40 protein-coding genes (1 of these 40 running past the window's edge) are annotated in these 57,671 nt (G+C 67.0%); 22 read left to right on the top strand and 18 right to left on the bottom strand.

The features are described from left to right. Positions 1-198, top strand: the 3' portion of a protein-coding gene (locus tag QHF83_RS25140; protein ID WP_282420464.1) for a hypothetical protein. Its footprint begins 597 nt before the window's first position; the window shows 198 of its 795 coding nt (coding positions 598-795); its start codon lies beyond the left edge, outside the window; it ends in the stop codon at positions 196-198. Between the two features lie 230 nt (positions 199-428). Further along, positions 429-1,538, top strand: a complete 1,110-nt coding sequence (locus QHF83_RS25135; RefSeq protein WP_282420463.1) for a VCBS repeat-containing protein — start codon at positions 429-431, stop codon at positions 1,536-1,538. Positions 1,539-1,549: 11 nt separating this feature from the next. Here the strand turns inward: QHF83_RS25135 and QHF83_RS25130 are convergent, their stop codons facing one another. Beyond that, positions 1,550-2,770 carry a cytochrome P450 gene (locus QHF83_RS25130; protein ID WP_282420462.1) on the bottom strand — a complete coding sequence of 407 codons (1,221 nt, stop codon included), beginning with the start codon at positions 2,768-2,770 and terminating at the stop codon, positions 1,550-1,552. A gap of 135 nt (positions 2,771-2,905) precedes the next feature. Here QHF83_RS25130 and tssI point away from each other — a divergent pair, with 135 nt between their 5' ends. From tssI to QHF83_RS25110, 4 genes are read left to right on the top strand one after another with little or no spacing between them, the layout of a single operon-like run. Beyond that, positions 2,906-5,536: a type VI secretion system tip protein TssI/VgrG gene (gene tssI, locus QHF83_RS25125; RefSeq protein ID WP_282420461.1), complete on the top strand. Its 2,631-nt coding sequence runs from the start codon at positions 2,906-2,908 to the stop codon at positions 5,534-5,536. Positions 5,537-5,544: 8 nt separating this feature from the next. After that, complete coding sequence (locus tag QHF83_RS25120; protein ID WP_282420460.1) at positions 5,545-6,546, top strand: DUF2169 domain-containing protein; 1,002 nt, start codon at positions 5,545-5,547, stop codon at positions 6,544-6,546. Positions 6,547-6,552: 6 nt separating this feature from the next. Continuing rightward, a complete protein-coding gene (locus tag QHF83_RS25115) occupies positions 6,553-10,701 on the top strand; it encodes a DUF6531 domain-containing protein (protein WP_282420459.1) in 4,149 nt (1,382 codons plus the stop codon). Then, positions 10,698-10,940 (top strand): hypothetical protein, encoded by a 243-nt coding sequence (locus tag QHF83_RS25110; protein WP_282420458.1) that lies wholly within the window; start codon positions 10,698-10,700, stop codon positions 10,938-10,940. Before QHF83_RS25115 ends, QHF83_RS25110 begins: the two co-directional genes overlap by 4 nt. 10 nt (positions 10,941-10,950) lie before the next feature. Here the strand turns inward: QHF83_RS25110 and QHF83_RS25105 are convergent, their stop codons facing one another. After that, on the bottom strand, positions 10,951-12,102 hold the full coding sequence (locus QHF83_RS25105; protein WP_282420457.1) for a DUF2169 domain-containing protein: 1,152 nt from the start codon (positions 12,100-12,102) through the stop codon (positions 10,951-10,953). 35 nt (positions 12,103-12,137) lie between these two features. Here QHF83_RS25105 and QHF83_RS25100 point away from each other — a divergent pair, with 35 nt between their 5' ends. Beyond that, the gene (locus tag QHF83_RS25100) at positions 12,138-12,746 is read left to right on the top strand and encodes a hypothetical protein (protein WP_282420456.1); all 609 of its coding nucleotides are present in this window, start codon (positions 12,138-12,140) and stop codon (positions 12,744-12,746) included. Between the two features lie 8 nt (positions 12,747-12,754). On the opposite strand, the gene QHF83_RS25095 is transcribed toward QHF83_RS25100, so the two are convergent. From QHF83_RS25095 to QHF83_RS25080, 4 genes are read right to left on the bottom strand one after another with little or no spacing between them, the layout of a single operon-like run. Continuing rightward, entirely contained in the window at positions 12,755-14,500 is a 1,746-nt protein-coding gene (locus QHF83_RS25095) for a DUF2169 domain-containing protein (RefSeq protein WP_282420455.1), read from the bottom strand. Between the two features lie 55 nt (positions 14,501-14,555). Beyond that, positions 14,556-15,377 (bottom strand): alpha/beta hydrolase, encoded by an 822-nt coding sequence (locus QHF83_RS25090; protein ID WP_282420454.1) that lies wholly within the window; start codon positions 15,375-15,377, stop codon positions 14,556-14,558. Between the two features lie 16 nt (positions 15,378-15,393). Continuing rightward, a complete protein-coding gene (locus QHF83_RS25085; RefSeq protein ID WP_282420453.1) occupies positions 15,394-15,939 on the bottom strand; it encodes an antibiotic biosynthesis monooxygenase in 546 nt (181 codons plus the stop codon). A 10-nt stretch (positions 15,940-15,949) separates the two neighbouring features. Next, positions 15,950-16,627: a hydrolase gene (locus tag QHF83_RS25080; protein WP_282420452.1), complete on the bottom strand. Its 678-nt coding sequence runs from the start codon at positions 16,625-16,627 to the stop codon at positions 15,950-15,952. 386 nt (positions 16,628-17,013) lie between these two features. Here QHF83_RS25080 and QHF83_RS25075 point away from each other — a divergent pair, with 386 nt between their 5' ends. The 6 genes from QHF83_RS25075 to QHF83_RS25050 all read left to right on the top strand — a co-directional run bounded on the left by QHF83_RS25075 (position 17,014) and on the right by QHF83_RS25050 (position 25,039). Then, entirely contained in the window at positions 17,014-19,695 is a 2,682-nt protein-coding gene (locus tag QHF83_RS25075; RefSeq protein WP_282420451.1) for a PAS domain S-box protein, read from the top strand. Next, positions 19,692-20,351, top strand: a complete 660-nt coding sequence (locus tag QHF83_RS25070) for a response regulator transcription factor (protein WP_282420450.1) — start codon at positions 19,692-19,694, stop codon at positions 20,349-20,351. The genes QHF83_RS25075 and QHF83_RS25070 overlap by 4 nt, the downstream gene beginning before the upstream one ends. Positions 20,352-20,630: 279 nt before the next feature. After that, positions 20,631-21,290 (top strand): TetR/AcrR family transcriptional regulator, encoded by a 660-nt coding sequence (locus QHF83_RS25065; RefSeq protein WP_282420449.1) that lies wholly within the window; start codon positions 20,631-20,633, stop codon positions 21,288-21,290. Between the two features lie 114 nt (positions 21,291-21,404). Continuing rightward, complete coding sequence (locus QHF83_RS25060; RefSeq protein WP_282420448.1) at positions 21,405-22,796, top strand: hypothetical protein; 1,392 nt, start codon at positions 21,405-21,407, stop codon at positions 22,794-22,796. Positions 22,797-23,048: 252 nt separating this feature from the next. Further along, entirely contained in the window at positions 23,049-24,338 is a 1,290-nt protein-coding gene (locus tag QHF83_RS25055) for a polysaccharide lyase family 7 protein (protein ID WP_282420447.1), read from the top strand. Continuing rightward, the gene (locus QHF83_RS25050; RefSeq protein WP_282420446.1) at positions 24,335-25,039 is read left to right on the top strand and encodes a dual specificity protein phosphatase family protein; all 705 of its coding nucleotides are present in this window, start codon (positions 24,335-24,337) and stop codon (positions 25,037-25,039) included. Before QHF83_RS25055 ends, QHF83_RS25050 begins: the two co-directional genes overlap by 4 nt. 3 nt (positions 25,040-25,042) lie before the next feature. Here the strand turns inward: QHF83_RS25050 and QHF83_RS25045 are convergent, their stop codons facing one another. Beyond that, entirely contained in the window at positions 25,043-25,498 is a 456-nt protein-coding gene (locus tag QHF83_RS25045; RefSeq protein WP_348980467.1) for a carboxymuconolactone decarboxylase family protein, read from the bottom strand. A 77-nt stretch (positions 25,499-25,575) separates the two neighbouring features. On the opposite strand from QHF83_RS25045, the gene sigJ reads away from it, so the two are divergent. From sigJ to QHF83_RS25025, 4 genes are all read left to right on the top strand, one after another. Then, on the top strand, positions 25,576-26,469 hold the full coding sequence (gene sigJ / locus QHF83_RS25040; protein ID WP_282420444.1) for an RNA polymerase sigma factor SigJ: 894 nt from the start codon (positions 25,576-25,578) through the stop codon (positions 26,467-26,469). Positions 26,470-26,661: 192 nt separating this feature from the next. Continuing rightward, positions 26,662-27,552, top strand: coding sequence for an alpha/beta hydrolase (locus tag QHF83_RS25035; protein ID WP_282420443.1), 891 nt, complete (start codon positions 26,662-26,664; stop codon positions 27,550-27,552). Between the two features lie 40 nt (positions 27,553-27,592). Next, positions 27,593-28,312: an SDR family oxidoreductase gene (locus QHF83_RS25030; RefSeq protein ID WP_282420442.1), complete on the top strand. Its 720-nt coding sequence runs from the start codon at positions 27,593-27,595 to the stop codon at positions 28,310-28,312. Positions 28,313-28,337: 25 nt separating this feature from the next. Further along, on the top strand, positions 28,338-28,568 hold the full coding sequence (locus QHF83_RS25025; protein WP_282420441.1) for a 4-oxalocrotonate tautomerase family protein: 231 nt from the start codon (positions 28,338-28,340) through the stop codon (positions 28,566-28,568). A 48-nt stretch (positions 28,569-28,616) separates the two neighbouring features. On the opposite strand, the gene QHF83_RS25020 is transcribed toward QHF83_RS25025, so the two are convergent. From QHF83_RS25020 to QHF83_RS25000, 5 genes are all read right to left on the bottom strand, one after another. Beyond that, entirely contained in the window at positions 28,617-29,543 is a 927-nt protein-coding gene (locus QHF83_RS25020; protein ID WP_348980468.1) for a LysR family transcriptional regulator, read from the bottom strand. Between the two features lie 60 nt (positions 29,544-29,603). Then, a complete protein-coding gene (locus QHF83_RS25015; RefSeq protein ID WP_282420439.1) occupies positions 29,604-32,726 on the bottom strand; it encodes a CusA/CzcA family heavy metal efflux RND transporter in 3,123 nt (1,040 codons plus the stop codon). 3 nt (positions 32,727-32,729) lie between these two features. Continuing rightward, positions 32,730-33,980: an efflux RND transporter periplasmic adaptor subunit gene (locus QHF83_RS25010; protein WP_282420438.1), complete on the bottom strand. Its 1,251-nt coding sequence runs from the start codon at positions 33,978-33,980 to the stop codon at positions 32,730-32,732. Beyond that, entirely contained in the window at positions 33,977-35,278 is a 1,302-nt protein-coding gene (locus tag QHF83_RS25005; protein WP_282420437.1) for a TolC family protein, read from the bottom strand. Before QHF83_RS25005 ends, QHF83_RS25010 begins: the two co-directional genes overlap by 4 nt. Before the next feature lie 214 nt (positions 35,279-35,492). Next, entirely contained in the window at positions 35,493-37,211 is a 1,719-nt protein-coding gene (locus QHF83_RS25000) for a hypothetical protein (RefSeq protein ID WP_282420436.1), read from the bottom strand. 349 nt (positions 37,212-37,560) lie between these two features. Between QHF83_RS25000 and QHF83_RS24995 the strand changes: the two genes are divergently transcribed. Next, complete coding sequence (locus QHF83_RS24995) at positions 37,561-39,012, top strand: aminotransferase class I/II-fold pyridoxal phosphate-dependent enzyme (protein WP_282420435.1); 1,452 nt, start codon at positions 37,561-37,563, stop codon at positions 39,010-39,012. A gap of 19 nt (positions 39,013-39,031) precedes the next feature. Here the strand turns inward: QHF83_RS24995 and QHF83_RS24990 are convergent, their stop codons facing one another. The 4 genes from QHF83_RS24990 to QHF83_RS24975 all read right to left on the bottom strand — a co-directional run bounded on the left by QHF83_RS24990 (position 39,032) and on the right by QHF83_RS24975 (position 43,998). Next, complete coding sequence (locus QHF83_RS24990) at positions 39,032-39,544, bottom strand: hypothetical protein (RefSeq protein ID WP_282420434.1); 513 nt, start codon at positions 39,542-39,544, stop codon at positions 39,032-39,034. Between the two features lie 34 nt (positions 39,545-39,578). Further along, entirely contained in the window at positions 39,579-40,619 is a 1,041-nt protein-coding gene (locus QHF83_RS24985) for a hypothetical protein (protein ID WP_282420433.1), read from the bottom strand. Between the two features lie 83 nt (positions 40,620-40,702). Then, complete coding sequence (locus QHF83_RS24980) at positions 40,703-42,241, bottom strand: VCBS repeat-containing protein (protein ID WP_282420432.1); 1,539 nt, start codon at positions 42,239-42,241, stop codon at positions 40,703-40,705. 56 nt (positions 42,242-42,297) lie between these two features. Next, positions 42,298-43,998 carry a mechanosensitive ion channel family protein gene (locus tag QHF83_RS24975; RefSeq protein WP_282420431.1) on the bottom strand — a complete coding sequence of 567 codons (1,701 nt, stop codon included), beginning with the start codon at positions 43,996-43,998 and terminating at the stop codon, positions 42,298-42,300. A gap of 186 nt (positions 43,999-44,184) precedes the next feature. On the opposite strand from QHF83_RS24975, the gene QHF83_RS24970 reads away from it, so the two are divergent. Further along, positions 44,185-46,569, top strand: a complete 2,385-nt coding sequence (locus QHF83_RS24970) for a pyridoxal-dependent decarboxylase (RefSeq protein WP_282420430.1) — start codon at positions 44,185-44,187, stop codon at positions 46,567-46,569. A 24-nt stretch (positions 46,570-46,593) separates the two neighbouring features. On the opposite strand, the gene QHF83_RS24965 is transcribed toward QHF83_RS24970, so the two are convergent. Continuing rightward, positions 46,594-51,504, bottom strand: a complete 4,911-nt coding sequence (locus QHF83_RS24965; RefSeq protein ID WP_282420429.1) for an AAA family ATPase — start codon at positions 51,502-51,504, stop codon at positions 46,594-46,596. Positions 51,505-51,937: 433 nt separating this feature from the next. Here QHF83_RS24965 and QHF83_RS24960 point away from each other — a divergent pair, with 433 nt between their 5' ends. The 3 genes from QHF83_RS24960 to QHF83_RS24950 all read left to right on the top strand — a co-directional run bounded on the left by QHF83_RS24960 (position 51,938) and on the right by QHF83_RS24950 (position 57,487). Then, the gene (locus tag QHF83_RS24960; RefSeq protein ID WP_282420428.1) at positions 51,938-56,032 is read left to right on the top strand and encodes a TOMM system kinase/cyclase fusion protein; all 4,095 of its coding nucleotides are present in this window, start codon (positions 51,938-51,940) and stop codon (positions 56,030-56,032) included. A gap of 135 nt (positions 56,033-56,167) precedes the next feature. Next, a complete protein-coding gene (locus QHF83_RS24955; RefSeq protein ID WP_282420427.1) occupies positions 56,168-56,767 on the top strand; it encodes a hypothetical protein in 600 nt (199 codons plus the stop codon). Between the two features lie 123 nt (positions 56,768-56,890). Further along, positions 56,891-57,487 carry a hypothetical protein gene (locus tag QHF83_RS24950; protein ID WP_282420426.1) on the top strand — a complete coding sequence of 199 codons (597 nt, stop codon included), beginning with the start codon at positions 56,891-56,893 and terminating at the stop codon, positions 57,485-57,487. A gap of 8 nt (positions 57,488-57,495) precedes the next feature. Here the strand turns inward: QHF83_RS24950 and QHF83_RS24945 are convergent. Then, on the bottom strand, positions 57,496-57,671 hold a 176-nt coding region (locus tag QHF83_RS24945), incomplete at its 5' end, for a transposase (RefSeq protein WP_282420497.1).

Here is a 57,671-nt window from a genome sequence, read left to right as displayed (position 1 = left end):
GTGGCGATTGGGAGCATCGCAGCGGGGCCCGTGGCGTTCGCGCACGAGCAGGGCAAGGGCCGCGCCGTGGTGTGGGGCGACGAGTGGATCGAGTACGACAGCGAATGGCAATCGCTGCCCGAGATCGAGCAGCTCTGGGTCAACATGATCGCGTGGCTCGGACCTCAGGATAGCTGTCAGGTGACGGTGCCGAAATGAAGGATCGAGGGTTCAGCTGAGGGCGTCGATCTCCGTGTCTCCCTGATAGTGACAGTGCCCAGACGAGGCGTACGTGGGCGGCGTGGCGCGGTCCGTCGCGTGGCGCGGGCGCGCGCCTTGCACGGCCCTCGCGCTGGCGCGGACGTGGGCACGGGGGGGACAGGGAGCATGCGGTATGTTTTCCACATCCTCGCGTTCGTCGCGGGCTCGTGAACGGAAAGGATTCGACCATGTATACCGCCCTGTTCGCGCTCGCGTTTGCCCTCGTTCCCATCTACACGATTTCTCCACGGCCCCTGTCGGTTCAGGGAATGCAGCTCGGAGACATCGATGGAGACGGCGAGCTCGACGTGGTGCTCGCCCACGATGGGGACCCGCTGCTGTACGGGGTCAGCGTGCTGCTGAACCGAGGCTCGAACTCCGTGTCGCAGCCACGGTCGTACCGGATCTCCGACAACGGCGGCACGGGCCTGCGGCTCGCCGATTTCAACGAAGATGAGCGCCTCGACGTCGTCGTGATGACCCTCGGCGCGGATGGAATGCGATCGCTCGACGTGCTGCTCGGTCAGGGAGACGAGGGCTTCGGGGCGCCGAGACTCGTCGCACCCAACGAAAAAGTGAACGGGATCGAAGTGGGGGATTTCGACGCAGATGGGCATCGGGACATCGCCGTGGGAAGTGGCTCCGTCGAGGGGGACGCTCCGCTCGTGATCCTGTTCGGTCGCGGGGATGGCACGTTTGCGCCCACCGAGTACCGGGGCGAATATTCCCTCGGAGATCTCGCCACGGGAGACATGAACGGAGACGGCGCGGTCGATATCGTGGCCGAAATGTACGAATACACGGACGAGGGCGTCCTGGCGTGGAGCGTGGCCGTTTTTCTCAACGACGGCACCGGGAAGTTCGCCGCCCCGCTCCGGCATCGAGTCCCCTGGAGATACTGGAAGGACCTCGCGCTGCTCGACGCCAATCGCGACGGGCGCCTGGACGTGGCCCTGATCGAGCCATACGAAAACGAGGTCGCCGTGCTGCGCGGCGCAGGAGACGGCAAGTTCGGCGAAGTCACCCGTCATGCGACCGGTCGTGGCCCGGTCTCTCTGGCCGTCGGCGACGTCGATCGGGACGGCTTTCCCGATCTGGTCACGGCCAACGAAGAGGACAAGACGATCTCCGTCTTTCTCCTGGGTGCCCCCGGTAGCCCGCCCAAGCGCTGGGAACTCCCGCTGGGGGATCGGCCTGTTGCCGTGGCGATCGGGAACATGGATGGGGACGCCGGCCTGGAAATCGTGAGCGCGAGCAAAACGGGGCGGATCACGGTCGTCGGGTTTCGCGAACCCTGATCGGCGCGCGATCAGGAGGCGAGGAGGCGCATGGGCAGTGTCTTCGGGCCGCGATCCGAGAGGTTGTAATCGCCGAGGAGGCAAGGGCCGGAGCCGGGCTCCCAGCGGGGGATCTCGAGCAGCGCCGCCAGCGCCTCCTCGACCTCCACGCGGACGAGCGGGGCGCCGATGCAGTAATGGTGGCCCATGCTGAAGGAGAGGTGCCGAGGGCCCGTGCGCGTGATGTCGAAACGGTCGGGGTCGGGGAACACGAGGGGATCGCGGTTCGCGGCGGGGAGAATGGGGAAGACGAGCTCGCCCTTCTTGATTCGCTTGCCGCCGATCTCCACGTCCTCGGCGGCGAGGCGGTTTGTCACGACCACCGAGGGCTCGTAGCGGAGTGCCTCCTCGATGGCGCCCTTCATGCGGCGGGGGTCGTCGCGCAGGCGCTCGAGCTCGGCCGGGTGCCGGAGCAGGGTCCAGACGGTGTTCGCGATCTGGTTCATGCTGGTCCGGTAGCCGGCGACGATCACCTGGTAGCTTTGCAGGACGATGTCCTCGGGGCTCGGGGCGCCCTCGTCGGCCCAGAAGCGGCTGATCACGTCGTCGCCCCGGTCCGCGCGGCGGCGCTCCGCGAGGGCGGCAATGTAGCCGAGCATGGCGCTCGTGTGCTCCTTGATTCGATTCGTGACGTCCTCGGCCATGGCCGCGCCGCCCGCGCCCTTGAACAGGGTCGTGATCCAGCCGCGGAAGGTCGCTCGATCGCCCGGGGGGATGCCGAAGAGGGAGGTGATGGTGCTGAGGGCGATGGGATCGGCGAGATCCTCGACGATATCGACTTCTTCACCCTTGTCGCGCGCGGCCGCGAGCGCCTCGCGCGCGATCGTCCGCACTGCGGGGCGCAGGCCCTCGATGGCCTGGGGCGTGAAGCCCTTGTTCATGAATTGCCGGAGCCGCGCGTGGTCCGGCTGGTCGCGGAACCAGGCGAGCTCGGACCACATCTGCACCATGGCGGAAAGCTCCTCGCCCTCGAGCGTCGGCATCATCACGCGGATGAGCTCGCGGGCGCGGTGATTGAGGAAGCGGCGATCGTCGCGGACCACCATGTCGGCGTGGTCGTAGCGCGTGACGAGCCAGATTCGGAGCGGCTCGAACCAGTGGACCGGATCCTCCTCGCGGATGCGGTGGAGCGTGGGATAGGGGTCGTCGAAAAACGCCTGGCTCTGGATGTCGTACGGGGCGCGCGGGCTCATGTTCGTCCTCCTCGGCGGGGCTGGCGGCCCCTCCACGTCGCAAGCAACCTCTTCCTTTGTACACCTAAGGAGTTTAGGATGCGCCCGCACGTCCGGGCAGCTTTGTGTGGACCCGGGGGAGCGGGAGAAGAGAGGATGTCGTTCGTCAAACGCCCGGGAGGGGATCCCACGCAGATGGTCGGCGGCCTGCGCGAGCCGGAGCTGCCGATCTTCGAGGAGAAGGCGATCACGTCACGCGTGGCCGACAAGGCCGTGAGCGCATTCCAGGCGAAGGGCGGCGCGGCGTTCGAGGATCTCGCGAGCCGCGCGGGCGCGGCGGGCCTGGGCGAGGGCGTCGGCGCGTCGGGCGGCACCGACCTCACGTTCGCCTGGGAAAACGCGGCCGGGCCGCAGGGGCCGTGGAGCCACCTGCGTGTCGTGTCCGTGCGCGGGACCGAGGCTCTCTCGAGCCTGTATCGTTACGAAATCACGGCCCTCGCCCGCGAGCCCGCGCCCGAGCTCGATCCGGACGAGCTCATCCAAGCCCGCGCGACGCTGCGGATCGCCACGACGACACAGCCTTCGTTTCGCGTCGTGCATGGCATCGTCGTCGAGGCCGAGGAGCTCGGGCCCGTGCCGGGGGGCATGCTCTATCGCCTCGTGCTCGCGCCCCCGCTCACGCGCGCGATGCACCGCATGCGTTGCCGCATCTTCCTGGAGAAGACCACGCGGCAGATCATCGACGCGGTCCTGCAGGGCGATCCCGAGCTCTCGCTCGCGGTCGGGGCGAACGCGCCGCCCGACGGCGGGGACGAGCTCGGCTTCTCGCCGGCGACGGAGCGGTACACGTGGCGCATCGCGGACGCTTCGCGGATCGACGAGGTGGCCACGCGCGGGTATTGCGTTCAGTACAACGAGAGCGATTTCGCCTTCGTGTGTCGGCTCCTGGAGGAAGAGGGCATCTCGTTCCATTACGAGAACGGCGACGGCGTGTGCCTGCTCGTCCTCGCGGACATCGACGCGGGCCGCACGCGCCTCGACCCGTTCGAGCCGCTCGGGCCCGGCATCGTGGGCCGCGCGGTGCAGTCGATGAAGCTCGGAGCGCGCTTGCGTCCGCGCAAGGTCTCGCTCCTCGATTACAACTGGAAACAACCCACGCTCGACATGGCCGTCGCCGAGCCGGCGCGGCCGGCGAGCGCGGATCTCGTGTATCACGAATACCCGGGGCGTTACACGGAGACACCCGCCATGGGCAAGCCGCTCGCGGCGGCGACGCTCGATCGGCTGGAGGTGGAGGCGAGCTACGCGGTCGGGGAGAGCACGTGCCGCACGATCGCGGCGGGGAGCATCTTCGCGCTCGAACACCCGCAATCACGCTACGAGGGTGAATACCTGGTCACGAAGATCGAGGTCCGCGCCGAGCAGGTGGGCGTCCTGCCGCCGAGCGTGGCGACGGCGATGCCGCTCTCCGGCGTGCCGTATGCCGTGACGTTCGAATGCGCGCGGCGCGGGAAGAATGGCTCCGTGGCGGAGTCGAGGTTCCGCCCGGCGCGCGTGACGCCGAAGCCGCGGATTCAGGGATCGCAGACGGCATTCGTCACGGCGGAGCCGAGCACGAAGGGGGCGGAGATTCACGTCGGAGGGCCGCCGGGCGCCGAGATCGGCTGCGTCCGCCTGAAGTTCCACTGGGACACGGACTCGGCGCGGCACGCGAAGGAGCCGACGTCGTGCTGGGTGCGCGTGAATCAGGTGTTCGCGGGGGTCGGCGAGGGCGCGGTGTTCCATCCGCGGGTCGGGGTGGAGGCGATCGTCGATTTCGAGGAGGGAGATCCGGATCGGCCGATCATCGTGGGGCGCGTGTACAACGGGAAAAACCGGCCGCCGGGCGGAGCTCCCACGGTGAGCACGCTGAAGACGATGTCGAGCCCGTCCTCGGGCGCCTTCAACGAGCTCACCTTCGACGATACGGCGGGCAATGAGCAGATCAAGATGCACACGCCGTTCAACTGGAACTCGGACGCCGGCAATGATCGGACCGAGAAGGTGGGGAACAACAGCGCGTCGACGGCGGGCGTGGATCGCAACGAGATGACGGGCTCGAACCGGACCACGATGGCCGGCGGGAACAACGCCGAGGTGGTGGGGGGCAACGAGTCGGTCACGGTCGGCGCGAACCAGAACACGAACGTCGGCGCGAACCAATCGGTGAGCGTCGGATCGAACCGGTCGGTCGACGTCGGGGCGAACCAGACGATCACCGTGGCGGGCAACCACACGGAGACGGTCACGGGCAACCGCGAGTCGACCATTTCGAGCAACGACAAACTCACGGTGTCGGGCACGCAGGACGTCCACGTGACGGGCGCGCAGACGGAGAATTACGGCGCGACGCAGGACATCACGGTCGTCGGGAACCAGAAAGCGCAAATCGGCGGCGAGCAGACGATCGAGGTGACGGGGCCGCAGGGGCTCAAATCGGGGGCGAGCCAGAAGATCGAGGCGCCGGCGCAGGAGATCAAGGCGGACGGCGCGCAGGCGTTGAAATCGACGGTCCTCACGGTGAATGCCGCGGCGATGGCGACGGTCGAGACCACGATGCTCACCCTGAACGGAGCCGCGTTCACGCAGATCAACACGGCGAGCCTGGTCATCACGGCGGGGACGATCACGATCACCGGCGGCGCGATCAGCATCAATGGCGGCACGGTGACCGTGAAGGGGTCGCCAGTCGACATCGACGGCGGCGGCGCGGTGAACGTGACGGCCGGGCTGATCAAGCTGAACTGAGCGCGCGCATGAAATTCGTCAATGAAACTCCGCTGCCGGCGGCGATGGTTCCGAACGGCGAGGAGGACGATCGGATCACGGCGCTGTTCCTCTGCGCGATCACGTACCGGATCGCGCCGGGCGGGCTCGAGCTCGTCCCCGGGCAACGGCCGCTCCTGCTCGACACGCGGTCGAAGGTCCCGAACGACGTCATGTTCTCGAAAGAGGCCACGTCCGTGTGCGCGACGGGTTTCGTGTATCCGCGCCGAGGCGACCGCGCGCGGGAGGCCACGGCGTCGCTGCGCGTGGGTTCGTCGGACATGCACATTCATGTGTTCGGGACGCGGGTCTGGCAGCGGGGTGCGCTCGGGGGGCTCGCGCCGAGCTCGCCGATTCCCTTCGAGCGGGTGGCGATGAGCTGGGAAAATGCGTACGGCGGCGTGACGAAGGCGCCCGCGGCGGTGGTGGAGATGGACGGGGAGGAGGCGTTCGTCCCGGAGCACGAGTCGGGCTATCCGCTGAACTTCGACGGCAAGGGGTTTTACACGGACGAGGCGCGCGCCGAGAATCAGCCGCTCCCGCAGCTCGAGGATCCCGCGGCGCTCGTGCGCGCTTGGGACGATCACCCCGAGCCCGTCTGCTTCGCGCCGTACCCGCTCTGGGGCGGCATGCGGGCGAAACACGTGGTGAAGGGGCAAGAGCTCGACATGACGGGCGTCCGCAAGCTCGGCAGCCGCGCTGCGCCGCGAATGACGTTCGACACGATCGGCGCGGGGACAGAGATCGTGCTCGCGGGGATGCGGCCCGGAGGCTCCGTTCTTTCGTTCGTGGTGCCGCGCTCGCCGGTCGTGGTCGCGATGTCGGTCGGGAATGTGCGCGAGACGATCGTACCGCGGCTCGACGCCGTCGACATCGACGCCGAGGCGTGCGAAGCGCGATTCGTGTTCCGGGCGAAGGTGACGTACGGCCTCGTGCAATTCGAGGAGCGGCGGGCGGTGCTCTCGCCGAGCGAGTTTTTCCCGAAGGGGTGAGCGGCCATGGCGAACAACTTCCACACCGATGCGGGATGGCTGCTCGTTGGGATCGATGGGCACAACGGGATCCACTGGCCGTTCGTGCCGATGTGGTTCTTCAAGCTGAACCTCCTGCACCCGCTCTCGATGGGCGACAAGCAGAAGCCGACGGTGATGTTCAATGGCGTGCCGTCGGTGACGCACGGGCACGAGCCCTCGAAATTGTGGCCGCACATCGGCATCTTCCCGAGCCCGCTCGATCTGATGACGCCGCTGCACATTCTCTTCGGCTCGCACAAATGCTGGCTACCGCGGGGCGCCGTCCAGATCTGCGGGGAGCAGGCGACGTGTTGCGTGATCGGCGGGGCGATGTCGCTCAACGCCGATTGCTGGGAGTATGGCAAATGGCCAACGTCGCTCGTGGAGGACCCGGGCACGGTGCAGACCACGCCGACCGTGATGGATTTCCTCATGGGCGCGGTCTCGCTCGCGGTCGACCTCGTGATCGATCTCGCGTTCGAGGTCGTCATGAACGTCGGCGGCGCGGCGCTCAAGAAGTTCGGCGACAAACTCATCGCCCCGTTCTTCAAGAAGGCGGACGAGGTGGTGGAGGGGGCGGCGAAGAACGCGGACGATGTGCTCGGCGAGGGGCTCGAATCCGCGGCCAAGCAAAGCGACGAGGTGGCCGGGGAGGCGGCGGAGAGCGCGGCGAAGGGCGCGGACGGGCAAGCCTCCGATCTCTGCGACGAGGTGCGTTGCGAAGGCGGGCATCCCGTGGATCTGACGAGCGGGGACGTCGTCGATCGAAAGGTCGATCTGGTCTTGCCCGGGGCCATTCCATTCGAATGGAAGAGGCACTACTCGTCGAAACGCGCACTCGCGCGGACCTCGCTCGGTCGCGGCGGGTGGGCGCACGATTTCGAGCAATGGATCGAGCGCACGGACGACGGGCTGCTCTCGCTCCGCAGCGAGGAGGGCCGCGACGTTTATTTCCGCGCGCTCCGCGTGGGGGAGAGCGCGTTCCACCGGATGGATCGGCTGACACTCCGGGCGCTCGAAGGCGGGGCGTTCGAGGTGACGAGCCACAAGACGCGGCTCGTGCGGCATTTCGCCCCCGAGGCGCCGGGCGAAAAGGCGCTCCTTCGATCGATCCGGGACGCGTACGGCAACTCCATCGAGCTCGAATACAACAGCGGCCGCCTCCGCCGGGTGATCGATACGGCCGGCCGCGAGGTGCGCGTGAAGACGACGCATGGCGGGCGTATCGCGCGGCTCGAGGTCTGGGTCGGCGATTCCTTCGAGCAGTGGGTCGATTACACCTACACGAAGATGGGGGAGCTCGCGAGCGTGACGGACGCGCTCGGGCAAACGGAGCGGTACGCGTACGACGAGGATCACCGGATGGTGAAGACCACGCTGAAGAACGGCGTGAGTTTTCATTACGCGTACGATCCGGAGACGGGGCGGTGCAAGAAGACGTGGGGGGACGAGGGGCTGCACACGCTGGTCCTCACGTACGACCTGGAAAAACGCATCACCCGGGTCGAGGGGAACGAGGAGCCGCGGGTCCTTCACTGGAATGAATCGGGGCTCGTCGTCCGGGAGGAGACGACAGACGGAATCCTGATCGGAACCTGGGAATACGACGCGAACAATTACCTGATTGGCAAGACGAACGGCGCTGGCGAGGCGACGCGGTATCGGTACGACGAACGGGGCAACAAGGTCGAGGAGATCGATCCTGCGGGGAACGTGACCCGGTGGGAGTACGACGGCGATCTTGCTGTGTTGCAGGTGGGCCCCGAAGAATTGACGACGCGGCTCTCGCGGGACGCGTTCGGCGCGCTGCAGAGGGTCGAGTATCCCTCGGGCGTCCGGTACTCGTTCGCGTACGACGAAAAGGGGCGCGTCATCTGCGTGAGCGGGGACGAGGGGATGCTCGTCGAGGTCGCGTACGACGCCCAGCACAACATCGTGGCCGAGCTCGACGCGCGCGGCGCACGGACGACGTACGAGCATGACCTCGTGGGCCGGCCCGTGCGACGAACCGACGCCCTCGGGCGTTTCACGGCGGTGGAGTACGATCGCCTGGGGCAACCCCTGTCCGTGCGGAGGCCGGATGGCACGAGCACGCAATCGGCGTACGATCCGCTGGGCAATCCGATCCGCGTGGTCGACGCGTCGGGGCAGGTCACGCAGATGGAGTACGGCGGGACGGGCGTGCTCACGAAGCTCGTGCAGCCGGACGGGCGGGCCTTCCGATTCAAGTATTCGGCGCAGGAGAAGCTCCGCTGCATCGAGAATCCGCGGAACGAGACGTACGAATTCGTGTACGATGCGGCGGGGAGGGTCGTCGAGGAGAACACGTTCGACGGGCGGGTGCTGAAGTACCGGTACTCGAAATCGGGCAGGCTCGGGCGAATCGACTATCCGGATCGCAGTCATCGTGCGTTCGCACATGATCCGCTCGGCAACGTGCTGCGCGAGGATACGACGGATGGCCCGATCACGTTCGAGCGGGATCGCATGGGCAGGCTGCTCGGCGCTGTCCTCGAGCAGGACGGCCAGCGGGTCGTCACGATGTTCGAGCGGGACCGCTTGGGGCGCGTCGTGGCCGAGGTGCAGGACGGGCGGCGGCTTCGGTACGAGCTCGATTCGCGGGGGCGCAGGACGGCGCGCGTCATGCCGGATGGCGCGGCGACGCGGTATCGATACGATAGGCTCGGCGATCTCGTCGGGCTCTCGCACGATGGTCACGAGATCTCGTTCGATCGCGACGTGCTCGGGCGGGAGACGGCGCGCCGGGACGCCTCGGGGAGGTTTTCGATCCGGAGCGAGTACGACTCGATGGATCGGATCATCGAGCAGCGCGTCGAGGCGCGCATGCCAGGCGGCGGCGTGCCGCAAGCGGTGGTGCAGCGGCTCTGGCAATACGACGCGCTCGGGCGGGCGAAGCTCGTCGAGGATGCGCGGTGGGGCGCGACGGCGTATCGATACGATCCGGTCGGGCAGCTCGTGGAAGCGCAGCGGGGCGACCGCCGCGAGGTGTTCGCGTACGATCCAGCTGGAGCGATCCAGAAGATGCTCGACGAGCTGGAGACGGCCCCGGCGCAGGCGGACGAGGGCGAGCCGTGGGAGATTGGCAAGGGGAACTTGCTGCGCTGCACGGAGCGCGCGAAATATTCGTACGATCGGCGGGGGCGTCGAGTATCGAAGGAAGAAGGGGGGCAGCGGACGGCGTATCGCTGGGACACGCGAGATCGGCTCCGCGAGGTCGCCCTGCCGTCGGGCGAGCAGGTCCTTTTCACGTACGATGCGTTCGGCCGGCGGTTGCGGAAGGAAATCCAGGACGAATACGGGGACCGGCGATACACTGTCGATTTCGTCTGGGATGGGGATGTCCTGGCGCAGGACATCGATAGCCGACGCGGCAAACGCTGCTTCGTCCATGAACCGGGCACGTTCGTGCCGCTGCTCCAGGCGGAGCGGGGCGAGGTGTTCAGCTACGTCGTCGATCAGGTGGGGGTGCCGAAGGAGCTGATCGACCAGGAGGGGCGGGTCGCGTGGTCGGCGACGCATTCGGCGTGGGGGCGCGTCACGGAGACGTACTCGGCGCCGGGGCGGACCGGTCGAGCCGTGGAGTCGCCCTTCCGGCTCCTGGGGCAGTATGCGGACGAGGAGACGGGGCTTTGTTGTACGAGGTTCCGTTACTTCGACGCGTCGACAGGAAGGTGGTGCAGCCCGGATCCGCTCGGCATCATGGGCGGGCTCGACCTCTTCGCGTTCGGCAGAGACGCCATCAACAACGTCGATCCGCTCGGCTTGGCCTGCCAGAAGCCCGAAAACGCAGTCCACGACGCGAATTATACGATGAACAGACACACGCGTGATGGGAGGATCGTTCAGAAGGACCTCGGAAAGGGCAAAGAAGCGCACATATTCAACGATGACGCGGACCTCGAGGCCCTGGAGGACCTGGTCTGGAAGCACGGCGAGTCGCAAGGAAACGTCCGCGGCTTCGATCGGTTCACGTACACATCGGACACGCCGATCGGCGTGAGGACGCAGAACGGGAGACCCGACGTCCCTCTTTACGTCATAGAGATCAAGGGCAAACTCGAAGGCGATTCGTGGGTATACCACATGGTGCCGAGGACGAGGGTTGCGCAATGAGATCGAAATACAAATGGCTCGAAGCTTGGGTCGATTTTTCGAGCGACCGCCATTACGTACTGCTGGTGCGCGAGCGCCTGAGTGGAAAGATAGAAATCGTCGACCCGGCCGAGCACAACAAGGTCATCCGTGAGTTCGACAATTACGAGGACGCTGTACACTGGCTCCGCGAAGACGAGTACGATCAGATCGAGGGGCGCGGTGTCCTCGACGAGGATGGCGGTGTCGACTTCGATTGAGCGCGATGCCTCAGGTCCCGGAGCTCCACTTCAATCGTAGCCCCGTGTTCTCCAGGACGTCCGCCGCGATCGGGCTCATCAATCGCACCACCCCCGCCCACGTCATCACGACCCGCCTCGCCTCCGCGTCCACCCGCACCGTCTGCAGCACCGCCTCCGGCGTGAACACCTTCGGGCTCCCCGGCGGCATCACCTCGATCCGCGGCCGCTCCCCCGGCAGTTCGAACCTCGTCTCCCCGTTCCCTTCGACGAGCCCCTGCAGAATCACCACCTCGTCCCCCCGGAGCCGCTCCACCGCCATCCCCGGCGCCGCCCCCTGGAGCCCGCGCGGAAGAACCTCGTTTTTCCGGAACGGACCCGCGAGATCCTCGCCGTCCGCGAATTGCATCTCCCGGATCGGCTTCGTCGCCGGATCGTGCTCCAGAAACCCACCCATGAGCCGCATCATCCGCGGATACCACGTATGCGGCACCCACCCGAGCCCCGCAGGCATCGGCTGATCCAGCCACTTCTTCCAGTGTGGCACGAAAAACCGCGACGGCGTCAGCGGGTCGCCCGGATCCTCGATCTGCGGGAGCAACGCCCCGTCCGCCCGATCCCGGTCCACGTCGATGAAATAGGCCCGCCCCACCTTGTTCCGCGGATACGCGAAGACCCCCTCCTGCCGCGGCGAAGGCTCGATCCTCCGCCCGTTCCGCCGCTTCGGCGGGCAAAGCTCGTCGTGCGCGTACGCGTCGTACCCGCCATACGCGAGATCCCACGCGAGCGGCACGCTCTCGAAAGGCGCCGGATCCGAGAACCGCACCGCCCCCTCGATCGAGACCTCCGCCCGCCGCTCCCCGAGCACCCGGAGCACGCGCGCGTTTTTCCCGACCGCCACGCGCACCGTCGCCTCGCGCGCCTTTTCGCTCGGCGCATACGCCCGCCCCGTCACGATCACGTCGGTCGCGACCTTCGGCGGGAAGAGGTCCATGTCGTCCTGGAGCCCGCGCATGCGGCCGTCGTCGCCCACCTCGAGGTCCGGCTCGCGGCGCACCGGCACCTGCTCGTCCGCGAGCCGGAGCTTGCCCCCGGCGAACGAGTAGGCGCGTTTCGCCACGCACACGAGCCACAACTTGCCGTCCGTGCTCTTCGCGTTCGCGACCGCCTGCGCGCTGGTCATGTCACCCGTTCCCCGATCTCGGTTATCATGGCCCCGTGAAGGACGACGCCGAAAAAAACGCGCCCGCCGCGGCCCTCGCGCCCGCTCGAGGCGAAACGCTCGCCGCGCCGGCGCGCACGATCGGGCTCGCCTCCGGACGATCGATCGAAATCGAGGAGACGGGCCGCGAAGAACGCATCCAGGTCCGCGGCGCCGACGGAAACCTCGTCCTCTCGCTCCGCCTCACCGACGAGGGGCCCGTCCTCTCGCTCTCCGCGGTCTCCCTGGAGATCGCCGCCCAGAAGCACCTCGCCCTGAAGAGCGAGACCCTCGCGATCCAGACGTCCGGCGACGCCACGCTCGACGTCGGCGGGAGCCTGCACGAGCGCGCGCGCGGCAACGCGATCCGCGAGGTCGGCAAGGCCTCCATCGAGCGCGCCCGCGAGGTGAGCGTCGAGGCCGCGCCCGGCGGCGTGGTCGTCAAGGCGAACGACGACGTGTCCATCACCGGCGAGCGCGTGCGGCTCAACTCGGACGATCCGCCCATGCCCCTCACCTGGGAAGAACACCACGCGCGGCAAGCCAAGAGGCTCGCCGCCGCGGCGGGGCGGACCCACGAGATCGGCGTCCCCGGCCTCGGCCCGATCCGCATCCCGGAGCGCTGACGCGCGCCTCACGCCCGCCGCGCGGCCCGGAGCGCGTCGTTCGCCGCGTCCCCGAGCTTCATGTCCGTCGCCACCTTCCGGGTCCACAGCCGCACGATCGGCATGAGCGCGGGGCGCTGGATCCGCAAAGCGTCGAGCACCTCGTTCGCCTTGCCACGTTCGAGCGCGACGAGCAGGCGCGTGTACACCTCCAGCGTGATCGGGCCGCGGAAGGACTCCACCTTCGCCACGTACGCCGCGTCGTAGGCCCCGCGCAGCTTGTGCGTCCCGCGCGCCGACTCCGCCTCGAGCGCCTCGGCCCAGCGTCGCTCGTTCTTGCGCCACGAGCGCTCGCGTAAGCCCTGCGCCTCGAGCACCTTCGCGCGATCCTGCTTCCCTTCGGCGAGCTCGGCGGCGATGGCCGCGGTCTGCTCGATCGAGAGCTCGATCGGCGCCTCGGACTCCTCGTGCGCCGCTCTCCGGGCGCCCGCTGGCTCCGTGGTCGGCGTGGGCTCGATGCTGCCCGCCGTGGCCGTGACGGAGGCCTCCGCGGGCGGTTTGTCGAAGGCCGCGAGGGGGCCGAGCATCGCGGGTTTTTCCACGACCCGCGTCGGCGCCGCCTCGACGTTCGCCGCGATGCCCACGAGCGCCGGCGGGGGCACGTCGAAAGGCATCGGCGGCACGTTCGTCCGCGCCTCTGCGTGCTCCTTCTTCGCCGGGACGTCGAGCGGCTTCGTATCGGGCTCCTCCGGGGCCGTGTCCACTTGCGCCGGGCGTTTCGCCTGCTCGAACGGCGTTGCCGGCTTCGATGCCGAAAGGGAGGGGAAGTGGGTCAACGTCCTCGGGCCCGAGACCTCGTCCTCGTCCCTCGACGGAGGCGAAGGGCGCGGGGCTTCGTCGCGGATCGCGATGCTCGGCAACCCCGGCCCTCCCGGGGCGAATGGCAACACGGGCGCCTCCGGCGCGTTGGTCCTCCCCGACGTCACGACCGGGAGTGTCGCCTCCACGTCGCCCTTGGCGGGCGCCGCCGCGCCCTCCATCGAGACCGCGACGAGCCCGACCTCCGCGGCGTGCGCGAGCAAGACCACGCCGCGCCACACCAGCATCGCGAGCTGTCGGTCCGTGTCGAAGGTCAACGTGTCGCAGCGGAGCCGCACCTCCTGCGCCGGCCCCCCCATGCGTTCCACGGTCACGCGCGGGACGACGCGGGCGAGCTTGGTCTCGAGCCGCGGATACGACGGGTGCAGGTTCACGAGCACGATCGGCTCGTCGCCCGCGAGGTTCGCGAGCTGCTGATCGCCGGGCGCGAGGTTGAAGTACGCGCCATCCACGTCCTCGGGCAGTGGCTTCGTGTTCCAGGTGCGTGGATCCCAGCTCGCCGCGTGCTTTCCGAGGAGCGACAGACGCGCAGGCGACGTCGGCGCGACGGGACCAAAGCCCTCCGTGACCCAGCCTCGATCCGCGCGGACCTCGATCGCCTTCTGCAAGGTCCCCACGCCGATCTGCGCGACGAGCGAGGCCGGCGCGCCCGCCGCGGGCGGCTTCGGCGGATGGGCGTGCCCGAGCACGAGCACGTCGGCCCTTCGTTTGAACGGGGCCAGGTCGCTCGCGGGGCTCTTCGTGTCCCAGACCGCCTCTCGCCTCACGGCGAGCGGTGATTCGCCGGGCGCGAGCTCGAAGGTCGCCTTGCAGATCACCGTGACCGCGTGTGCGTCCCGTCGCGGCTGCCAGGGAAACAAGGAGGCGCGCAGGGCGCAGAACGACACGACATTCATGGGCGCAGCCTACCGCGACGCGGCGCCGGTGAGAAAGCTTCCGCGAGGCGCGCCGTCAGCTCTTGATGAAAGCGAGGAGATCGGCGTTGAGGCGGTCCTTCTCCGTCGCCGCGAGCCCGTGCGAGCCGCCCTTGTAGATCTCGAGCCGCGCATTCTTCACGAGCTTGGCGGCGGCGAGCGCGCTCGCGCCAATGGGGACGATCTGATCGTCGTCGCCGTGGATGATGAGCGTCGGCACGTCGATCTTCTTCAGGTCCTCGGTGAAATCGGTCTCGGAGAACGCCTTGATGCAGTCGAGGGCGTTCTTGAAGCCGGCCTGCATGCCCTGGAGCCAGAAGGTGTCCCGGAGGCCTTGCGAGACCTTCGCCCCTTCACGGTTCGCCCCGTAGAACGGGATCGTCAGGTCCTTGAAGAACTGCGCGCGATCGGCGTGGACGCCCGCGCGAATGCCGTCGAACGTCTCGATCGGCAGGCCGCCCGGATTCGCGGGGGTCTTCAGCATGAGCGGCGGCACGGCGCCGACGAGGACCGCCTTTGCGACACGCGCCGTTCCGTGGCGACCGATGTAACGCGTCACCTCGCCGCCGCCGGTCGAATGCCCGACGAGCGTCACGCCTCGGAGGTCGAGCGACTCGATGAGCTCGGCCAGGTCATCGGCATAGGTGTCCATTTCGTTGCCGGTCCAGGGCTGGCTGGAGCGGCCGTGACCGCGGCGATCGTGGGCGATGCACCGAAAGCCGTGCGAGGCGAGGAAGACCATCTGGTCCTCCCAGGCATCCCCGTTGAGCGGCCAGCCGTGGCTGAAGACGACGGGCTGACCGCTGCCCCAGTCCTTGTAATAGATCTGCGTGCCGTCTTTGACGGTCAAAGTTGCCATGTGATAACCACCTTTTCTATTTGTTCCCGGGGTGAAGCCACGGATGCGCGAGCTTCACGAGCAAGGGCATGGCACCCCACGTGAGAACCGCAACGATGCCTCCGGCGATGACGCCGGAGGCGAGGGCGTGCGGGAAGTTCGGGCCGAGCAAGGGCAGGAGGATCGCCGGGACAATCATGCTGACCGGCCATACGGCGATCCAGGTGAGCAAGGCCATCTTCCATCGCGGCGGCATGGCCTCCGCGGGGGTGCGAAACCAGGCTTCGAGGCCTTCCAATCGCCGGTACGTCGGTTCACCTTCCACCATCGGCGCGATCCGAGCGAGCCATTCCTTGTAGAGGGCGGTCTCGTAAAACGCGTCGCGGTCGGCGGCGCTGGCGAAGCTGCGCAGGATGCCGTATTCGGTCGAATCGGAGCCGGGCGGCGGGTAGATGCAATGCACCCCCCTCGCTCCCGGCTCGGCCAAGGACCGGCTGGCGAATTCGGTGAGGGCGCGTTCGAAGGCCTCGATGTGCGTCTTTCGAACGCGCCGGACGATGGCGATGTGAAGGGTCTCGGCCATGGCTCTGCCGTCAGTGACCGGGCTTCTTGGGCACGATCTGCGGCTTCACCGCCGATTGCGGCGCGTGATGGACCATCGTGTAGGCATACTCGACGCCCACGCCGTAGGCGCCGCCGTGCTGCTTGATGAGGCCCATGAGCTGGTTGTAGTGCTCTCGCTTCGCCCAGTCGCGCTGCCATTCGAGGAGCGCGGGGATGGTCGTCAGTCGGACCGCGCCCGCCTGGACCATCCGGGACAGCGACGCTTCATGGGCGGCCGGGGAGGTCGCTCCGCAGCAGTCCTCGACGATGTAGACGTTGTATCCGGCGCCGAGCATTTCGATGGCCGGCCAGGTCACGCAAACCTCGGTCCAGAGGCCGGTGAGGAGAATGTTCTTCCTGCCCGTCGCCTCGATGGCTGCGCGGAAGCCCGCGTCGTCCCACGAGTTCATGGACGTCCGCTCGACGACCGGTTGCCCCGGGAACACGTCGAGGAGCTGCGGCCAGACGTACCCGCTGAACGACTCCGTCTCCACCGCGGTGAGGACGGCGGGGACGCCGAACTCCTTCGCGCACTTCGCGAGCAGCGTCACGTTGTTGATGAGCGTCGCTCGATCGATGTTGGCGACGCCGAACGTCATCTGCGGCTGATGATCGATGAAAACGACCGCGCTGTCTTCCGGCGTATAGAGCTTGTGATACTTGTTCATCGTCGTTGCACCTGGAATGTGGGTTATCGTTCGAGCCGCCAAGCCAAAGCCTGTCGATCGAGCGGGCGGCGCAAGACTACCTGCTTCTGGCGGAAGACGCCATCGATTTTGCGGCCGACGTCTCCGTCCTGCAGGCGAACGAACGACCTCTCCTCCTTTCGAAGGGTTGACAGTCGGTCGAAATTCGGAGGTGGCCTACGTGCAATCGGCGAGGTTCAATACGTGCACGTGGTGCACGCCATTGATCTTGCAGCGGAGGTTCGTCTGCTTCGAATGGCGGATCTCGTTCTCCCCCATTCGAAGGAGGGCGGCACAGCCGCGGGAACTGCGTGCGCGTCTGCATTCGAGCTTCCCTCTCACGCCAGCTTGTGCCAACATGCGATGGCGTGCGGTCCAGGCACGATGATTCGAACAGCCCCGAGGTCCCGACGCGGTCGGGCTCTCCGCCGTCGCCGTCCGCGCACGCCCGCGCATCCGACCGGGAAGAACTCCTCGAGCTTCTGTTCGCAAACGTCGCGGAAGCCATAGCGCTCGTCGAGCCGAACGGGCGGATCGTCGAGGTGAATCCCGCGGCTTGCACGATGCTCGGTCGTGGAAAGAGCGATATCGTCGGGAAGCACGCATGGGAGTTCGTGACGAGCGCGTCGCGCGACGAGATCCTCGAATGGTTCGGTCGCGTCGAACCATCGGGGCCGGCCTCGGTCGAGTGCTCGTATCGACGAACCTCCGGCGAACTCGGGACCATGGCCGTGCGGCTTTCACGCCTCGGTTGCCCGAGGCGCGACTGGCTCATCGCGAGCTGTCGCGACGTCACCGAGGAAAAACGACTCCAGGCACCGTTGCCCGATGCCAGCGAGCGGGAAACCGCCGCAGAAGAGCTGCAACGACTGAACGCGGAGCTTCTGCAGCAGGCCTCGCATCTGAGGGAGGTCAACCAGACGCTGCTCGATAGCGAGCAACGTCTGAGGCTGGCCATCGAGACAGGAAGAATTGGCCTGTGGGTCTGGAACTCCACGGACCTGGGCAACGTGGGCGACTGGTCGCAGCGGATGAAAGAGATTTTCGGGCTACCGCTGGACGCAGAGGTGACACACGACATGTTCGTGAAATGTGTTCACCCGGACGACCGGGCGCGCGTGGACAGTTCGGTCATGCAAGCGCTCGCAGGTGCGAATGGAGGTGAATATCGCGCGGAGTACCGCACGATTCATCCGCAATACGGTTCGGAGCAGTGGGTGACGGCCCGCGGCCAGGCATTCTTCAACGCCGACGGGCAAGCGATCCGTTTCATCGGCACGGTGATGGATATCACCGAGCGCAAACGCGCCGAGGAAGCCTCCGCGCGTCTGAACTCGGAGCTCGAGAGGCGGATCCGCGAGCGCACGGCGGATCTGGAGCGAATCAACCAGGCGTTCCGTGTCGAAATCGAGGAACGAAGGAAGAGCGAGGCCTCGTTGACCAGGGCCGAGCGCCTGACCCAAACGGGAAGCGCGACCTGGATCATGACGACGGGCGAGCTCATCTGGTCGGACGAAACCTATCGGCTCTTCGAGCTTCATCCCGACACGAAGATCACGCCCGAACTGGTCGCCTCGAGGGTCCACCCCGAGGACCTACCCCTTTACCTCCAGGCGTTCCGCGGCAACGGCGAGGATCTTCATTTCGGCCACCGTCTGGTGATGCCCGACGGCTACATCAAATACGTGGAGGTTTACGCCACGGCCGTGCGCGACGACGCGGGCCAGATCATCGAATGGGCGGGGGCGCTTCGCGACGTGACCTCGGCCAAACGATCCGCGGAAGCCTTGCGGGCCTCGGAGCACCTCGCCCGTGGTCAGTTCGCGGCGCTCACCCGCACGCTGGATGTGCTCGCCCAGGAGTCGAATCCCGAGCGACTCCTGGAGCATGTCTTGCGCATGATCGCTGGACGCCTGAACGGGCAGAGCGTCAGCGTGTACGAACGAAACGGCCCCAGCAGCGAAATGGACCTGGTCGCGACGTTCGAGGACGATCGGCTGCACGCTCCCTCGAAGGACCTGTCCTCGGCCAAAAAAGTCACACTCTTCACGGAAAACCATCCCGTCTGGAGTGAGGCACTCCGCACGGGCGTCGATATCGTCGTCGGGGAGATCGATTGCGATCCTCCGCGCATTCGACTCGGGAGCCGTGAGAATTCGCCCTGGTATCCATGGCACGGAGACATGCCTCACGATCCCAACATGCCGGTGATCTACAAGCGGCTGGCGGCGATGGGCGTCGTGGCCACGCTGACGGTCCCGACGCTGATCGGCGGCAAGCTGGCCGGCTTCATCGGGATCCGGTCGAGGCACAAGAACCTGTTTCAAACGAGCGAGATGGAGCTCGCTCGTGCGCTGGCGCATCAGGCCATGCTCGCCATTCAGCTCATGCGACTTTCCAGGCAGGGCCGCGAGGCGGCCATCGCCGCGGAGCGCAACCGCATGGCGCGAGATCTCCACGACACGCTGGCGCAAGGATTCACCGGCGTGATCGTGCAGCTGGAGGCAACGGAGGATGCGTGGTCGAGGGGCCTGCTCCCCGAGGCCGGAAAACACCTCGCCCGCGCGCGGGAGCTCGCGCGAGGGAGCCTGCAAGAGGCGCGACGATCCGCGCACGCGCTTCGATCGCAGGCGCTCGCCGAGAAAAACTTCCGTGAAGCGATGGCCGATCTGATCAAGAAGATGACCAGCGGGAGCAGCGTCATCGGCGCGTTCACGCAGGAGGGCAGCCCCTGGCCGCTCTCCAACGAGTGGGAGGAAAACCTGCTGCGTATCGGCCAGGAGGTGCTGACGAACACCTTGCGGCACGCCCGCGCGCGCCATTTCAACGCTCATGTCGCTTTCGAGCCACACAGGCTCCGCTTCGAGCTGCGGGATGACGGCGTGGGTTTCGATCCTGCGGCACAACATGAAGGCCTCGGCTTGATCGGGATCAAAGAGCGGGTCGAAGTGATGGGCGGCCACTTGACGATTCGAAGCGCGGAAGGAAGCGGGATGGCCATCGTGGCGTCCTTGCCAGCTCCGTACCCCTATGACGGCTTCACCCCATGAAATATCCCGCCGAAACTTCAGCGAACTCTTCGGGCTCGGACAAAATACGGGTGCTCATTGCCGACGATCACGTCACGGTGCTCGAGGGCCTTGCGGCCATCATCAGCCGCCAACCCGACATGGAGGTCGTGGCAGCGGCCTCCGATGGCCGGCAGGTGGTGGAGCTCTGGCAACAATATCGTCCGGACATCGCGTTGATCGACATCCGCATGCCCGTGCTGGATGGCGTCGCGGCGATCGAGGAGATCCGGAGGAGCGACGCTTCCGCGCGCTTGATCGTCCTCACCACGTTCGACACCGACAACGACCTCCTCAACGCCGTCAAAGCCGGCGCGAAGGGGTATCTCTTGAAGGATTCGCGCCGTGAGGAGCTCCTCGACTGTATCCGCAGGGTGCATCGTGGAGAGACGAGCCTTCCTGCACCCCTGGTGCAAAAGTTGGCAGCGAGCCTGAGCCGTGAAGTCCTCACGAGCCGCGAGGTGGAGGTGCTGGAGTATCTGGCGCGCGGACAGAGCAACAAGGAGATCAGCGCATTGCTCGGCATCGGCGAGACGACGGTGAAATCGCACCTCAGGAGCATTTTTCGCAAGCTCGATGTGCTCAGCCGGACGGAAGCCATCGCTACCGCGAGCCGCCTCGGGCTGATCAAGCTATAGCGCAGAAGCCTGCTCGTCGTCCTCCCTCGGGGGATGGTCAGCAGCAGGGGGAGCTCACGCCTCAACGAAACGCTTGCGTTTCGCTCGGGCTTGCTCTACTTTCTGGATGAGTACGGTACCGTTTCGTATCGATCGGACCCGCGGGCCGCCTTGTCCTGCGGCAAAGGCCTGATTTGCTCGGCGCGCGGGTTATCCTGGCGCGCGATGCCGCCCTCGAACCGAAACCCTGGTGGGAAGAAAATGCTGACGAGCGAGCCTCACAGCGCGGAACCGACGCCGATGCGCAGCCGCCTCTCCCCCGCGCAGGAGCAGGCGATCCTCGACACCGCCATGCAGCTCGTCGCCGAGGTGGGCTACGATCTCACGTCGATCGACGAGATCGCCCGCCGCGCCCGCGCCAGCAAGGCGACGATCTACCGCCGCTGGAAGAGCAAGGCCGACCTCGTGTTCGCGGGCCTCTTGCGAGGCGCCAAAAGGCCGTCCGAGGTGAGCATCGGCGCGTCGCTCCGCGAGGACTTCATCCTCGCGCTGGGCGCGTTTTGCGCGACGGTCACGGCCGGCAAAGATCTCCTCATCGGGCTCATGTCGGTGTTTCACGTGCACCCCGAGCTCTGGCGGCTCGTGCGCGAGCAGTTCGTGAAGCGCGAGCAAGAGAACGTCATCGGGGTGCTCGAGCGGGCGGTGGCCCGCGGCGAGATTCCCGCAATGCCCAAGGATCCCACGGCGATCATCGAGGTCGCCATGGCCCTGACGTCCCACCGCCTCCTCCTCTTGCGGGCTCCGCTCGACGCGGACTTCGTCACCTATGTCGTCGACGACGTCCTGCTCCCGCTCCTCGACGCGCAGCTCATACGGTCCCCCCGGCGCACCGCCGGCCCGGCGTCGCCGAGCTCGCCGCCGGAGGCAAAGCCCGCCGCCCGCAAGCGGCGCTCCGACTGATTTTTCCCGGGCGGAAGCAGCGCCCTGAATCCTGAACGTCGAACCGGGCGCGCCCATGCGCGCTCTCGGGAGAGCTCCATCCAGCCGTCGTGTGTAAAACCAGAGAGGTAGCTTATGCGAACCATTGCGCTCACCGCGATTGTGATCGTCTCCACCGCACTCCCCCTGATCGGATGCTCGAGCGAGCCGAGCGACGCAGGGACCGCCGCTGGTCCGACCTTCCACAAGGACGTGGCGCCGATCCTCCAAAAGCATTGCCAGAGTTGTCATTCCCCTGGCCAGATCGCGTCCTTCAGCCTGATCGAATACGAGCAGGTGAAGAACCTCGCCGGGCTCATCGTGATGCGAACGCAGGATGGGACCATGCCGCCCTGGGGCGCGATCGACACCGATGAATGCACCCCGAGGTTCGGCTGGCAGCACGATTCCCGGCTCTCGGACGCAGAGCTCGCGACGCTCGAGGCCTGGGGGAACGCCGGCGCCCCCGAGGGCGACCCCAAGGACGCGCCGGCAGGGGAGCCGACCAAAGGCGTCGATCTGGCCCGGGTCGACCTCACGTTGCAGCCCAAGAAGCCTTTCGTCGCGAGCGGCGAGCAGGACCAGTTGATCTGTTTCGTCCTCGATCCAGAGCTCACGGAGGATGTTTACGTCAGCGCCAGCAAGATCGTCCCGGGAAACCTGAAGGTCGACCACCACGGCGTGGTCTTCGTCGACCCGGAAGGGGAGAGCCTCGCCCTGGCAAACGCAGACGGGTATTACGAATGCTTCGGATCCCTGGGCCTCGAGAAAAGCAGGTTCCTCACGCCGTGGGTGCCGGGCGCGCAGCCGACGGTCTTCCCGTCCAATGCCGGAGCCTTCGTCCCCGCAGGCTCCAAGCTGGTGCTCCAGATGCATTACCACGCGGCGGGTACGACCGCCGACCCCGATTCGACGAAGGTAGAGCTTCAATTCCACCCGGGCGTGCCCGAATACAGGGCGGAGTTCCTGCCGGTCGCTGTCCCCGTTCCGCTCCCCGACGGGGACGGCCTGCAGCCGGGCCCGGACGACGCGAATGGAATCGAGTTCAGGATCCCCGCCGGGGCCAAGGCCCACACCGAGATGGTCCGGCTGACGCTGCCCTCGGAGGTCGGGGGGCAGCCGCTCCCGGAGATGAAGGTCTACAGCGTCATGAACCACATGCATTACGTCGGGGTAGACGGGAAGATCACGGTCCGCCGCGCCGCCGCGCAAGGCAGCGACCCGGCGAACGAATGCCTGCTCCAGACGAAATGGGATTTCAACTGGCAGCAGACCTATACCTACGACGCCACGATCGAGAACCTTCCCACGCTGCGGGGAGGGGACATCATCGATGTCCGCTGCACCTACGACAACACGCTGGACAACCCCTTCCTGAAGCGAGCGCTCATCGAGCAGCACCTCACGTCGCCCCAGGACGTGACCTACGGCGAGACCACCCTCGACGAGATGTGCGTCGGCATTCTCAACACGTTCGTCAAGAACTGACTTCACCCACTCCGGAGGGGCCTGAGCAGTGGTTTCATCTGGGAGCCGCTGCGCTGGGGCGTTGCCCCAGGCCCCACCGGGGCTATCCGCCCCTGGACGCGGGGCCTGCGCAAGCGCTGGACCGGTTGTCGATGGCGGGGGCTCATCGAGGGGCCAGGCGTACGCGACGAACGTCCGTTTGTGGTGTTGCTGCACTTTGTTGGTGTTGTTGTAATGCTTTGACCGAGAGGAAGACGCCCGTATCCTCGCCGCATGCAAAGACAACGTGTCGTCGTTTCTCGCCTGTCGCGTTCCGCCAGGCTCGTGGCAGCTCTCTGTATCGCCGCATGCACGATCGATCAGGTACAGGAGGACGACGAGTACGCGAGCTCCTCCGAGCTCTCCGTTCCTATCTCCAACCCCGGCTTCGAAAGCGACAAGACCAGCTGGGGGGAGCCGTCCCTCTTCGAAATATCCACGAGTGACAAACACTCGGGGACGAAGTCTGCCAAGATATCTGCGTCGAGTGGGCGCTTCGAGCAGACGGTCACGGTCACGGCGAACACCGCGTACAACCTCACCGCGTGGGTGCTGGGGAAAGGCACCGTCGGCGTGAAGAGCGGCGCGACGATCCTCGGCAGCCAGAGCATCAACAGCGGCTCCACGTGGACGCAGATCACGGTCGCGTTCAACTCCGGCAGCGCCACGTCCGTGACCATCTACGGCGCGTACAACGGCGGAACAGGACGATTCGATGATTTCGCGCTGAACACGAGCAGCAGCGGCACGACCAGCAGCAGTAGCAGCAGCAGTAGCGGCAGCAGCAGTAGCAGTAGCAGTAGCAGCAGCAGCAGTTCCGGCGGCGGAGGCACGGGCGGCGCTTCCGCGCAGTTCCCGTCCGACGTCCTGGATCTGACGAACTGGAAGCTCACGTTGCCTGTCGATACGGCGCACGCGGGCAGCCCCGACGAGATCAAGCAGCCGGAGCTGACGGGCTACGAAAGCAGCCCCTATTTCCTCCTGAATGCCACGGGCGATGCGGTGGTGTTCCGCGCCCACGCCGGAGGGTACACCACCAGCGGCTCGGGTTATCCCAGGTCGGAGCTGCGGGAGATGAAGAACCTCGGCGCCGACAATGCGAACTGGTCGTCCTCGTCCGGCACGCACACGATGTACATCGATCAAAAGATCACGCACCTGCCCACGGTGAAGCCGCACATCGTCGTCGGGCAGATCCACGACGCTTCGGACGACGTCATCGTCTACAGGCTGGAAGGCCAGAAGCTGTTCATCGATCTCAACGGCACCGACGGGCCCACCCTCACGTCCTCGTACGTGCTGGGGACCCGCTTCAACGTGAAGTTCGAGGTCTCGGCCAACCAGGTGAAGTGCTATTACAACGGCACGCTGAAGTACACCTACCCCAAGACCTTCTCCGGGGCGTACTTCAAGGCGGGCGCCTACGTGCAGTCTTCCTGCCAGGGCGAAAAGCAAGTCCCCGGTGAATCCTGTGACGCGTATGGCGAGGTCGAGATCTACGACGTGCAGATCGTCCATCAGTGATCACGCCTTCACCCGTCACCGACCGGACCGAGGGCCGCTCGCCAGGCTACGCAGCTGCGTTCCTCACGCTATCGTGCGGCAGCATGGTCATCGGGGCGATCGACTGGAGAATGCTGCTGTTTTTTGGCTGGCCGGCCATCTCGTGGGCGCTCGTCGGGTTCGCCTACCTCTGGCCCGGCGCCGGGATCTTCGAAAAACGCGGCGCACGTCTCACCTGGCATCGGAAACTGCTACTGCTTCCGCACATGGCCTTGCTCTACGCGACGTGGCACGCCGTGCGGGCGTTGTCGCGCGAGCCTGCGTTCGCACGACTGAGAGAGGACTTTCTGATCGGCCGGCGCTTGCTGCCCGGAGAGTTCCCGGCTGTGAGAACCGTCGTTGACTTGACCGCAGAGCTCGACGAGCACATCCCAGCCGGCGCGACCTATATCTCCTGCCCGATCCTGGATGGAGCGCCATTGCCGCCCGATGTGCTTCGACAGGTAGCGAAGCGGATCTCCGCCGCGCCGGCACCGGTGTACATTCACTGCGCCCAAGGGCATGGTCGCACCGCGATGGTCGCGGCTGCTGTCCTGCTCGAGCGAGGGGTCGCCACGTCGGTGGACGCGGCGCTCACCCTGGTACGTGAAGCGCGCCCAGCGGCTCGTCCCAACCGTGCACAGGTGCAGATGCTCCTCGACGCTTGGGGACAAGTCGGGTAACGACTACCACCCCGCGCCTGCGACCTGCCTCGTGGTCGCGTTGAGGCGATTGAAAAGGTTTGTTAAGCCAATCATCAGGATCAAGGCAGCCAGCCCCTGCTCGTCGTAATGCTTGGCGGCCTCGTTCCAGATCTCGTCCGGCACCGGATCCGCCCGGTCGCTGAGCCGGGTGGCGGCCTCGGTGAGCGCCAGCGCGGCGCGTTCGGCGTCGGTGAAGTAGGGCGCCTCCCGCCACGCTGCCACCGCGAAGAGCCGCTCGTCGCTCTCGCCGGCCTTCTTCGCGTTGCGCGCGCCCCCGTCGACGCAGAAACTGCAGCCATTGATCTGGCTGGCGCGCAGGTGGACGAGCTCGAGCGTCCTCTCCGGCACGCCGCCCTTCTTCGTGGCCTTGAGCACATTGAGGAGGGCGGGCAGCGCCTCGGGGAGGATCTGCGCGGGGTTCTTCATTCGTGCCTGCATCGCTATTCTCCTGTGGGTTGACCGACTTGGATTCGTTCGGCGCTGCCCTGACGGATCGCGATGAGGAAACGTGACGGATGGACGAAAATAAAATTCTGGCGGAGCGCTTCGAGGCAAACCGCACCCATTTGCGTGCGGTGGCGTACCGGATGCTCGGTTCGCTGAGTGAGGCGGACGACGCCGTGCAGGAAGCCTGGCTGCGGCTTCACCGCTCCGACACGAGCGAGGTCGAGAACCTGGGCGGATGGCTGACGACCGTCGTCGGGCGGGTGTGTCTCGACATGCTGCGTTCGCGTCGAGCGCGGGGCGAGCAGTCCCTGGATGTGCGCGTCCCCGACCCGATCGTGAGCTGCGCGGACGGGACCGACCCCGAGCATCAGGCGCTGTTCGCCGACTCGATCGGCCTCGCGCTGCTCGTGGTGCTCGAAACGCTGGATCCCGCCGAGCGGCTCGCGTTCGTGCTGCACGACATGTTCGACGTGCCCTTCGAGGAGATCGCCCCCATGGTCGAGCGCACGGAGCCCGCGACCAGGCAGCTCGCCAGCCGCGCGCGCCGCCGCGTCAAGGAGACGGCCCCGGCTCCCGATGCCGATCTCGCCCGCCAGCGGGAAGTCGTCGACGCCTTCGTCGCGGCGGCCCGCGACGGCGACTTCGACAAACTGCTCGCCGTGCTCGATCCGGACATCGTCCTCCGCGCCGACTATGGCGCCGCGACCGCGCTCGCCTCGCGCAAGGTCCACGGCGCGGCGTCGGTGGCCAAGCAGGCGCTCACCTTCTCCCGCCTCGGCGGCCCGGAGCTCGTGCGTTGGCCTGCGCTCGTGAACGGCGCCGCGGGTCTCGTCGTGACCCGCGGGGGACAGCCGTTCTCGATCATGGGCTTCACGATCACGGGCGGGAAGATCGTCGCCATCGACATCCTCGCCGCCCCCGAGCGCCTGCGTCGGCTCGACCTCGCCGCCCTCCACGACTGACGAGCCAACTCGCCATGCGGCCTCGTGGCCGGTCGTTGCGCTTGCTCCGCGGATCATCGTTTCGAGAATTGAAAGAGTGACTTCGTGGTGGCGTCTATTCTTACGACGCTCGGCATGATCTAGATTCTCGACGTCGACGCCGCGAAACATCGAAGGCGCCCAGGCTCAACGCGCTTGCGAGGGAGAATCCTCATGAATGCCACCACTTCGACCACGATTCCCGTCACCCATCACCGGACCGCGACCGTCGAGGGCCTTTCGATCTTCTACCGCGAGGCGGGCCCTGCCGACGCCCCGGTGGTCGTGTTGCTCCACGGCTTTCCGAGCTCGTCGCACATGTACCGCAACCTCATTCCCGCGCTCGCCGACCGCTACCGCGTGATCGCCCCCGACCTGCCGGGTTTCGGCCTGTCCGCGATGCCGCCGCGCGAGGAATTCGAATACAGCTTCGCCAAGTTCGCCGATATCGTCGACGGCCTGCTCCAGCAGCTCGGCGCCGAGCGTTACGCGCTCTACGTCATGGACTACGGCGCGCCAACCGGCTTTCGCCTGGCGCTCGAGCATCCCGAGCGCGTGGCCGCGCTCATCACGCAGAACGGCAATGCCTACGAGGACGGCCTAAAGGCCTTCTGGGATCCCATCAAAGCGCTCTGGGCCGACCATTCGAAGGCCAACCGCGACGCGCTCCGGCACTTCATGACGCCCGAGATCACGAGGTTCCAGTATGTCGACGGCGTGAAGGACGTCTCGCGGCTCGATCCCGCCGCCTGGCTCTACGACCAGATCTTCCTGGACCGCCCCGGCAATGTCGAGATCCAGCTCGATCTCTTCTACGATTATCGTAACAACGTCGCGCTCTATCCCAAGTTCCAAGAGTTCTTCCGCACGCACCGGCCGCCGACGCTGATCGCCTGGGGCGCGAACGACAGCATCTTCCCGGCCGAGGGCGCCAGGGCCTTCCTGCGCGACCTGCCCGACGCCGAGCTCCATCTCCTCGATAGCGGTCACTTCGCCTTCGAGGACAAGGCCGACGAGATCGTGCCGCTGATGCGCGACTTCCTCGCCCGCCACCTGCCGGCCTGATAAGCGACCCATTGCAGCTCGATTCGAAGGAGAGACAGCCATGAGCAAGAAAGTCGTCATCATCACGGGTGCATCACAAGGCATCGGCGCCGGCCTCGTCGAGGGATATCGCAAGAAGGGCTTTCGCGTCGTCGCCAACTCCCGTTCGATCAAGCCCGACGCCTTCGGGGGCGATCCCGACGTGCTGATCGTCGACGGCGACATCGGCCATCCCGAGACGGCGAAGAAGGTCGTGGAGGCCGCCGTCGCCAGGTTCGGGCGGGTCGACACGCTCGTCAACAATGCCGGCATCTTCATCGCCAAGCCGTTCACCGAATACACGGCCGAGGATTTTTCGAGGAAGATCCACGTCAACGTCGCGGGCTTTTTCTACGTGACCCAGGCGGCGGTCACCCAGTTTCTGAAGCAGGGCGAGGGCGGGCATATCGTCAGCATCACGACCTCGCTCGTCGACCAGCCGATCAAAGGTGTGCCCTCGGTGATCGCGTCGCTGACGAAGGGCGGGATCGACGCGGCGACCCGCAGCCTCGCGATGGAATATGCCGCAAACGGCATCCGCGCGAACGCGGTCTCGCCGGGCATCATCAAGACGCCGATGCACGCGCCCGAGACGCATGCGACCCTCGACGGCCTGCACCCGCTCGGTCGCATGGGCACGATCGACGAGATCGTCCAGGCCGTCCTTTATCTCGAGGATGCGGGCTTCGTCACGGGCGAGACGCTCCACGTCGACGGCGGCCAGCACGCCGGCCACTGGTGATCAGCACGAGCGCGGGAGAACCATCATGCCGTACATCAACGTGAAGCTCACCAAGGGCAGCGCCACGCCCGAGCAAAAGGCCGAGATCATCGCGGGCATGACGAATGTGCTGCGGGACGTGATCGACAAGGCGCCCGAGGCGACCTTCGTCGTCATCGACGAGGTGGAGCATGAAAATTGGGGCGCCGGCGGCCTGCCGGTGCTGGAATACTGGAAGAAGACAGGCAAGTCCGCGTCCGCCAGCGGCAAGGGCTGACGTGCCGTCGGCGATGCCTCACCCCCGTATGCCGTGCGCCGGCGCTCCTCAGCCGCCGGCGCAGGCGATCTGGCGCCGCGAGAATTCTGCCTTCAGCTGCGGGCCCGCGAAATCGAAGAAAGCGCGCACCTTGGGCACGGAAAGCCGGCCCTCGGGCGTGATCAGATGAACGGGGAGCGGCGCAGGTTCCGCGTCGGCCAGCACGATCCGCAGTTTGCCCGCCGCCACCTCGTCGGCGATCTGGTACGAAAACACGCGCGTGATGCCATTGCCCTCGACCGCGGACGCCACCGCGGCCTCGACGGTATTCACCATGAGCCTCGGCTCGATCGCTACGTGCCGCACGGCGCCCGTGGCCTTCTCGGGCGGGAAGTTCCAGCTCTCCTGGCCAAAGGAGGTCATCTGGATACAACGATGGCGGGCAAGGTCGGCCGGGCTTTCGAGCGGCGGCGCCGCCTCGAGATAGGCGGGGGCCGCGCAAAGCACCTTGCGAACCTCGCCAATCCGGGTCGCGATGTAGCTCGAATCGTGCAAATTGGCGATTCGCAGAGCCACATCGATGCCTTCCTCGACGAGGCTGACCGTGCGGTCGAGCAGCAAGAGCCGCGCCCTGACCGCGGGCTCTCGCGCCAGGAACGCATCGAGGATCGGGCGCATGATCTTCGCTCCACTCACGAGCGGCGCGGTGATGGTGAGCAGACCTCTCGGCGCGCCGCGCTCGCTCGCAGCGAGCATGTCGGCTTCCTCGAGATCGACGAGCACCCGCCGGCAGGCCGCGGCATAACGCTCACCAGCCTCGCTCAGATGGATCGAGCGCGTGGTGCGGTGCAGCAGCTGCACGCCGACATGGTTCTCGAGAAAGGCGATCGCGCGCGTGATCGCAGCCGGCGAGCGGCCGAGCTTGCGCGCCGCACCCGCAAGGCTCCCCTCGTCCAGCGTCGCGACGAAGACGCGCATCGCGTCGATCCGATCCATGCTCGTCGGATGCACGCCTAGCACGCTCCTCGCGCGCCGAGCAACCGTGACGCGCCCCTTTCAATTGAGCGCCGGCGAGCCCGTATCGAGCGACGCCTCCTCCACGGCGCGCGCCTCGAATCGCTGGCCCGAGAGGGTTGCCCGCAGCGCGCCGGGCAGGACCGCGAGCGTGGTGATCGTCCCGAAAAACATCCCGAAGATGACCACCGTCGCGAGCGGGCGCTGCACCTCCGCGCCGGCGCTCTGCGCGAGCGCCATCGGCAGGAAACCGAGCGCCGCGACGGCCGCTGTCGTGAGCACCGCGCGCACGACGGCCGCCGCTCCACGCGTGATCGCCTCGTCGAGCGGCTCTCGCGCGTCGAGGCGCCTCCGCACCTCGCTGGCGATCACCACTCCGTTCAGCACCGCCACGCCGCCCAGCGCGATGAACCCGACCGCCGCCGACAGGCTGAAGGGCAAGCCGCGCGCGAGCAGGCCCAGCATGCCGCCCACGAGCGAGAGGGGCACCATCATGAAGACCGCCAAGGCCAGCCGCACGTTCTGGAACATCCAGAGCAGCATGCCGAAGATGATCACCACGACGGCCGGCACCAGCAGCGCGAGCCGCTTCTGCGCCCGCTCGAAGTTCTCGAATTGACCGCCCCACGCGATCTCGTAACCGCTCGGGAGCGGCACGTCGCGCTCGACGACGGTCTTCGCTTCCGCGACCCAGGAGACCAGATCGCGACCACGCAGGTTCACGTCGACGCGCACCGTGCGTTCGCGATCCTGCCTCCGGATCGAGGTTGGACCATCTCCTTCGGCGAGCGTGACCACCTCGCGAAGCGGGACGCTGCGCCCGCTCGACGTCTCCACGAAGAGCTCGCCGAGCGCTGCTGCCGAGGGCTCGGCCGGGGGGCCCAGCACGCGCAGGTCGAACTTGCGTTGATCCTCGTAGATGTCGCCCACGTGTACGCCCTCGCGCGCCGCGGCGATCACGGTGAAGGCGTCCTCGACCCTCACCCCGTGACGCGCCATCTTCGCTCGATCCGCGACGGCGCTGATCACGGGCTGGCCGAGGAGCCGCTCGACACGCACGTCGCCGGCGCCCCGGATCGCCTTCACGCGCTCGCCGATCCGGTCGGCGAGCGTGGCGAGCTCGTTGATGTCGGTCCCGACGACCTTGATCGAGACGTCGGCGCGTGATCCGCTGATGAGCTCGTTCGTCTTGTCCTCGATCGGCTGCGACACGGAGACGAACGTCCCTGGCACGCGGGCCTCGATCGTATTCTTGAACGCCTCGGAGAGTTCGTCGAAATCACGCGCCGTCTTCCATTCCGCGGGCGGGCGCAGCCGCAGGAAGATGTCGGTGTTGTCGTTGCCGACCGGATCGATGGCGACCTCGGCGCGCCCGGTCATCCCGAGCGTGCTCACCACCTCGGGGAAGCCGTGCAGCACCTTCTCGGTCTCGAAATCGAGCCGTCGCGCCTCTTCGAGGGAGATGCTCGGCGCGCGGCGGATGGTCACGACCGCGTCACCCTCGAAGATGCGAGGAACGAACTCCGCGCCGGCGCGGGAGAAGAAGAAGGTTGTCAAGACGAACGCCGCCGCCGAGGCGCCGAGGAGCGGCCACCGGAGCGCGACGGCCCGGCCGACGAGCCGCTCGTACCGCTCGGTGATCCACTCCATCCAGCGCGGACCGTGGCCCGCCGCGGGCGGCACGAGCGTGACGAGCAGCGCCGGGAAAAACACGACCGAATAGATCAACGCGCCGAAGAGAGCGCAGGCCATGGTGAGCGCCATCGGCCGGAACATCTTGCCCTCGATGCCCTCGAGGAAAAGCAGCGGGACGTAGACGAGCATGATGATCGCTACCGCGAAGGCGACCGGGCGCGCCACGCCCTGCGCGGTTTCCGCATATGCCCGCGCCTTCGCGTTTCCCGCGAGCTTTTGGCCCGCCACCGCCGCGATGACCGCTTCGAGCATCACGATCGGCCCGTCCACCAGAAACCCGAAATCGATGGCGCCGAGCGACATGAGATCACCCGTCACGCCGAAGAGGTGCATCCCGAACAAGGCCACCGTCATGGACGCGGGGATCCCGAGGACGACCACCAGCGCGCCGCGCAGCGTGCCGAGGAAGAGCGCGAGGACGATCGTCACGACGAGCACGCCCTCGGCCAGGTTCTTCAGCACGGTGCCGATGGTGCGACCCACGAAATCGGCGCGATCGTAGACCACCTCGATGGTCGCGCCCGGCGGCAGCTCCGCCTCGATCTCCTTCACCCGCTCGCCGACGGCGGCCACGACCTCGCGGCTGTTGCCGCCGAGGAGCATCATCACGATGCCGGTGACCGCCTCGCGCTCGCCGCCGTGCGTGATCACGCCGTACCGCAGCGCCGCGCCGATCTGCACGTCGGCCACGTGTTTGACGAGCACGGGCGCGCCGTCCGCGCCCGCCCGCAGAACCACGTTGGCGATGTCCTGCTCGTCGCGCAGCATGCCCTGCCCGCGCACGGTGAACGACTCCTCGCGCCGCTCGACGTAGCCGCCGCCCACGTTGACGTTGGCCCCGCGGAGCGCCCCGATCACGTCCTCCACCGTCATGTGCTGGGCCTGCAGGCGCGCGCGATCCACGACGACCTGGAACTGCTTGAGCTCCCCGCCCATCGTGTTGACCTCGATCACGCCGGGCACGCTGCGGAGCTTCGGCACGATCTCCCAGTCGAGCAGCGTCCGAAGCTGCATCGGCGAGTGCTGCGAGCTCCGGACCACGAATTGAAAGATCTCGCCGAGCCCCGAGGAGACCGGGGCGAGCTCGGGCGTGCCCGCCGAGGCCGGCAGCTCGCGCTCCACGGCGCGCAGGCGCTCCAGCACGAGCTGGCGCGCGAACCACACGTCCGTGCCGTCGGCGAAGACCACCGTCACGGCCGACAAACCGCCGCGCGAGACGCTGCGCAGCTCGGCGCCGCCCGGGACGCCGTTGAGCGCGTTCTCGATCGGAACGGTCACGGTCCGCTCCACCTCGACGGCGGAGAGGCCCGAGGCGCTCGTGAGCACGGAGACCTGGATCGTCGAGACGTCCGGCATCGCGTCGATGGGGAGCGCGCGCACGGCCACGGCCCCCGCGCCGAGGAGGAGCGCGAAGAGGACGAGCATCAACGCCCGAAGGCGAATCGAGGCAAGGACGATACGTGACAGCATGGTTTACCGGTAAAGCTCGCTCTTCAGGGCAAACACGCCGCGGCTCACCACGAGCTGCCCCTCGGAGAGGCCGGAGGAGACGCCCTGGTTCGTGCCGTCGTTCGGGCCGAGCTCGATCGTCGTGGGCACGACACGATCGGGGCTCTCGGCGAGGAACACCGTCGGCCGCCCGTCGATGTACGTGACGGCCGTCATGGGCACGGTGAGCATGGTGCGCGAAGGGCCCGAGGCCTGGATGATCGCGGTCACGGATTGCCCCGGCCGGAGCTTGCGTTCCTTGTTCGAAACCGCGATCCGCACCTCGGCCGTGCGTGTCACGGGATCGACGACCTCGCCGACGTGCGCGACGCGACCGGGCATCGGCTCGCCTCCCACGCGCGTGATCTCCACCGGATCATCCTTGTGGATCGCGTCGACGTTGCTCTCGAACACCGAGAGATCCACCCAGAGGTGATCGAGGTTGGCGACGCGGAAGGCGACGAGGTGGGCGTCGACGGACTGGCCCGCGAAGATGTGCCGCTCGACCACGGTCCCTTCGAGCGGCGCGCGCAGCATGTACACGCCGAACGGGCTGCCGGGCGCGCCGCTCATGGCCACCACGCGTTGCCGCGCGGCTTCGAAGAGCGCGCGTTGCTCCTCGTGCGTCGCGGTCGCGACCTCGTGCTCGCGCGCCGTGGACAGACCTCGCTCGGCGAGCTCGCGCTCGCGTTTCTCGTTGATCGAGGCCGCCTTGCGGTGCGCACCGGCGACGGCCACGCCGGCCTGCGCTTGCCCGAGCTCGGCGCTCTCGATCTCGGCGAGCAGGTCGCCTCGCTTCACGCTGTCGCCCTCGACCTTCGCGAGGGAGCGCACGAGCCCGGGGATCCGCGTCCCCACCGCGGCCACGTGCGCCGGGTCGAAATCGACGGTGCCGACGACCTTGAGGCGCGGCACGAGCGGCGCGAGGCGAACGGGCTCGGTCACGATGCCTGCACGGTCGCGGAAGGCCTTCGAGAACACGATGGCTTTGCCCTCGGCGTGCGGGACGTCGGCCTTGGTCACGGGCACGTCCGTCTCCGCGTCGCCCCCGCGTAGGAAGACGAACAGGCCCGCGGCGGCGAGCGCAGACAGGCCCGCGGCGATGCCCCAGCGCGCCCATTGCGGCCGTCGCTCCTGCGTGGGAGCTCGCTGCTCGGCCTCGTCTCCGGGGAGGCTCTCTTCCGTGGGGAACGGGGCCTCCGAGCCCTCGTCGTTCGGGTTTGTCTCGTCCTTCACGGTAGATCTCCGGTCAATGCAACGATGTCGCCGACGATGGACCACTCGCGCGCGAAGAGCTCGAGGCGACGCAAGCGCAGGAGCGCGAGATCTCGGCGCGCGGTGAGCACGAGGAGCATCTCTCCCTTTCCGGCGGTCTTCATGGCGACCGCCGCGTCGGCCGCCGCTTGCGCCGCGGGCAAGGCCGTCGCGTCGATGATCTCGCGGGCGCGACGCACCTTGTCGCGCTCGAGCTCGAGGCCCGAGAGCCCCTGCGCGACGAGGCGTCGCTTCACCTCGGCCTCGGCCAGCGCGCGCGTTCGCTCGGCGTCGGCGCGGGCCACCTCGGCTTGCTTGCGCCTTGCGACCGGGAAGGTCCACGAGAGGCCACCGCCGAAGCGCGGCTCGCCCAGATCGCCGCGGCCCGCGGTGACGATCAGGTTCACCGGCGGATGGGCCTCGATCGCCGCGCGATCACGAGCCCGCGCGTAAAAGTTCGCCTCGCGCGTCGAGGCGGACACGTGGGGGGACGCGTCCGCGACCCGCGCGGCGCTGGCTTCGCCGGGCGTCTCGTCGAGCATGGGGGGCAAGGCGGACGTGCCGTCGGGCGGCGAGAACATGCGGCCCGTCGCGCGCGCGAGCTCGACGAGCGCGCGCGTGAGATCGGCGCGGCTCTCTTCGAGCATCACCGCGTAACGCGCGTGCTCCATGCTCGCGAGTTTTTCCTCTTGCAGCGTCGCGTCGCCGGCGGCGAGCCGCTGCCTGTACACCTCCGCCTCCGCGCCCGCGTCACTCACGAGCCCTTCGAGCGTGCGCACCCGCGCGGCCGCGACGAGCGCGGCCCCGTAGGCGCGCACGGCCTCCCCCTCCGCCGAGAGCTGCGTCGCTTCGAACAGCGTCTTTTGCCAGGCGACGAGCGCGTCGGCCTCGTCGAGCCTGCGGGCCCGCTGCCCGGACACCTCGAGGGGAAGCCACAAATTCGCCTGGACCGACGCGTCCTTCGTCACGCCCTGGAGGCCACGGTCGACGAAGACCTCCAGATAGGGGTTGTCGAGCGGAGCGAGCCGCGCGCCTGCGTACGAGGACTTCGCGACGCCCACGGCGCCCCGCGCGCTCACCACGCCCGGGGCGCGCTCGCGCGCGAGCTCCATGGCGCGTTCGAGCGAAGGGAATGGCTCGGCTGCGGGGAGATTGGCCTCCGCTTCGGACGGAGCCTCGACCGGGCGCTCTTCGGCGATTGCGGCGTTGGCGACGAGCATCACCAAAAGCGCCACGAGATGGATGGGTATACGGCGACGATACGCGTGAAACATAGGCATCGTGGTGCTCCAGCCATGTTTGAGCACAAACGAGTTCGCCGCAGTGATGTAGTGCCGATTCAATCAGCGTCAAGGTATCTTTTTGCTGGGAATAAACTCGTTCGATCGTAAAACCGTTGGGAGGCAAACGATGCTCACGGAGTGCGGCGCCTCGCCTGTCCCGTTCGCGCTGTCCCGCGCGATGGAGCCACGCGCGCCTCGATGTGCCGTGCTCTCACGGATATGGGAGGACGCGGATCGAGCTCATGATGCGGGCGGCGATGGGGCGAAAGTATGCATCGAGCGAGCGGTCGTACGCGAAGTCCACCGTGACGATGCGTCCGTCGCGTAATTCGCTTCTTCTGTGCGTCACGCGGCGCGGGGTGGATAGCTCGAGGAGGTGCATGTCTTTCGATTTTTGCTTCACGAGGACCGTCGCGCCCTCATCTGCGAGAGAATCCCTCGCAAGCTGCTCGTCGAACGTGTCGAGCAAGTGACCGCCCGCCGCGGTGAGCGTCGCGCGGTCCTCCCACCGGAAGCGGCGGCCGTCACCATTCGCTGGCCGTGACTCGGGGAGCATGAAGGTGGGATGGTCGACGCCGAACGCGAATCGGACATTGAGGTCGCGGCGGAATTCGACCGTGCGTGGGAGGCCGCGCGCGGGAACGTGGGGCAGGCGCAGCCGAGGGGCGCCGCGCGGCGGAAGAAAGGAGTATTCCCCCGTGTAGGATCCGTCCGCTGTCGGGTCGCGCCCGAGGATCGCCGTCGGCCTCGCCTTCCCGAGGGCCTGCTCGCCGGTATCCCCTGTCGGGTTGTAGAGGAGCCCGAGAGCGAGCGCCTTCGGCAGCGCATTCGAATGGGCGAGGGCGATCGCGCCGCGATCGGTGATGCCGTTGTAGGCCAGTTCGAGGGAGGTGAGTGGCCACGGCTCCTTGCGCGTCGCGATCGAAATCGCGCCGTCATCCCCGGCGTGATTGAACGATAAAACGAGGACCCGTAGCCTGGGCAGGTTCGTGGACGCGGCGATCGCCAAGGCGCCCTCCGGCCCGATGAAGTTGAACCCGAGGTCGAGGGATTCGAGCCGCCGGAGCGAGGTCGACGCGGCGATCGCGGCAGCGCCCTCGGCATGGATGTGGTTGTTCGATAGGTCCAGGGATTGAAGGTGCGCCAGCGTGGTCGAGCTTGCGAGTGCCTCCGCCCCGTCGACCCCGATCCGGTTATCGTGCAAGCTCAGCGTCTCGACGTTCCGGAGATTGTCCGAGGTGAAGAGGGCACGCGCGCCGGCGCTCGTGATTTCGTCGTGCACGATCTCGAGCACCCTGAGCTTTCGGAGGGTCGTCGAGGCCGCGATTGCCCGCGCCCCGTCGTCGCCGATCTCGCTCGTCTCGATCCGCAGCTCGCGGAGACCCGCGAGCGACGGGGCGGCCGCGAGCGACGCGATGACGGGCCCGGTCCCGCCGTCATCCAGGCGAAAGGCGCTCAGCTGCAGGCCGGTGAGCTGGGTAAGGTGCGGTTTGTCGAAGTCCGGGGTGGAGTCGCCCTTGCGAAAAAACAAATGCAGCTCGAGGTGCCGGACGAGGCCCCAGAGCTCGAGGTCCTCCGGTGGCTCGAGGTTTTTGTCTGCAACCCGAAAGCGCATCGCGTCGGGCCACGAGGCGAGGATACGCCCGGCGTCCACGAGGATGCGGGTCCGCGTGGCCGAGCGAGGGCACTTCCGGAGGGTATCGTAGAAGTCCGCGAAGGCCTCGCGCGAGGGTGTGGCCAGCTCGAGTATTCGTAGCGCCTCGCGCGCCGCCGAGGATGCCTCGTCGGCCTCGTCGCCCTCCGGCCGGGGCGCCGGAGCCGATGGGGTGGAGGGCGGGTTCGTCGGACCCGAACTGCCATGGGGCGCCGGTTCTCGCCCGCAGGAGGTGAAGCACAGAATGGCAACCAGCGCCGGAATGCGAGCCTTCATGACGCTCCAACGTCGCGGGGGACCTCTCCGCTTCCGTAGGCAGGCACAGATAAGTCTCGCGCGCCCTCGACCCATGCTTTTCCGCCTCGCCGTCTCTCTCCTGCTCGCCTCCCTTGCCGCTTGCGGCCGAAGGTCGTGTTCGAGGTGCAGGAGCGGACGGCCGAGGAGACGACCATCCGTCCGGAGGAGCCGGGCATTCGCCCGGCGTGAGCCCTTGCGCGGGTCTCGAGGATGGTAACGGGGCGTAGCTCGCGGGCGAGGAGGTCCGTCCCCGATGGCGTTCCTTTCGGGAGGACGGAGTGATACGATGCTCCGCATGCTCACACCCTTCATGCGTTGAAAAAGGCCCATGCCTCGCCCCTTCAGAAACCCCGTTCCGCTCGAGATCGGTGGCGCCGAGCTTCGCGACCTCGTTTCTGCCTGCATGGATCGGCTCGCGCCCTGGCTGGATGGGCTGAACGAGCAACCGGCCCATTCGCTCGACGGGAGCCACAAGGTCGCCCGCGCCTTCGACGAGCCCATGCCCGAGCGAGGTGTGCCCTTCCGGCGCGTGCTCGCGAGGCTCTTCGATCGCGCCATTCCGGTCAGCTTGAACGCGGCTTCGCCGGGCTATCTCGGGTACATCCCCGGGGGCGGACTGCCGAGCACGGCGCTCGCGGATCTCATCGCCGACATCACCAATCGCTACACGGGCCTCTGGATGCCTGCGCCCGGCCTGGTGCAGCTCGAGATCAGCGTGATTCGCTGGTTCTGCACGCTCGCGGGTTATGGGCCTTCCTCGGGGGGCTGGCTTTGTTCCGGTGGGTCGATGGCAAACCTCGCCGCCGTCGTGGCGGCCCGCGAGGCGAAGCTCGGGGAGGATATCGACGGGGGCGTCCTTTATACCTCGGAAGGAGCGCATCATTCGATCTCCAAGGCAGCACGCGTGGCCGGTTTGCCGCGGCGTAACACGCGTGTCGTGCCCGTGGACGCGTCGTTCCGGTTGCGGCGCGACGAGCTTGCCAGGGCCGTCGCAGAGGACCGGGCCGCGGGGCTGCGGCCCTTCATGGTCGTCGCGCAGGCCGGCTCCACGCCGGTCGGGGCGGTGGACGAGCTCGCCGCATTGGCCGACGTTTGCGCCGACGAGGGGTTATGGCTCCACGTGGACGCGGCGTACGGCGGGTTTTTCCTGCTCACCGAGCGCGGGCGGGCCGCGCTCGCAGGGATCGAGCGGGCGGACTCGATAGCACTCGACCCGCACAAGGGGCTGTTTTTACCTTATGGAACCGGCTGCCTGCTCGTGAAGGAGCTCGCGACCTTGCGTGCTGCTTTTTCCGAGGCGGCCGCGTATCTGCCGCCTTCGCAGGAGGACCAGGAACACTGGGATTTCGCCGATCTCGGCCCCGAATTGAGCCGTCCGGCCCGCGGTCTGCGTATCTGGCTCCCGCTCTGGTTGCACGGCGCGTCGGCATTTCGCGAGGCGCTCGACGAGAAGCTCGATCTCGCCCGACGCGCGGCAACGCGGGTGCGGGCCCTCCCCGGCGTGTGTATCGTGGCCGAGCCCGAGCTGTCCTTGTTCGCGTTCCGGGTCGAGCCGCCGGGCATGAGAGCCACGGAGCTCGACGCATTCAATCGGCGCGTGCTCGCCCGCGTCAATCAGCGAAAGCGCCTGATGTTGACGGGTACGACATTGCGTGATCCGGCGCGCGGGGAGGAGGTCTTCGTCATCCGCGTGTGCGTGCTCTGCTTTCGCACCCACGCGGACAGGATCGACATGCTGCTCGAGGATCTCGCGGACGCCATCGCGGACCCGCGGGGATAGGGGGCGGCTCGGGGCAGGATTACTGGACGCGGAAGCCTTGGGGCAGGGTCGCGCTCTGCTCGTCGACGCTGCGCGTGACGCGGAGGGTGTATGCGCCGGGCGGCAGATCGTCCGGCAGGCGCAGCGTCCCGAGGAGCTTGCTCTCCTCCAGCCCGGCGCCCTCCACGCGGTTCACCTCCACCGGGACCGAGCGATCCTTCCCTTCGAGGGTCGCCTTCATTCCCGCCGAGAAGTAACGCCCTTTGACCGTGAAGCTCTCGATCACCGCGCCGGGGCGGGCCGCGTCGGGCTGCACCGGGCCGGTGATCTCCACGATCGGCGTGAACCACGTCCCAATCGGAGGCGTCATGAACACGGCCGTGCCGAGCGTGAGCTGACCCATGAATTGACGTCGGTCGGGCGAGCGGAGGCGCGCGCGGTCCTCCTCGCCGAGGCCGGCGTTCTTCATCGTGGACTCCGGATCCTGGGTGAAGGCGCGCTGAAGCTTCTCGTCTCGGAGCAAGCGTGAAAGAAAGCTCTTCAGGGTGGACATGGACCTTGGTTCCTTTCGAGGGGTGCGGGTTCGATCAATCCGCCAATGAAAATGCCGTCTGGAGCTCGAGATATCCCTTCGCCTCGAGCGGCTGGCCGGGACGGTGGACCAGTTTGAAGCTCACGGCCTCGATCAGCACCGTGGGCCACGCAGTGCCGGGGAGGACGACATTCCGCCGCGCCGGAAAGGCCACGAGTGCGTCGCGGCGCGCGGGCGAGCAGAGCCCCCATTCGACCAGCCGATCGGTGATCACGTGGAGCCGGCGATCGTCGGGCGAGCGCAGGACGGCGGAGGCGCAGCTCGTGATGGGGAGGAGCTCCTCGCCGATATCGAGGTAGATGTCCGCGTGGCTCGAGAAATCGGCATACGTGAGCAAGCGATCTTCCACCTCGGAAAGCGAGCCCGGGAATCCCGCGCGGCGCAGGTAGGCGACGACCTCGCGCCGCGGCATCGAGACGATGAGGCGCACGGCGTCGAGCCCGCGCGGCTTGTGCGAGCAAGCAAGCGTCACGTTCGATCCCTCGGGCAATTCGTCGAGGCAGGCGCGGAGCTTCCGCTCCACGCTGGAGGATAGCGAGCCTCCGTGCAGCAGATGCAGCACGCGCCGCGTGATTCGCTCCACGTCGTCCGCCCCCGGATCGGTCGTCTTCACGACCTTGCCGTCGAAAAACGCGGGCTGCACACAGGCCGTGGCGAGGGGCGCCGGGACACCCTCGCGGTCCGGGTGCAGGTCGAATTCGAGAAATATGCACGGGATGCGGTGAAGCACGTTCGCCGGATCGGCCCAGTCCCTGCAAAGCGCCGAGATGTCCTTCCAGACCGATTCCACGTGCGAGCCGGGTTCGCCCCGCGACGCGCCGGCCGCGAGCTCGTCACAGCCGCAGGCGTGCGAGAAGCAGGCCACGAGATCCACGCGCTGGGAATCCGCACCAAGGTAACACTCGAAGCTGAGCCCGCGGGCGGCGGGGAGCACCGCCGCCGCCTGCCGGACGCGCGTGAAGGCCGCCGCGGAGACGAGCGCCGGTGGCACCCTGGGCGCGAACCAGTCGAGCGTCTGCAAGGGAGAAAGAATCATCGAGCTGTCTTTTCCACGCGGAGAGGTAGCATCAAGCAATCAACATGCCACGCGGCTGCCAGCGCGGTGTTTGGCGGGGCGCCTCAGCGATCCATTTCCTGGGTGGCACAACGCGGCGCAGTCGCGTGGTGGTCGTAACGATAAACACCGATCCCGCAATCCTGGTTGGCGACGACGACGTCGACGAAGCTCGGGCGGGTATAATCGATTTCGAGGCGATCTCCGGCCTCGAGCGGTTTCGCAAAGGAGATCCAGGGCGCGGCCGGGATTGTCGTGTAATCGCGCCGCCCGTCGAGCGCGACGCCGTTTTTCCGGATCCCGGTGACGCCCCCGATCAACGCCTCGGGAAGCGTGAGCACGGCGGCGCGGCGCGGAAGGAGCGCGCGGTGCAGGCGCGGGCATGTGGCGCCGCCGCGCAGATCCGCGGCGTCGATGGACTGGATCAAGCTCGCGTGAGCACGCGTGGCGCGGAAGACGGGCTCGCGCGTGAATGCGTCTTTTTCGCCGCGGTAGATCTCGAGCCGCCCGCCGTCGGGCCGGGTCTCTCCCCAGGAGCCGCCCAAAAGGTCGGTCACGCCATCCCCGTCGATATCGGCGAGCCGGATCCCGGAGCCGAGGCCGCTCGACGAGGAGCGCCATGTCGGCGCATACCCCCCGAGCGCCGGCTGGTAAACTTCATACCGGGGCGCAGGGCATGGCTTGCCGGCGAACAAGCAGAGGAGATCATTCCGCGAGGCGACGAGGGCAATCCTCCCCGCGCGGCCGAGCGGGCCGGCAGCGAGATAAGGAACCAAGGGGCCTTCCCCGGAGACCCACCACGGCTCGGGAGAGAGCGCGGCCGAGCCGCTTTCGGAGGGCCCGCCGCGATACACGAAGACCCGCGACCCACCGACGACGAGATCGAGGTATCCATCCTGCTCTGCATCGGCGAAAAGGATACCGGCGCCGAAGATCCGCTCGCGGGCCTTCCAGCCGGGGGTATCTGCAATCACGCCTCGCTCATTGAAGTAGACGCGCGCAGAACCACCCTCCGGGCTTCCCGGCTCGGCCATCACGGAGACGGCGAGATCGAGATCCCCATCGCCGTCGACATCGCCGAGCGCGCAAGCGAAGGAGCTATACACGTCGCGGGAACGAAAGGAGGGTTTCTTTTCGAGCGTGCCTTGCCGATTGAAGTAGATCTTCACCCCGCCGGTGCCATACGGCGGGCCGAGCGTGGAGACGGCCACGTCGAGGAATCCATCAAGATCGATGTCCCCGACGGCGAGGTTCATGTTCGCGTCGAGGTCCTCGGACAGGAAGCTCGGCCGGGCAGGGAAGTGGCCTTTGCCGTCGTTGCGATACATGGCGAGCGGCTGGAGTCCGGTGTCGTTGCCGCTGGCGGTGACGAGATCGGCGTGACCATCACCATCGATGTCCGCGAGCAAAAGGCCGGTCTCGTAAAGGCCCATGGCCTCGGTCTTCCAGGTGTAATCCCTGGCAAGAGGGACGAGGCCGAGAGGTGGCTCCTGGGCGCTCGCCTGACGTGCGGGAGCATTTTCGCTCCGGGGCGGGCCCGGCGCGGCGCAGGCCGCGAGCGGAAAGAGCAGCGCACCGGGCAAAAGACGCTTCAGGGATGGCATCGCCGAGGGAAGGGCCCGGTGGGTAGCACGGGCTCCAGCGTGGAGGCAAGGCCGCGTCAGGCGTCCGCGGCCGGCAGCGAGAAGGGCTGCGGCGGCCCACCATCCTCCTCCACCGGCTCCGGGGGAGGGGGCGCGCCGACGCGAATCTTGCTTTCGATCAACACCGCGCGGCGCGGGCGGGGCGCTCCGATCTTCGCTTCGCGCAGCTCGTTCACGATGCGCTCCCGAAGCAGGTCCCCGAGGTCTTCGTCCTGTCCAGGCGGCACACGCGCAATCACGCGGAGGAGGACCGAGCCCTCGTTGAGCTCCTGCACCTTGACCTCGATGGGGCCGTTCGGGCTCGTCTGTCCCGACAGCGCCTTTTCGGCCACGGACGCGAGCAGGGACCGCACGCGCGTGAGGTCCTCTTCGTAGGGCACGTGCACGTCGACGATGGCGTTCACGTAGGCCTTGGAATGGTTCGCGACTTTGCGGACCTCGCCGTTCGGGATCGCGTGGAGCACGCCGGAGTCATCGCGAATCTTCGTGATTCGCACGCCGATTTCCTCCACCTTGCCCCGCACCCCGCTCACCTCCACGAGATCGCCCACGAGGAGGAGGTTCTCGAAAAGGATGAAGAACCCAGCCACGATGTCCCCCACGAACGCCTGCGCGCCGAGCCCGATGGCGACGCCGATGACCCCCGCGCCCGCGAGCAGGGGCGTCGGATCGATGGAGGCCTCCCGGAGCACCATCACGAGCGCCGAGAAATAGATCCCATACCGCAAGAAGCCCACGGCCACGGGGACCAAGGTCCTTCGTTGCTGGAGGTTCTCCTTCTCCCCTTCCTTGTCGACGTTGCCGAGGAAGATTTCCTGGACGAACAGGACGCACAGCTCGACCAGTACGCGGCTCGCATAGAAGATCGCGAGGATTCGAATGCCAATCCGCCCCCCATGGGCCAGCCACGTGTCGGGCGTGAAGGCTTCAGCCACCCACGTGGCCGCCGACAGATAAACGAAATAATCGATGACGCGCTTCGTGATCGGCGCGAGGTGGGTCAGGCTGCCCAGGTATTTCAGCGGGCTCTCGAGCCGGGTGAGCCGCGTCGATCGGTCGAAGAGCACGTCGACGACGACGTGCGCGGCGTTCGCCGCGAATCGGCTGACGTAAAACGCGCCGAGGACGTACGCGCCGAGGAGGACGCTTCGCTGCACGCCCGGCGCGAGCTCTCCCGCGACGAGGACGGCCGTCCCGCCCAGGACGACCGTCCGCAACGCAGTGCGGAGGCGGCCCAGCGCGTCCCCCAGGGATTCGCGCCGCTTCTCGTCGACCTTCCAGTTCGCGAGCCCCTTGCCGAGCGCGGCGACGATGGCCCTCGCGACGGCGTCGACGACGAGCGCGCCGAGGACGATTCCCGCCGACGAGAGCAGGCGCGTCTTGAAAGGCCCGGAGGCTTCCTCGCGGAGGCGCGCGACGAAGGCCAGGGCCAGATCGAGCGCCCGGAGCCCCCGGAGGCTCAGGAAGCCCATGGCCGCGAGCGATACGAGCCCGAGGAGAGCGACGCCGACGACGGCGCTGCGCCGGACGCGCCGTCGGAATTCCGCGTCGACGTCCTTCACCGCCGCCTTGTCGCCGAGCACGGAGGCGCTGAGGAGGACGCTGGAGAGGCGCAGGATGGCCGTGACGATGAGCTGCGAAAGCAACATCAGCACGACAATCACGATGCAGAGGGCGGCGAGGTTGTGGAGCAGCAAATCGAGATTCGGCAAGGTCATCGATGTCCTCCGCGACGGATTCTCGGCAGGCTCGAAAAGACGTCGTACCCAGGCCCCCTTCCCGCGTCAAGCCGGCACGGCTCGCGCGGGTGGCAGTCCTTGATTCGACGGGCTCACTCCTGTATAGGGTTTTCGCCCGCGCTGTAGGATGCTTTGGGAGAGCGGGGCAGGAAGGGTCGTGGAGAGATGAGCGACGAGAAAGCTCGGGCGGGAAGGTCGAGCGTGAAGCAATATTTCAAGTTCGGCGAGAGGCCATTCCTCAAGGGCGCGGGGACCAGGTCGCCGGAGGCGTGGTTTCTGGGCACCAAGGCCGAGAACGCGGACGAGCTCGAGAAGCTCATCGTGGAGGCCATCCGGGACCATTCCTTCTGGAGGCGAAACTTCCACCCCCAGGATCCCACGCACATCACCGAGCAGGCCAAGCGGCATCCGTCCTATCTCCACGCGATGGACTCGCTGAAGGACAACCTGCGGTCGCTGATGTCGTTCCTCAAGAAATCGGTGCCCTTCTTCAGCGGCCGGTATCAGGGGCACATGAACTGGGACACGTCGCTCCCCAGCATCCTGGGGTATTTCGCGGCGATGCTCTACAACCCCAACAACGTCGCATTCGAAGGGTCGACGTCCACGACCATCCTGGAGATGATCGTGGGCGACGATCTGTGCCGGATGCTCGGGTACACCGTCCCGGAGGACGGCGACACCACGAAGGGGATCGTGAGGCCCTGGGGGCACATCACGAGCGGCGGGACCGTGGCCAACATCGAGGCCATCTGGTCGGCGCGGAATCTGAAGTTTTACCCGCTCTCGCTCCGTGATGCATTGCGAGCCGAGCCCTCCCTTGCCGCGGCGCGTGACATCGAGGTGAGCACATGTGACGGCAGGCGCGCGTGCCTCGTTTCGCTCGACGCGTGGTCACTGCTGAATCTGAAGGTGGACGACATCCTCGCGCTGCCCGAGCGCCTCACGGAGGCGTACGGCATTTCGAGCGATACCATCACGAAGGCCATGTCGAGCCACTCGCTCCAGCACCTGGGAATGCAGGAGCTCTTCCGGCGCTGCGGGGCGGACGTGCCCGCATCGCCGGTGATCCTCGTCCCCGCCACCAAGCATTACTCGTTCCCGAAGGCCGCGGCCGTGCTGGGCCTCGGCTCGGCGAACGTGCTCGACGTTCCCGTCGATTGCGACGCGCGCATGAGCCTGTCCGCGCTGGAGAAGATGCTGCGCGATTGCCTGGAGCAGCGGCGGCCCGTGGTCACGGTGGTGGCCGTCATCGGCAGCACGGAGGAGAGCGCCGTGGATCCGCTCAAGGGGATCCTCGAGCTACGCTACAAGCTCCAGAAGGAGGGCCTGTCGTTCACGGTTCACGCGGACGCGGCGTGGGGAGGTTATTTCGCCTCGATCCTGCGGCCCGACGAGGGGCCACGCGCGAGAGAGGAGCGCACGGGCCCGGTGCCCGAGATTGGGATGAGCGGATATGTGACCTCGCAGTTCTCGGCGCTCGGCCGGGCGGACTCCATCACCGTCGATCCGCACAAATCGGGCTACATTCCTTATCCGGCCGGGGCGCTCTGTTATCGGAATTCGGCCATGCGCGACATGGTGACGTTCAAGGCGCCCTACATCCTCCACGGAGACGCCGAGCCCACCGTGGGGATCTATGGGCTCGAGGGCTCCAAGCCGGGAGCGGCGGTGGCGGCGGTGTATTTGAGCCACAAGGTCATTCGACCCACCCGGAGCGGATACGGGCAGATCCATCGGAGGACGCTGTTCAATTGCAAGCGGTTTTACGCGCGGCTGCTCAGCATGGCGGGCCCGGACGATCGGTTCGTCGTGGTCCCGGTCCCGCGGCTGCCCGCGGAGATCTCGGGCGCCGACGTGGAGACCGAGCGGCGCTTCATCCGCGAGCGCATCGATCGGCGCGGCGTCGACGATCTCCTGTCCGACCCGGAGGCGATGGCGCTGCTGCCCGAGATCGGGCCCGATCAGAACATCCTGACCTACGCCGTGAACTTCAAGCACCCGGACGGTTCGCTGAACACGAGCCTCGACCTGGCCAATCGATTGAACAAGGCGATCTACGATCTCCTGAGCATCGATCCCGGCGACGACATCTATGGCTATCGAATGATCGTGAGCACGACGGACTTCAGCGAGGAGCACTACGGGAAAGTCTTCATCGAAGATTACAAGCGACGCCTCGGGGTCGCGTCGTCCCCCGGCACCACGGTGACGGTGCTCAGGTCCACGACGATGGAGCCGTGGATCCTGGAGACGCCCGAGGGATCGATGCTCGACGTGCTGGAAAACGAGCTCCGGGACGCGATCTTCAAATCGATGATGCGCGATTCGATGTTCCAGATCTTCGAGGAGATCGATGCCAACCGGGATGGCGTGCTGGACGTGGGCGAAGTGATGGCCAAGTTCCGGGAGAAGGGCTATCGGGATACCGAGATCGACGAGTTCTTGCGCCTGTGCGACATCGACAGGAGCGGAACCGTATCCATCGACGAGTTCCTGGGAGCCTTCTCGCAATTCGTGGCCAAGGGGGCGCTCACCGTGGGCAGGTGACCGCCCTCGGTCTCCCCCATCGAGCTAGGAAGGTTTGCCCCGTCCCAGGCACGCCCGCAGGCCGTCGCGGAGATTGGCGCGCGTCAGGATGCTGCTCAGATTGACGTCGAGCGAGATCATGGCGCGCGCCACGGCGGGCTGAATGCCCGTGATCACGCTCCTCGCGCCGAGGAGCCGCACGGCTCCGATGATACGGACAATGTGCTCGGCCGTCCCCGGATCCATCTCGCCGACGCCGGTGAGATCGATGATGGCGAACTTCGATTGAGTCTCGACGATGCGCGCGAGGAGGTTCTGCGTGATGACGGCGGAGCGCTCCTCGTCGATGACGCCCACGATTGGAATGGTGAGCACGCCCTCCCACACCTCGAGGATCGGCGTGGAGAGGACGCGGATGAGCTCTTTTTGCTGAGCGATGAGGTCCTGCTTTTGCAAGAGCTCGATCTCCTGCCGGCGCTGCTGCTCGGCATTGAGCGAGAGGATCTGGGCGTTGGCTTCCTCGATCTCCATGGTCCTCGCGCGCACGTTCTCTTCGAGGCTCGAATAGAGGAGCGCGTTTTCGATGGAAATGGCGACCTGCGCCGACAAGAGCCGGAGCATCTCCATTCGATCCGGCGTGAACACGCCGGCTGCGAGCTCGTTTTCCAGGTAGATCACCCCGACGAGGCGCCCTTGCCGGAGGATGGGCGCCGAAAGGAGCGATCGAGGCTGGCTCTTCTCGATGTAGGAATCCTCGGCGAATGGGCTGTTCTTCGCCCCTTCGTGGAGGACGACACTCTCCGCCGTCCTCGCCACGTATTTCACCACGCTGGTGGCCAGATCCTGACGCGATTCGAGGGGCGCCGCCGGGAGCACACGGATCTCCGCGCGATCGATATGGCCCTCGGCCCGGATCACGAGCCGCTCGTTTTCCCGGAGGATCACGAACCCCTTTCGAGCGCCCGCGCTCTCGAGGATGACGTGCATCAGCTTCTGGAGGAGCTGCGGGAACAGGATCTCGCCCGAGATCGCCTGCGAGGCCTTGATGACGACGCCGAGGTCGAGCTCGCGCGCGGCGTGATCTCCGTCCGCCGCACGCTCGACGCGGCGCAGCCCGGCGTCCGGCCGGAGCACGTGCGAAAACTCCTTTTCGAGGCGCTCCATGACGCGGACGGCGCCCCACCGAGCATAAGCCCGATGCGCCTCGGCCAGGTACGCACGCGCGAGGAAGGATCTGCCGAGGTCGAGGTAATGACGGGCGCAGAGCTCGTTGCCCAGCGCCTCGTCATGGGCGAATCCTCCTTCTCGGGCAGCGGTGATCCCCTGGTCGTACAGGTTGCCCGCGCGTTCGGATTGTTCGAGCCGGGCGAGCTCTGCCTGGAGCAAGAGGCTGCGGTGGCGTAGGCTCTCCGGGTTGAGCTCCGCCCAGAGGTCCATCCTGCGCACGCAATCGTGGAACCTCGCGAGGTACACTTCTCGGAGGTCCGGGGGCACGGTCATGGAAGCCCGCGCGAAGGCCACTCCGCCATAGAAGTAGAAGCAGGGGGTCGCGTGCCAGGCCGGGAGCATGACGTCGCCGGCGGGATCCGTCGCGCCCCACATCTCCGCGACCTCTTCGTAGGCGCCCTTGAAGACACCTCCGATGACGTCGTATACGTTCGCGAAATAGAGCGAAGCCGTGTTGCTGATCTTCCGGGCTTCCTCCTTGATGAGGTTCATGTCGACCCAGGCGACGCGCGACGACGCGTCCGCGTCCGCCGGCCTGCCCAGATCCTCGCAAACTTCGGCGATGGCGCTGACCATCCAGGTCATTGCGTTGAATTTATCGAGCTTGCAGAGCGGCTGGTACTGCCGTGCCTCTTCGAGGATTTCCTGGATGTGGCGCCCCTGGAGAAGGCTGTTCGTGCTGGCATTGGCCGTGTTGTAGAAGGCCCAGATGTATTGACCCGTCTCGACGCCGGTGTGCATTCCCCTGCGCAGCGTCGCCTTGTAGGTCGTATAGCCTTCCTTCCAATGCTGGACCCACGCCGCCCACATGTTGGCCAGCATGGCTTCGGATTTTTTGTCCGGGTGAATCTCGTTGAGGCGGGCCGCCGCTCGGCCGAACTCGTACCCCTTCTCGATATCCATGCTGGCGCAGAGCACGGTCCCGAAGTTCATGAGCGCGAAGATCGAGTTCCTGGAGATGCCGTGGGTCAACGTGTTTTGCAGCATCTTCATGATCGTGATCGCCAGGTTGTTCGTGCCGAGCTGGTAGCAGGGCGTGAACATCTCCTGCAGGACATCCTGCAGCGCGGCGATCTCCGGGTCGTTCTGCAAGGGCAGGTCGATGAGAGAGGCGACGGGCCGATCGCCGAGCATGGCGAACGTCCGCGCGCGCTCGGCGGCGAGCGCGTTCGCGTCCGGGAAGGGCGGCAAATCGATGCCGAACGCTCGCAGCGCGGCGAGCCCCTCGTCGAGGGCGGCGAGCAGATCGTTCTTCAGGATCTGCACGTTCATGATCAGGCGCCGGACGTCCGTCTGGTGCAGGAGCCCCTGCGCTTTTTCGAAGCAAGCGGCGAGGGTCGCGAGGGCGTCGTCGTGCCGCTCGCAAAGCGACTCGAGCGCGCCCTTTTTCGTGTGATAGGCGAACGATAACGCGTACTCCGAGCTCCACGCGTCTTCTGGCAGCATGGAAAGGCCATGCTCGAGATACTTGAGGGCAGCGGAGAAGGCGCCCGACTCCTCGGCGCGCCCGGCGACCTTCAAGTTGAGCCGCGCGGAGTCGAGCCGCGCGGCGGGCGCCGTGATCAAATCGCCCGCGCTGTTCAGGTGATTGACGATGTCGAACAGGTTCTGGCCCTTGTCGGGATCCAGCTTGAGGAGGAGGATCTGTCCGATCCGATAATGGCACGCGGCCCTCTCCCCCGGCGGGATCAAGGCGTAGGCGGCCTCCTGAATCTTGTCGTGCGCGAAGCGGATTTGCTCGCCCGCGGTCACGATCAAGCCCTCGCGGATGGCTTCCTCCAGGCTCGCGTACGTCTCGTCGGGAGGGGACGAACTGACGGCGTTCAAGACCTCCAGATCGATGATGTTGCCGATCGCCGAGGCCAGCCGGAGCACGTCTTGCGTGCGCGGCGGGAGTCGCAGGATGGTCTCCGCCATGAGGCCGAGGACGTTGTCGGAGTAATCCAATCGCTCGATGGCCGACAGATCCCAGCGCCATCCCGCCGCGGGATCGCGGAAGAGCACCTTCGCCTCGTACAGGTGCCGCATGAAGCGCTTCACGAAGAATGGATTGCCGCCCGTCTTTTTCAGCACCACCGAGGCGAGCGCGTCGCTGTCGCGTACGCCGAGGCTGTCCTTGATGAGGGCGCTCAGGTGGGCGATCTGGAGAGGCTCGAGGACGATATCGACGACCTCGATGCCGCCCTGCTCGAGCTCCTCGAGCGCGACCATGAAGGCGTGGGTCGGGCTCACCTCGTTGTCCCGGTAGGCGCCGCAAAAGAAGAGAGCCCCCCTGTCCTCGTCCGCGAGGATGGTCTTGATCAGGCTCAGGCTCGCCGAGTCCACCCATTGCAGGTCGTCGAGGAAGAGCACCAGCGGGTGGGCCGGCCGGGCGAATACCGAGACGAACTTCTTGAAGTAGAGGTTGAAGCGGTTCTGCGCCTCGACCGGGCCGAGCGCGGGGACGGGCGGCTGCTCGCCGATGATGTGCTTGATCGAGGGCAGAAAGTCGCAGAGGACCTGCCCGTTGTTGCCGAGGGCGCTCAGAATGGCGTCCCGCCACGCCGCGAGCCTCTCCTCGCTCTCGCAAAGGAGCTGCTTGATGAGCGCGTCGAACGCCTGGATCACGGCGCTGTAGGGGGTGTCGCGGATGTACTGATCGTACTTCCCGCTGATGTAATAGCCCTTTTCCCGCGCGAGCGGCTTCAAGATCTCCTGGACGAGGGAGGACTTCCCGATGCCCGAATATCCCGAGACCAGGATGATCGCACGCCTGCCCCGGAGCACGTCGTCGAACGATTCGACGAGCTTGCGGATGTCCTTCTCGCGACCGTAAAGCCCCTGATGGATCTGGAGGAGATCGCTCCTGTCGTGCTGGCCGAGGGCGAACGGCTCGATCCAGCCGTAGGCCTCCCATTGCCGCCGGCACTCCGCGAGGTCGACCCGCAGGCCCTCGGCGCTGTTGTAGCGATCCTCGGCGCCCTTGCTGAGCAGCTTGAGGAGGATGGCGGAGAGCGCCTCGGGCACCTCCGGCCGCGCCTCCGAGGGCGAGCGGGGCGCCGCGGCGATATGGGCGTGGATCAGCTCGAGCGGGTCCTCGGCCTCGAAGGGCCTGCGGCCCACGAGCATCTCGTAGAAGACGACCCCCAGCGAGTACATGTCCGTCCGGTAATCGACGCTGCGGTTCATGCGGCAGGTCTGCTCGGGCGAGGTGTAGGGGAGCACCTCCGACAGGACGCGGCGGCTATAGATCTCCTCCTTCTCCCGCGTCACGACGCAATCGACGCCGAAGCCGGTGAGCTTGACCTGATTTCTCTCCCCGAGCAGGATGTTTTGAGGCCTCGTGTCACCGTGGACGAGGCCGTGGCGATGAATATCGGCCAGGGCTTCGGCGAGCGAGATCCCGAGGTCCAAAAACTCGCCAACCTCGAGCACCCCGCGCCCTCGCAGGGCGCCGGCCAGCGTGGAGCCGGGGACATACTCGGTGATGACCGCGAGGCTATCCCTCTGCTCCTCGACGCCGTGGACCTTGACGATCCTCTCCGAATCGATCCGTTGAACGATGCTGTAGGTATGCTTGAGGCGCGCGACGTCCGCGATCCGGCTGTAATCGGCCTCCATGACCTTCACGGCCACGTCCAGCCCGTCGGCCCACCGGCGGCCGCGGTACGTCACATATCTGACGCCCTCGCCGATCTTGGTCGTGATCTCGAAACCCTTGACGTCGGCCGTTGTTTCGTGAGTTGCCAAGAACTGCGACATCGCTCCCCCTGTCCGGCGCGTCGCTTCCGCGCGCGTCGCGCCCCTTTGCGCATCCCTGCGCCCCTCTCCGCGGATTGCTGCTGAAACCAGCACTCTAGAGCCGCGCTTGTCGGGAGATCAAGCGCGGACGCATCTATACTGCTAGGGACGGATGTACTCCATACTGCTAATGCTTACGGAGATGGCTTTGCGAATTTGACCACGGATGTCTGGCCCGGGGGATAGGGAGAGAGATGGTCGAGCTCGGGCGTCCTTTCCGGGCCCTTCCTCGCCGACCCCGTGCGCCTGCGTCGGCTCGACCTGCCGTCCTCCACGGCGGACGAGCCAACATGCTGCTCGGCTCCCACGCGTACGAGCACGTATTGTGCTTACCCGTGCCCGTTCTAGTTTTGACACCACGCGCTCGGCGAGGGGTGGCGAGATGGGCGGCACGCACGGGAGGAAAACGGCGATCAGCGCGGCGCTCGCAGGGCGATACGAGCTCCTCGAGACGCTGGGCGAGGGAGCGTTCTCCACCGTTTACAAGGCACGGCAGTGGACCACCAACCAGGCGGTCGCCGTGAAAGTGCTCCGGATCCCGGAGGACCCGAGGGCGCCCCTGCACGACAAGAGAATCGCTCGCTTCCAGCGCGAGGTGCGCATGTGCGCGCAGATGCACCACCCGAACATCGTGCATCTGATCGATTCGGGGTGGGCCGATCCGGGGTTCGTGTATTCGGTCTTCGAGTTCGTGCCCGGGAAGGACCTCGCCAAGGTGCTCGCCGAAGAGGGCAGCCTGAACCCGCTCGAGGCGCAGCACTTCATGCTGCAGGTCCTCGACGCGCTCGCCTGCGCGCACGCGAGCGGCGTGGTCCATCGGGACCTGAAGCCTGCCAACCTCATCGTGACCACCACCGGCGCGCGGCGAAACGTGCTCGTGCTCGATTTCGGCGTCGGCGCGCTCATGGAGGAGGCGCGCGGCGACGGGGGCCGGATCACGATGACGAACGAATCGCTCGGGACGCCCGCCTATGCGGCGCCCGAGCAGCTCCGCGGGTTGCCCCTGACCCGGCGATCGGATCTCTATGCATGGGGTTTGGTCTTCCTGGAATGCCTCACCGGCAAGCGGGCGGTCGAGGGCGCGACGGTGGCCGAGGTGATGGCCGCGCAGCTCTCGCCCGCGCCCATTCCCATTCCCGCGAGGATCGCGGACCAGCCGCTCGGGCGCATGCTCCGGCGCGTGACCCAGAAGGAGTCCGCGGCGCGCAGTGTGACGGCGGAGAAGCTCCTGCGTGAGCTCGAGGCCCTCGAGCTCGGCGATCTCGCGCAAAGCGCCTGGACGGCGCGATCTTCGCCAGAGACCATGGACGAGGCTCGGGCCCTCGGCAGCGACGGCCCGGAAGGCAGCGGGGAGAGGCGCGCGCGGCTGATCGAGGGGGAGCGGCGGCAGATCACGGCCATGTGTTGCTCCCTCACGGTCGTGAGCGTGAAGCCCGGCGCCGTGGAGCTCGAGGCGCTCGACCGGATCCTCGGCGCCCAGCAGGAGGCGTGCGTCCGTATCGCGCGGGCGCGCGGCGGGCACGTCGCAGGCGCGCTCGGCGGCGCGGTGCTCTTCTACTTCGGCTTCCCGGCCGCGCGGGAAGACGACGCCCAGCGAGCAGCGCAGGCGGCCTTCGCCGCGATGGACGAAATCCGCCGACAAAGCGCCGCGCTCGAGGCAGGGCGCGGGGTGCGAGCCGAGCTGCGGGTCGGCATGCACACGGGCATGGTCGTCGCGCGCGAGCTGCGCGAGCCGGCGCGTACGGGCCCCGGGTATGTCATCGGGGGGACGCCGAAGCTCGCGTGCCGCCTGAGCTTGCTGGCGCAGCCCGGGGCCATCGTGGTCAGCGGAGAGACGTACCGGCTGCTCCGTGGCCACTTCGCCTTCGAGGAGGGCGGGGAACACCGATTCGACAACGTCCCGGCTCCCGTGGAGCTTTACCTGTTGCAGCAGGGGCCGCCGGAGGGCGAACGGACGGCGCCCCTCGTCGGCCGCGCACGGGAGCTCGAGACCCTGCTGGAACGCTGGCGCCAGGTGCGCGACGGCGCTGGGCAGGCCGTCGTCGTGTGCGGCGAGGCAGGCATCGGAAAGTCACGCCTGATTCACGAGTTCCGGGAGCGTATTCGCGGCGAGGCGCATGCGTGGCTCGAATGCCGGTGCACGCCGCACACCATGAGCAGCCCGTTTTACCCGATCATCGACGCCTTGATGCGGCTGCTCTGGCCGGGAGGAGAGGCGACAGCCGAGGGCCGCGCTTCGCGGCTCGAGGCGCTGCTCACGAAGTATGGATTCGATCTCGCCGAGGCCATGCCGCTCTTCGCGTCGCTCCTTTCGATCCCGCTGCCCGAGCGGTGGGCGCCGCTCGATGTCTCGCCGCAGAAGGCGCGGGAGCTCTTGCGGAATGCCGTTCTCTCGCTGCTCTTCGAGATGGCCGAGCGGGAGCCGCTCGTGCTCGTGGTGGAGGACGTACACTGGGCGGACCCGAGCACGCTGGAGCTCCTCACCCAGCTCACGGGCGAACTCGCGTCGGCCCGCGTCTACGCCCTCTTTAGCGCGCGCCCCGAGGTCGTGACGCGCTGGTCACCCTCCGCGGCGCACCACGTGAAGCTCGAGCGTCTCGGTCGGCCCGAGGTGGAGCAACTGGCCGCGGCGGCGCTCGCGGGGCGTTCGCTCCCGCTGGAAGTGCTCGACCGTATCGCCGCCCGCACCGATGGAGTGCCGCTTTTCGTGGAGGAGCTCGTCCAGATGATGGTCGAATCCGGCGCCCTCGTCGAGCAGGCGGGCCGTTATCACCTCGCCGGCCGGCTCTCGGATTTCAGCATTCCGAACACGCTGCGGGATCTGCTCATGGCGCGCCTCGATCGACTCGGCAAGGCCAAGGAGACGGCCCAGGTGGCCGCGGCGATCGGACGGGAATTCACGATCGATCTCCTCCGCGCGGTGAGCCCCCACGAGCCGGAGGAGCTCTACGAGCACCTCGAAAAGCTCGTGGCCTCCGACCTCGTCCACTGCAAGCGGCGGCTGAAGAACCCCGTCTACCTGTTCAAGCACGTGCTGGTCCGGGACGCGGCGTACGAGTCGATGCTGAAGCGCTCGCGAAGGGAGGTGCACGCGCGTATCGCGGCGGCGCTGGAGGAAAAATTCCCCGATATCCCCGAGGCGCGGCCCGAGCTCTTCGCCTATCACCTCGCGGCCGCGGACCAGAAACCGCGGGCCATTGGATATGCGCAGAAGGCCGCGATGGCGGCGCTGCAGCGGTCGGCCAACCGGGAGGCGATCGAGCACGCCACGGAGGCACTCGGCTGGCTTCCCGTCATCGAGGACGCACGGGAGCGGGCCGTCCTCGAGCTCGAGCTGAATGGGAGCCTGATGCCTGCGCTGGCGGCCACGCGTGGCCACGCGGCCCCGGAGCCCGCAGCGGTCGCGCGGCGCTCCCAGGAGATCCTGGACCGGATGGGGGACCATCCGGTCGCGTTCATCACCTCATGGACGCTCTTGAACTATTACCATAATCTAGGATACCGCGATCAGCCCATCTCGATGGCGCAGCAGCTGCTCGCCGCTGGGGAGCGCAAAAAGGAGCCCGTGCAGCAGGCGGCCGCCTTGATCGTGCTGGGGGAATGCCTCTTTCTCGCCGGCCGATTGGAGGAAGCTAGGGACAGCCTGGAGCGCGCCCTCTCGCTATACGATCCCGCAGAGCACCATTCGTATGCCGTGCTGCTCGGTACCGACCCCAAGGTCCATGCCGAATCGATCCTCTCGCTGTCGCTCTGGTTGATGGGTTATCCGGAGCGATCGCTCGCGCTGGGCATGGCCGCCCTCGCGCGGGCTCGGGAGCTGAACCACGCCAATAGCCTCGGCTTCGCGCTGGTGTACGTTGCCGGGCTTCGGCATTATCGACGCGAGCCGGAGCAAGTCCGGGAGCTCTCCTGCGAGCTCATCGATCTGGGCGAACGAATGGGCCTCGACCCCTGGAGGGTCATGGGCACAGCCCTGATCGCGTGGGTCGAGTGCGACGTCGAAGTGGCATCGCGCTGCCTCTCGATGTACCGCTCCTTCGGTGGGCAAACTGCGCTGCCCTATTGGAGCTCGCTCGTCGCAGAGTCCGAGGCCGCGGTGGGGAGGTTCGGAGACGCGATCGCGCGCCTCCGGCAGGACCTGGATCTCGCGACGAATTTGCGCGAGTTTTATTACGTGGCCGAGCTACATCGGTTGCTGGGCACGAATCTGCTCGCGCAGGGCGACGGCGCGATGGGCGAAGCGGAGCATCACTTCCGCAACGCGATCGACGTCGCCCGCGGGCAGGGCGCGCGGATGCTGGAATTGCGCGCCACGGTGGACCTCTGTCGCATCCTGCGGACCCGGGGCCAGATCGACGAAGCGCGGAGAATGCTGGAGGAGGCCCATGGGTGGTTCACGGAGGGCTTCGAGACCGTGGATCTGAAGGATTCGCGCGCGCTCCTCGCGGAGCTCTGTGGTTCGTCGCCGAGCCGCTGAAATCGAAGGAGGGGGTTTCGAGGCGGAAATGCCGGTCGCTTGACCGGCGGAGGGGTCGTCCCATGTTCGCGCCGAGACGAACGGACGAGCGACGTGGGGGGCCGCCGTTCGAGACCGTGGAAAGGAGAGCGAGTCATGACGAGGAAGTGTGACCTTTGGGCGCTCGCGGCGGCGGCGCTCGCGCTTTCATCGACGGCTTCCGCGGCGGAGACGGAGGAGAGCGAAGCCTCTGAACGAGTCACGGAATCCGAGCCCGTCGGGGACTTCTCCGTGCTCTGGGGCCGGGTGGTCATCAAGGCGTGGAGCGACGAGGCGTTCAAGCGGGAACTGCTCGAAGACCCTGCGAGGGCGCTCGAGGCTCACTTCAATTACAAGCTTCCGCCCGGCGCGCGTCTGGTGATCGTCGAAGGCCAACCCGGGCAGCCCGCCACATCTACCCTGACGGTGACGCTTCCGCCGAGGTCCGACCCCGATGCCATTGCGGCCTTGTCCGGCCACTCCGAGCTGTGGCGCCGGGTGAGCACCGAGATTGGGGCCAACGAGGCGTTCGAGCGAGATCTGCTCGCAGACCCAGCGAGGGCGCTCGAGGCGAATTTCAATTACAGGCTTCCGCCTGGCGCACGTTTGCAGGTCGTGAAGGGCCAACCCGGGCAGCCCCCCACATCGACGCTGACGGTGACGCTTCCGCCGATGCCCCAGTTCGCCCTCCCTTGCTTTCCGGCCTGCTTCTGTTGACACGTTTGGGATGAAAACGCCGGTCGCTTGACCGGCGGAGGGGTCGTCCCATGTTCGCGTCAAGGCGAACGGACGGGCGAGGTGGGGGGCCGCCGTTCGAGACCGTGGAAAGGAGAGCGAGGCATGACGAGGATGGGTGACCTTTTGGCGCTCGCGGCGGCAGCGCTCGCGCTTTCATCGACGGCTTCCGCGGCAGAGACGGAGGAGAGCGAAGCCTCTGAACTGAGATCGGTCGTGGAATCCGAGGACTTCTCCGCACTGTGGGTCCGGGTGAGCGCCAGGGCGTGGAGCGACGAGCGTTTCAAGGAGGAGCTGCTCGCAAACCCTGCGAGGGCGCTCGAGGAGCACTTCAATTACAGGGTTCCGCCTGGCGCGCGCCTGGTGGTCGTGGAGGGCCGACCCGGGCAGCCCGCCACATCCGAGCTGACGGTGAGGATTCCACGGAGGCCCAGGAACGGCCGCGGTCGCATTCCGGCCTTGTTCGCCTCTTCCGAGCCGTGGGGCGAGGTGCTCGCCAGGGCGTGGAGCGACGAGCGTTTCAAGGAGGAGCTGCTCGCAAACCCTGCGAGGGCGCTCGAGGAGCACTTCAATTACAGGGTTCCGCCTGGCGTGCGTCTGAGGGTCGTGGAGGGCAGACCGGGGCAGCCCGCCGCATCTACGCTGAAGGTGACGCTCTCGCCGACGCCCGCGCCTTTTCGCGTCCCGTGCTGCTTCTGCTAGAACTCATCTCATAAACCGTCCAGGAGCGCCCTGAGGTACACGACGATGCATCCGAGGTGGACGAAGCCGAGGAAGTTTTCGGCGTGACGCTCGTACCGAACCACGATGCGGCGGAAGCTCTGGAGCCAAGCGAAGAGGCGCTCGACCTTCCAGCGGCGTTTGTATCGGCGGAGGGGGCGAAGGT

The organism is Polyangium sp. 15x6 (assembly GCF_029960785.1).
GTDB lineage: Bacteria > Myxococcota_A > Polyangia > Polyangiales > Polyangiaceae > Polyangium.
This window is presented reverse-complemented; position numbering and strand designations above follow the sequence as displayed.

What these genes read in the sequence shown, in the direction of transcription:
- QHF83_RS25085 (WP_282420453.1), bottom strand. Translation starts at nt 15,939, where the DNA reads ATGGCCGAGACCCTTCACATCGCCATCGTCCGGCGCGTTCGAAAGACG.
- QHF83_RS25080 (WP_282420452.1), bottom strand. Translation starts at nt 16,627, where the DNA reads ATGAACAAGTATCACAAGCTCTATACGCCGGAAGACAGCGCGGTCGTT.
- QHF83_RS25095 (WP_282420455.1), bottom strand. Translation starts at nt 14,500, where the DNA reads ATGAATGTCGTGTCGTTCTGCGCCCTGCGCGCCTCCTTGTTTCCCTGG.
- sigJ (WP_282420444.1), top strand. Translation starts at nt 25,576, where the DNA reads ATGGACGAAAATAAAATTCTGGCGGAGCGCTTCGAGGCAAACCGCACC.
- QHF83_RS24975 (WP_282420431.1), bottom strand. Translation starts at nt 43,998, where the DNA reads ATGACCTTGCCGAATCTCGATTTGCTGCTCCACAACCTCGCCGCCCTC.
- tssI (WP_282420461.1), top strand. Translation starts at nt 2,906, where the DNA reads ATGTCGTTCGTCAAACGCCCGGGAGGGGATCCCACGCAGATGGTCGGC.
- QHF83_RS24955 (WP_282420427.1), top strand. Translation starts at nt 56,168, where the DNA reads ATGACGAGGAAGTGTGACCTTTGGGCGCTCGCGGCGGCGGCGCTCGCG.
- QHF83_RS25110 (WP_282420458.1), top strand. Translation starts at nt 10,698, where the DNA reads ATGAGATCGAAATACAAATGGCTCGAAGCTTGGGTCGATTTTTCGAGC.
- QHF83_RS25130 (WP_282420462.1), bottom strand. Translation starts at nt 2,770, where the DNA reads ATGAGCCCGCGCGCCCCGTACGACATCCAGAGCCAGGCGTTTTTCGAC.
- QHF83_RS24985 (WP_282420433.1), bottom strand. Translation starts at nt 40,619, where the DNA reads ATGATTCTTTCTCCCTTGCAGACGCTCGACTGGTTCGCGCCCAGGGTG.
- QHF83_RS25035 (WP_282420443.1), top strand. Translation starts at nt 26,662, where the DNA reads ATGAATGCCACCACTTCGACCACGATTCCCGTCACCCATCACCGGACC.
- QHF83_RS25115 (WP_282420459.1), top strand. Translation starts at nt 6,553, where the DNA reads ATGGCGAACAACTTCCACACCGATGCGGGATGGCTGCTCGTTGGGATC.
- QHF83_RS25090 (WP_282420454.1), bottom strand. Translation starts at nt 15,377, where the DNA reads ATGGCAACTTTGACCGTCAAAGACGGCACGCAGATCTATTACAAGGAC.
- QHF83_RS24970 (WP_282420430.1), top strand. Translation starts at nt 44,185, where the DNA reads ATGAGCGACGAGAAAGCTCGGGCGGGAAGGTCGAGCGTGAAGCAATAT.
- QHF83_RS25005 (WP_282420437.1), bottom strand. Translation starts at nt 35,278, where the DNA reads ATGCCTATGTTTCACGCGTATCGTCGCCGTATACCCATCCATCTCGTG.
- QHF83_RS25065 (WP_282420449.1), top strand. Translation starts at nt 20,631, where the DNA reads ATGCGCAGCCGCCTCTCCCCCGCGCAGGAGCAGGCGATCCTCGACACC.
- QHF83_RS25015 (WP_282420439.1), bottom strand. Translation starts at nt 32,726, where the DNA reads ATGCTGTCACGTATCGTCCTTGCCTCGATTCGCCTTCGGGCGTTGATG.
- QHF83_RS25025 (WP_282420441.1), top strand. Translation starts at nt 28,338, where the DNA reads ATGCCGTACATCAACGTGAAGCTCACCAAGGGCAGCGCCACGCCCGAG.
- QHF83_RS25105 (WP_282420457.1), bottom strand. Translation starts at nt 12,102, where the DNA reads ATGACCAGCGCGCAGGCGGTCGCGAACGCGAAGAGCACGGACGGCAAG.
- QHF83_RS25000 (WP_282420436.1), bottom strand. Translation starts at nt 37,211, where the DNA reads ATGAAGGCTCGCATTCCGGCGCTGGTTGCCATTCTGTGCTTCACCTCC.
- QHF83_RS25020 (WP_348980468.1), bottom strand. Translation starts at nt 29,543, where the DNA reads ATGGATCGGATCGACGCGATGCGCGTCTTCGTCGCGACGCTGGACGAG.
- QHF83_RS25045 (WP_348980467.1), bottom strand. Translation starts at nt 25,498, where the DNA reads ATGCAGGCACGAATGAAGAACCCCGCGCAGATCCTCCCCGAGGCGCTG.
- QHF83_RS25135 (WP_282420463.1), top strand. Translation starts at nt 429, where the DNA reads ATGTATACCGCCCTGTTCGCGCTCGCGTTTGCCCTCGTTCCCATCTAC.
- QHF83_RS25055 (WP_282420447.1), top strand. Translation starts at nt 23,049, where the DNA reads ATGCAAAGACAACGTGTCGTCGTTTCTCGCCTGTCGCGTTCCGCCAGG.
- QHF83_RS25060 (WP_282420448.1), top strand. Translation starts at nt 21,405, where the DNA reads ATGCGAACCATTGCGCTCACCGCGATTGTGATCGTCTCCACCGCACTC.
- QHF83_RS25030 (WP_282420442.1), top strand. Translation starts at nt 27,593, where the DNA reads ATGAGCAAGAAAGTCGTCATCATCACGGGTGCATCACAAGGCATCGGC.
- QHF83_RS25120 (WP_282420460.1), top strand. Translation starts at nt 5,545, where the DNA reads ATGAAATTCGTCAATGAAACTCCGCTGCCGGCGGCGATGGTTCCGAAC.
- QHF83_RS25070 (WP_282420450.1), top strand. Translation starts at nt 19,692, where the DNA reads ATGAAATATCCCGCCGAAACTTCAGCGAACTCTTCGGGCTCGGACAAA.
- QHF83_RS24990 (WP_282420434.1), bottom strand. Translation starts at nt 39,544, where the DNA reads ATGTCCACCCTGAAGAGCTTTCTTTCACGCTTGCTCCGAGACGAGAAG.
- QHF83_RS24950 (WP_282420426.1), top strand. Translation starts at nt 56,891, where the DNA reads ATGACGAGGATGGGTGACCTTTTGGCGCTCGCGGCGGCAGCGCTCGCG.
- QHF83_RS24960 (WP_282420428.1), top strand. Translation starts at nt 51,938, where the DNA reads ATGGGCGGCACGCACGGGAGGAAAACGGCGATCAGCGCGGCGCTCGCA.
- QHF83_RS24995 (WP_282420435.1), top strand. Translation starts at nt 37,561, where the DNA reads ATGCCTCGCCCCTTCAGAAACCCCGTTCCGCTCGAGATCGGTGGCGCC.
- QHF83_RS24980 (WP_282420432.1), bottom strand. Translation starts at nt 42,241, where the DNA reads ATGCCATCCCTGAAGCGTCTTTTGCCCGGTGCGCTGCTCTTTCCGCTC.